53 protein-coding genes (2 of these 53 cut by a window edge) are annotated in these 56,673 nt (G+C 60.9%); 24 read left to right on the top strand and 29 right to left on the bottom strand.

Annotated elements, in window-relative coordinates; genetic code table 11:
- The 7 genes from cls to IEY47_RS10885 form a co-directional block, all read right to left on the bottom strand.
- Nucleotides 1-96 carry the 5' end (the start) of a cardiolipin synthase gene (cls, locus tag IEY47_RS10915; protein ID WP_188983253.1) on the bottom strand. The gene continues 1,350 nt to the left of window position 1, outside the view, so only the first 96 of its 1,446 coding nucleotides appear in the window; its start codon is at nt 94-96; its stop codon lies beyond the left edge, outside the window.
- A 159-nt stretch (nt 97-255) separates the two neighbouring features.
- On the bottom strand, nt 256-1,164 hold the full coding sequence (locus tag IEY47_RS10910) for a CHAD domain-containing protein (protein ID WP_188983252.1): 909 nt from the start codon (nt 1,162-1,164) through the stop codon (nt 256-258).
- 352 nt (nt 1,165-1,516) lie between these two features.
- On the bottom strand, nt 1,517-2,119 hold the full coding sequence (locus IEY47_RS10905) for a nitroreductase family protein (RefSeq protein ID WP_188983251.1): 603 nt from the start codon (nt 2,117-2,119) through the stop codon (nt 1,517-1,519).
- Between the two features lie 97 nt (nt 2,120-2,216).
- On the bottom strand, nt 2,217-3,524 hold the full coding sequence (locus IEY47_RS10900) for an NTP/NDP exchange transporter (RefSeq protein ID WP_188983250.1): 1,308 nt from the start codon (nt 3,522-3,524) through the stop codon (nt 2,217-2,219).
- 13 nt (nt 3,525-3,537) lie between these two features.
- Nucleotides 3,538-4,452: an aldo/keto reductase gene (locus IEY47_RS10895; RefSeq protein WP_188983249.1), complete on the bottom strand. Its 915-nt coding sequence runs from the start codon at nt 4,450-4,452 to the stop codon at nt 3,538-3,540.
- 93 nt (nt 4,453-4,545) lie between these two features.
- The gene (locus IEY47_RS10890; protein WP_188983248.1) at nt 4,546-5,340 is read right to left on the bottom strand and encodes an SDR family NAD(P)-dependent oxidoreductase; all 795 of its coding nucleotides are present in this window, start codon (nt 5,338-5,340) and stop codon (nt 4,546-4,548) included.
- A 65-nt stretch (nt 5,341-5,405) separates the two neighbouring features.
- A complete protein-coding gene (locus IEY47_RS10885; RefSeq protein ID WP_188983415.1) occupies nt 5,406-5,828 on the bottom strand; it encodes an HPF/RaiA family ribosome-associated protein in 423 nt (140 codons plus the stop codon).
- Nucleotides 5,829-5,980: 152 nt separating this feature from the next.
- Here IEY47_RS10885 and IEY47_RS10880 point away from each other — a divergent pair, with 152 nt between their 5' ends.
- Both IEY47_RS10880 and IEY47_RS10875 read left to right on the top strand, forming a co-directional pair.
- Nucleotides 5,981-6,577, top strand: coding sequence for a LemA family protein (locus tag IEY47_RS10880; RefSeq protein WP_188983247.1), 597 nt, complete (start codon nt 5,981-5,983; stop codon nt 6,575-6,577).
- A gap of 21 nt (nt 6,578-6,598) precedes the next feature.
- Complete coding sequence (locus IEY47_RS10875) at nt 6,599-8,455, top strand: M48 family metallopeptidase (RefSeq protein WP_188983246.1); 1,857 nt, start codon at nt 6,599-6,601, stop codon at nt 8,453-8,455.
- Between the two features lie 568 nt (nt 8,456-9,023).
- Here the strand turns inward: IEY47_RS10875 and IEY47_RS10870 are convergent.
- The gene (locus IEY47_RS10870) at nt 9,024-10,559 is read right to left on the bottom strand and encodes a phosphoenolpyruvate carboxykinase (RefSeq protein ID WP_188983245.1); all 1,536 of its coding nucleotides are present in this window, start codon (nt 10,557-10,559) and stop codon (nt 9,024-9,026) included.
- A gap of 222 nt (nt 10,560-10,781) precedes the next feature.
- Entirely contained in the window at nt 10,782-11,669 is an 888-nt protein-coding gene (hslO, locus tag IEY47_RS10865; RefSeq protein ID WP_188983244.1) for an Hsp33 family molecular chaperone HslO, read from the bottom strand.
- A 198-nt stretch (nt 11,670-11,867) separates the two neighbouring features.
- Here hslO and IEY47_RS10860 point away from each other — a divergent pair, with 198 nt between their 5' ends.
- Nucleotides 11,868-12,659, top strand: a complete 792-nt coding sequence (locus IEY47_RS10860; protein ID WP_188983243.1) for a phosphatase PAP2 family protein — start codon at nt 11,868-11,870, stop codon at nt 12,657-12,659.
- 39 nt (nt 12,660-12,698) lie between these two features.
- Here the strand turns inward: IEY47_RS10860 and hslR are convergent, their stop codons facing one another.
- The gene (gene hslR / locus IEY47_RS10855; RefSeq protein ID WP_188983242.1) at nt 12,699-13,115 is read right to left on the bottom strand and encodes a ribosome-associated heat shock protein Hsp15; all 417 of its coding nucleotides are present in this window, start codon (nt 13,113-13,115) and stop codon (nt 12,699-12,701) included.
- A gap of 237 nt (nt 13,116-13,352) precedes the next feature.
- Between hslR and rimB the strand changes: the two genes are divergently transcribed.
- The 3 genes from rimB to IEY47_RS10840 are packed head-to-tail and all read left to right on the top strand — an operon-like array spanning nt 13,353 to nt 15,624.
- Nucleotides 13,353-13,820, top strand: coding sequence for a retropepsin-like aspartic endopeptidase RimB (gene rimB, locus IEY47_RS10850; RefSeq protein WP_188983241.1), 468 nt, complete (start codon nt 13,353-13,355; stop codon nt 13,818-13,820).
- Nucleotides 13,817-14,722: a 30S ribosomal protein S6--L-glutamate ligase gene (rimK, locus tag IEY47_RS10845; RefSeq protein WP_188983240.1), complete on the top strand. Its 906-nt coding sequence runs from the start codon at nt 13,817-13,819 to the stop codon at nt 14,720-14,722. Before rimB ends, rimK begins: the two co-directional genes overlap by 4 nt.
- Entirely contained in the window at nt 14,722-15,624 is a 903-nt protein-coding gene (locus IEY47_RS10840) for a S66 peptidase family protein (protein WP_188983239.1), read from the top strand. Before rimK ends, IEY47_RS10840 begins: the two co-directional genes overlap by 1 nt.
- Before the next feature lie 209 nt (nt 15,625-15,833).
- Here IEY47_RS10840 and IEY47_RS10835 read toward each other — a convergent pair whose 3' ends face one another.
- From IEY47_RS10835 to ompR, 3 genes are all read right to left on the bottom strand, one after another.
- Nucleotides 15,834-16,562 (bottom strand): SapC family protein, encoded by a 729-nt coding sequence (locus IEY47_RS10835; RefSeq protein ID WP_188983238.1) that lies wholly within the window; start codon nt 16,560-16,562, stop codon nt 15,834-15,836.
- A gap of 149 nt (nt 16,563-16,711) precedes the next feature.
- The gene (locus IEY47_RS10830; RefSeq protein WP_188983237.1) at nt 16,712-18,028 is read right to left on the bottom strand and encodes an ATP-binding protein; all 1,317 of its coding nucleotides are present in this window, start codon (nt 18,026-18,028) and stop codon (nt 16,712-16,714) included.
- Between the two features lie 97 nt (nt 18,029-18,125).
- A complete protein-coding gene (ompR, locus tag IEY47_RS10825) occupies nt 18,126-18,860 on the bottom strand; it encodes an osmolarity response regulator transcription factor OmpR (RefSeq protein WP_188983236.1) in 735 nt (244 codons plus the stop codon).
- A 209-nt stretch (nt 18,861-19,069) separates the two neighbouring features.
- On the opposite strand from ompR, the gene IEY47_RS10820 reads away from it, so the two are divergent.
- From IEY47_RS10820 to gshA, 3 genes are all read left to right on the top strand, one after another.
- On the top strand, nt 19,070-21,388 hold the full coding sequence (locus IEY47_RS10820) for a Tex family protein (protein WP_188983235.1): 2,319 nt from the start codon (nt 19,070-19,072) through the stop codon (nt 21,386-21,388).
- 1 nt (nt 21,389) lies between these two features.
- Nucleotides 21,390-21,782 (top strand): PaaI family thioesterase, encoded by a 393-nt coding sequence (locus tag IEY47_RS10815; protein ID WP_188983234.1) that lies wholly within the window; start codon nt 21,390-21,392, stop codon nt 21,780-21,782.
- Between the two features lie 198 nt (nt 21,783-21,980).
- Nucleotides 21,981-23,564, top strand: a complete 1,584-nt coding sequence (gene gshA / locus IEY47_RS10810; protein ID WP_188983233.1) for a glutamate--cysteine ligase — start codon at nt 21,981-21,983, stop codon at nt 23,562-23,564.
- 199 nt (nt 23,565-23,763) lie between these two features.
- On the opposite strand, the gene IEY47_RS10805 is transcribed toward gshA, so the two are convergent.
- From IEY47_RS10805 to argE, 3 genes are all read right to left on the bottom strand, one after another.
- Nucleotides 23,764-23,922 (bottom strand): DUF3309 family protein, encoded by a 159-nt coding sequence (locus IEY47_RS10805; RefSeq protein ID WP_188983232.1) that lies wholly within the window; start codon nt 23,920-23,922, stop codon nt 23,764-23,766.
- Nucleotides 23,923-24,225: 303 nt separating this feature from the next.
- Nucleotides 24,226-25,527, bottom strand: a complete 1,302-nt coding sequence (argA, locus tag IEY47_RS10800) for an amino-acid N-acetyltransferase (protein ID WP_188983231.1) — start codon at nt 25,525-25,527, stop codon at nt 24,226-24,228.
- 118 nt (nt 25,528-25,645) lie between these two features.
- A complete protein-coding gene (gene argE, locus IEY47_RS10795; RefSeq protein WP_188983230.1) occupies nt 25,646-26,785 on the bottom strand; it encodes an acetylornithine deacetylase in 1,140 nt (379 codons plus the stop codon).
- 530 nt (nt 26,786-27,315) lie between these two features.
- Here argE and IEY47_RS10790 point away from each other — a divergent pair.
- A complete protein-coding gene (locus IEY47_RS10790; protein WP_188983229.1) occupies nt 27,316-28,683 on the top strand; it encodes a CYTH domain-containing protein in 1,368 nt (455 codons plus the stop codon).
- A gap of 16 nt (nt 28,684-28,699) precedes the next feature.
- The gene (locus IEY47_RS10785) at nt 28,700-29,413 is read left to right on the top strand and encodes a DUF502 domain-containing protein (protein WP_188983228.1); all 714 of its coding nucleotides are present in this window, start codon (nt 28,700-28,702) and stop codon (nt 29,411-29,413) included.
- A 358-nt stretch (nt 29,414-29,771) separates the two neighbouring features.
- Here IEY47_RS10785 and IEY47_RS10780 read toward each other — a convergent pair whose 3' ends face one another.
- Nucleotides 29,772-30,248, bottom strand: a complete 477-nt coding sequence (locus IEY47_RS10780; RefSeq protein ID WP_188983227.1) for an Lrp/AsnC family transcriptional regulator — start codon at nt 30,246-30,248, stop codon at nt 29,772-29,774.
- A gap of 130 nt (nt 30,249-30,378) precedes the next feature.
- On the opposite strand from IEY47_RS10780, the gene IEY47_RS10775 reads away from it, so the two are divergent.
- On the top strand, nt 30,379-30,732 hold the full coding sequence (locus tag IEY47_RS10775) for an ACT-like domain-containing protein (protein WP_188983226.1): 354 nt from the start codon (nt 30,379-30,381) through the stop codon (nt 30,730-30,732).
- A gap of 198 nt (nt 30,733-30,930) precedes the next feature.
- Here the strand turns inward: IEY47_RS10775 and IEY47_RS10770 are convergent, their stop codons facing one another.
- Nucleotides 30,931-32,277, bottom strand: a complete 1,347-nt coding sequence (locus tag IEY47_RS10770) for an OprD family porin (protein WP_188983225.1) — start codon at nt 32,275-32,277, stop codon at nt 30,931-30,933.
- A gap of 430 nt (nt 32,278-32,707) precedes the next feature.
- Here IEY47_RS10770 and IEY47_RS10765 point away from each other — a divergent pair, with 430 nt between their 5' ends.
- The gene (locus IEY47_RS10765; protein ID WP_188983224.1) at nt 32,708-33,598 is read left to right on the top strand and encodes an NAD(P)/FAD-dependent oxidoreductase; all 891 of its coding nucleotides are present in this window, start codon (nt 32,708-32,710) and stop codon (nt 33,596-33,598) included.
- A gap of 35 nt (nt 33,599-33,633) precedes the next feature.
- Here the strand turns inward: IEY47_RS10765 and znuB are convergent, their stop codons facing one another.
- The 3 genes from znuB to IEY47_RS10750 are packed head-to-tail and all read right to left on the bottom strand — an operon-like array spanning nt 33,634 to nt 35,686.
- Entirely contained in the window at nt 33,634-34,419 is a 786-nt protein-coding gene (gene znuB / locus IEY47_RS10760) for a zinc ABC transporter permease subunit ZnuB (RefSeq protein WP_188983223.1), read from the bottom strand.
- Entirely contained in the window at nt 34,416-35,189 is a 774-nt protein-coding gene (znuC, locus tag IEY47_RS10755; RefSeq protein ID WP_188983222.1) for a zinc ABC transporter ATP-binding protein ZnuC, read from the bottom strand. The genes znuB and znuC overlap by 4 nt, the downstream gene beginning before the upstream one ends.
- On the bottom strand, nt 35,186-35,686 hold the full coding sequence (locus IEY47_RS10750) for a Fur family transcriptional regulator (protein WP_188983221.1): 501 nt from the start codon (nt 35,684-35,686) through the stop codon (nt 35,186-35,188). Before IEY47_RS10750 ends, znuC begins: the two co-directional genes overlap by 4 nt.
- 61 nt (nt 35,687-35,747) lie before the next feature.
- Between IEY47_RS10750 and znuA the strand changes: the two genes are divergently transcribed.
- From znuA to IEY47_RS10735, 3 genes are all read left to right on the top strand, one after another.
- Nucleotides 35,748-36,674, top strand: coding sequence for a zinc ABC transporter substrate-binding protein ZnuA (znuA, locus tag IEY47_RS10745; RefSeq protein WP_188983220.1), 927 nt, complete (start codon nt 35,748-35,750; stop codon nt 36,672-36,674).
- A gap of 358 nt (nt 36,675-37,032) precedes the next feature.
- Nucleotides 37,033-39,183, top strand: a complete 2,151-nt coding sequence (locus tag IEY47_RS10740) for an adenosylcobalamin-dependent ribonucleoside-diphosphate reductase (protein ID WP_229779393.1) — start codon at nt 37,033-37,035, stop codon at nt 39,181-39,183.
- Nucleotides 39,184-39,196: 13 nt separating this feature from the next.
- The gene (locus IEY47_RS10735) at nt 39,197-39,895 is read left to right on the top strand and encodes a TSCPD domain-containing protein (RefSeq protein ID WP_188983218.1); all 699 of its coding nucleotides are present in this window, start codon (nt 39,197-39,199) and stop codon (nt 39,893-39,895) included.
- Nucleotides 39,896-40,025: 130 nt separating this feature from the next.
- Here the strand turns inward: IEY47_RS10735 and IEY47_RS10730 are convergent, their stop codons facing one another.
- Complete coding sequence (locus IEY47_RS10730) at nt 40,026-40,976, bottom strand: homoserine kinase (protein ID WP_188983217.1); 951 nt, start codon at nt 40,974-40,976, stop codon at nt 40,026-40,028.
- A gap of 12 nt (nt 40,977-40,988) precedes the next feature.
- Nucleotides 40,989-41,273 carry a DUF2782 domain-containing protein gene (locus IEY47_RS10725; RefSeq protein WP_188983216.1) on the bottom strand — a complete coding sequence of 95 codons (285 nt, stop codon included), beginning with the start codon at nt 41,271-41,273 and terminating at the stop codon, nt 40,989-40,991.
- 73 nt (nt 41,274-41,346) lie between these two features.
- Between IEY47_RS10725 and polA the strand changes: the two genes are divergently transcribed.
- Entirely contained in the window at nt 41,347-44,088 is a 2,742-nt protein-coding gene (gene polA, locus IEY47_RS10720; protein WP_188983215.1) for a DNA polymerase I, read from the top strand.
- 337 nt (nt 44,089-44,425) lie between these two features.
- Complete coding sequence (locus IEY47_RS10715) at nt 44,426-44,830, top strand: GFA family protein (RefSeq protein WP_188983214.1); 405 nt, start codon at nt 44,426-44,428, stop codon at nt 44,828-44,830.
- Between the two features lie 154 nt (nt 44,831-44,984).
- On the opposite strand, the gene pbpG is transcribed toward IEY47_RS10715, so the two are convergent.
- Nucleotides 44,985-45,908, bottom strand: a complete 924-nt coding sequence (gene pbpG / locus IEY47_RS10710; protein WP_188983213.1) for a D-alanyl-D-alanine endopeptidase — start codon at nt 45,906-45,908, stop codon at nt 44,985-44,987.
- A 217-nt stretch (nt 45,909-46,125) separates the two neighbouring features.
- On the bottom strand, nt 46,126-46,977 hold the full coding sequence (locus IEY47_RS10705) for a DMT family transporter (RefSeq protein ID WP_188983212.1): 852 nt from the start codon (nt 46,975-46,977) through the stop codon (nt 46,126-46,128).
- 133 nt (nt 46,978-47,110) lie between these two features.
- Here IEY47_RS10705 and IEY47_RS10700 point away from each other — a divergent pair, with 133 nt between their 5' ends.
- Entirely contained in the window at nt 47,111-47,428 is a 318-nt protein-coding gene (locus IEY47_RS10700) for an ElaB/YgaM/YqjD family protein (protein WP_188983211.1), read from the top strand.
- Between the two features lie 7 nt (nt 47,429-47,435).
- Nucleotides 47,436-48,533, top strand: coding sequence for a lactonase family protein (locus tag IEY47_RS10695; RefSeq protein ID WP_188983210.1), 1,098 nt, complete (start codon nt 47,436-47,438; stop codon nt 48,531-48,533).
- Here IEY47_RS10695 and IEY47_RS10690 read toward each other — a convergent pair.
- Nucleotides 48,530-49,447: a choline sulfate utilization transcriptional regulator gene (locus tag IEY47_RS10690; RefSeq protein ID WP_188983209.1), complete on the bottom strand. Its 918-nt coding sequence runs from the start codon at nt 49,445-49,447 to the stop codon at nt 48,530-48,532. The genes IEY47_RS10695 and IEY47_RS10690 overlap by 4 nt on opposite strands.
- Before the next feature lie 158 nt (nt 49,448-49,605).
- On the opposite strand from IEY47_RS10690, the gene betC reads away from it, so the two are divergent.
- The 3 genes from betC (at nt 49,606) to choX (IEY47_RS10675) (ending at nt 53,236) form a co-directional block, all read left to right on the top strand.
- Nucleotides 49,606-51,114, top strand: coding sequence for a choline-sulfatase (betC, locus tag IEY47_RS10685; protein ID WP_373293562.1), 1,509 nt, complete (start codon nt 49,606-49,608; stop codon nt 51,112-51,114).
- 52 nt (nt 51,115-51,166) lie between these two features.
- Nucleotides 51,167-52,093 carry a choline ABC transporter substrate-binding protein gene (choX, locus tag IEY47_RS10680; RefSeq protein WP_188983207.1) on the top strand — a complete coding sequence of 309 codons (927 nt, stop codon included), beginning with the start codon at nt 51,167-51,169 and terminating at the stop codon, nt 52,091-52,093.
- 216 nt (nt 52,094-52,309) lie between these two features.
- A complete protein-coding gene (choX, locus tag IEY47_RS10675; RefSeq protein WP_188983206.1) occupies nt 52,310-53,236 on the top strand; it encodes a choline ABC transporter substrate-binding protein in 927 nt (308 codons plus the stop codon).
- 131 nt (nt 53,237-53,367) lie between these two features.
- Here the strand turns inward: choX (IEY47_RS10675) and aroE are convergent, their stop codons facing one another.
- The gene (gene aroE / locus IEY47_RS10670) at nt 53,368-54,192 is read right to left on the bottom strand and encodes a shikimate dehydrogenase (RefSeq protein ID WP_188983205.1); all 825 of its coding nucleotides are present in this window, start codon (nt 54,190-54,192) and stop codon (nt 53,368-53,370) included.
- 44 nt (nt 54,193-54,236) lie between these two features.
- Nucleotides 54,237-55,145, bottom strand: a complete 909-nt coding sequence (hemF, locus tag IEY47_RS10665; protein ID WP_188983204.1) for an oxygen-dependent coproporphyrinogen oxidase — start codon at nt 55,143-55,145, stop codon at nt 54,237-54,239.
- 181 nt (nt 55,146-55,326) lie between these two features.
- On the opposite strand from hemF, the gene IEY47_RS10660 reads away from it, so the two are divergent.
- The gene (locus IEY47_RS10660; protein WP_188983203.1) at nt 55,327-56,304 is read left to right on the top strand and encodes an NADPH:quinone reductase; all 978 of its coding nucleotides are present in this window, start codon (nt 55,327-55,329) and stop codon (nt 56,302-56,304) included.
- A 116-nt stretch (nt 56,305-56,420) separates the two neighbouring features.
- On the opposite strand, the gene tsaC is transcribed toward IEY47_RS10660, so the two are convergent.
- Nucleotides 56,421-56,673 carry the end of an L-threonylcarbamoyladenylate synthase type 1 TsaC gene (gene tsaC / locus IEY47_RS10655; protein WP_373293561.1) on the bottom strand. The gene runs 299 nt beyond the window's last position, so only the last 253 of its 552 coding nucleotides appear in the window; its start codon lies beyond the right edge, outside the window — the gene reads right to left on this strand; its stop codon occupies nt 56,421-56,423.

Here is a 56,673-nt window from a genome sequence, read left to right as displayed (position 1 = left end):
ACGCACGGAAAACACGGCATGAGCCGCAGCGATCAACCCGAGCAGTTGGATCGTTAAGGCGAGGTAACCCAGTAGATAGAGGCTGTCTTGCACCATGGGGAAAGGTCGGCCGGAAAAACACCAGCATAGTTGATGCGCAACGGCGGGGTTCGTTCAGAAGCCTACGGTAAACGTCGGAAAGGTTTCTATCGTTTACCTGATTCGGCCGGCGCCGCGGCGATGCTGAATCGTAAGGTGGACTACACCACTACGTGACTAATCCAACCTACCTCTTTGGGCATCTTCTTGCGCGACACGCCAGTAGCGTGCCCAGCGTTTGACCAAGATGTCGGGCTTGTCCGCGTAGACCCGGCGCCCGACGATCATGGCCGCCGTGAACAGTTCGCCCTGGCGAACCGCAATCGCCGCCTGGATAGCCTGTTGGGTATTGGCCGCACCGAACAGCGCCGGCTCGCTTTGGAGCAGATTGGATAGCACGAACAGGTCGTGGTCTTCACCCAGATGATCGGCGAGTGTTTTCAGCGCCGCTTCGCGAGCACCGAAGATCTTGGGCCAGGCATCACGCAGCAACCGCACCTGATACCAATGGTCCTTCACACGCTTGCGCCATTCATGGCGCAGCTCGTCGTGCCGAGGTGCGCGCTGAACGCTTTTCAACGCCTTGCGACCATCGCCATAGGTCTTGCCGACACCGGCGGCGAAAAGCTTGAAGCCCGCGGCATCCAGCGGCAAATGCCCAAGCTGCATTCGCACCTGATCCAGGGCATCCGCGGTATCACTCTGACCTTGTAGCGTTTCCGGCGCCTGTTCGACGCGCGCCAACAGTCGCGCTCGGACACGTTTCATTGCCGCGCTGGAAAAGCGCCGACGATCCCTTTCGACGAGGCGATCCCAGGCTTCGACCATTGCAGCAGCATCACGCTGCGCGGAGAGATCTTGCGCCAGATCACGCAAACGACCATTCCACTCAGCAAACCGCGTCTTGCCCAAGGGCTGCCGCACTAACCGCAGCAGGGCGCGTGTTTCCTTGAGCCGCTTACGCGCGTCGTGAACGCCCTTTGGCGTACCGGTGCGCAACGCCTCGACCGCCTTCGCAAGACGCTCGTCCGCCACTCGACTGATCTCGCGGGCCGTCTTTTTACCCGCACGAATACGAAACGACATGGCCTTCATCCACCAGGATTCAACCGGCGAGCGTAACGGCGGCCCGTTTTACCGGCTAGGGGATCGAACCAATGTTCACAAAAGATTCATGGTCATGTCATTGCGGTGACATTTCAGTGGTCGTCGGTATTGAACTTCCAAAGGAACAGGGTAGCGCGGCCTTCGGCTGACGATCGATTCGACAGCGATGAGCATGAACGGTGAATTACGCCGTTGCACGGCTGATCCACTCTACGCGCCTGTACGTAAATCGCGGGCATGGTCCGCTCCCACATCGGCAACGTCGCGCGGATGTAGAGTGGAATCCCGAAGGGCTTCCACCGTTTACCTCGGATGATGTCCGTGAAAGCCGCTAGAACGTATCGCGCAGCACGACTTCGTCGAACGGCAACTTGCCGACCCGCGGCTTGGCGTCCACGGTGCCTTTGCCGATGGCCACCATCAGACCGATCCGGTGGCTCTCTGGCAACTTGATGAGTTTTGCGACCGCCTCGAAATCGAAGCCGTCCATAGGGCACGACTCCAGGCCCGCACCGCGCGCCGCCAGCATCAGGGTCTGCGCCATCAATCCGCAGCTGCGCATCGCTTCATCACGCTGGACGTCGGGCTTGCCGCGGTAGTAATTGTCGATGGCGTTCGCCATGAAGTCCTGCACCTCTGCGGGCGCGCCTTCCCATACGCGGCGAGCATTCTTTTCCCAGCTGTCGACTTGCGCACAGACCACCACGAGCATCGAGGCGTCCGTCATCTGTGCCTGGCCCCAGCCGACCTCGCGGATCTGTGCACGCAATGTGGGGTCACTTACCTCGACCAGGCGTACATGCTGAAGATTGAACGCGGACGGCGCATACAGCGCCGCCTTCAATAAAGCGTCTTTTTGCTCGCGGGTCAGGGTGTAGCCTGCGTCGTACTGTTTGATCGCGCGGCGGCTGGCGATGGCTTCGTCGATGTTCATGGGTGTCCTTGGAAGATAAGTGAGTGGCGGAATGCTAAGCGAGCCGGCGCGGGACAAGCCACTGCGCATTCACGATCATCACTATCGGCCCATTCGATTACTCAGCCGCATGGCGGTCACGATGGGCATCCCGGTCCGCACGAGCACCCAAGTACCAGCCGAGGACACCCCAGGCGACCGCACATAGCGCCCCGACAACCGCGACCAGCCATATGCCCTGCGCAACCATGTCGAGCAGGCTCTTGGCCCACCCGCTGATGGCATCCCCCGCGCGATAAACGACCGTATCGATGAAGTTCTTCGCCTTGTATTTGCTCTCGGCGTCCAACGTCGCGAACAGCATTTCCCGCCCGGGCCGAACGAAGGCGTACTCACCGACACGGCGTACGATCATCAGCGCAGCGAGCATCGCGAACGTTGGCGCGAGCGCAAGACCGATGAAGCCCACGCTCACCAGCAGCGGCACGATCACCAGCAGCACACGAACACCCAACCGCGCAGCGATCCGGCCGGTAATGAAGAGTTGGGAAAGCAGCGCACCCGCCTGTACCACGAAGTCGATCACACCAAAGACCCGGACTTGCGCCGCACGATCTGGAAATTGCTCGGCCACCACCCGCGCCTGTTCGAAATAGAGAAAGGTGCTGACGGTGGCAAGCAGGATGACGAAACCCGCGATACCAAGTAGGTAAGGCGACCTCATCGTCCGGGTGAACCCGCTGAACGGATTTCCGGCAACGGGTAGCCGGGGATTTTCGGCACTCACAGCCCCTGGCCGGCCCGCCCCACCCGTGGCCCGCCAGGTCATGAGGAAGCGCTTCAGGAAAACAGCCGTACCGAGCAATATGGCAGCCAGTACGATCAGGCCCGCGTGGCCAAGCACGCCGATCAGCAACGTACTGGCTGCTGGTCCAATCAGCCCGCCGACACTGGCACCCGCCGCGATGAAGGCGAACAGCCGCTTGGCTTGCCCTCCATCGAAGACATCGGCCATCAAGCTCCAGGCGACGGAAACGACGAACAAGTTGTATACCGACAGCCAGACGTAAAAAACACGCGCCAGCCATACGCTGTCGGTGTGCAGCGCGAAGAACGCAGCGAACAGCAGCAGATTGAGGCAAAAAAAGCCGTAGACCCAATCGATGAAGCTCGCCCGCGACACGCGGGAATTGAGCCAGGCAAACAGGGGTACCGCCGCCAGCATCACGAAGAAGGTTGCGGTGAACAACCATTGCAGGTTGTCCACGCCCCCCATGATGCCCATCGCTTCGCGAATAGGTCTGAGCATGAAATAGCCGGCGAACAGGCAGAAGAACAACGCGAATCCCGCTATCGCCGCGCCCAGCTCACCCGCCTTGGCGTTGATCGCCACGGCAAGTCGAAGCGCTATCGATCCTGAATGCACGCGGCTAAGTCCGTCAGGCAAACAGCTTTGCGATCATCTCGCGCGTTTTCTCATCGGGCATGCGCCCTTGCCCCGCCATCAGGTTATCCGCCATATAGCGCGGGTTCGAGGTTGCAGGTATAGCCACTGTCACGCCCGGCGCGGAGACCACGAATTTGAGCATCATCTGCGCCCATGTCCGGACGTCGATGTCTGCTGCCCAATCCGGTAGCGGCTTTTCGCGTACCTTGGCGAACAGGTCACCCCGCAGAAACGGACGATTTATGAGCGTCGCGATGCCGTTGTCGACGCAATAGGGCAACAGGCGCTGCTCGGCGTGCCGTGCGCCCACGGAATAGTTGAACTGGACGAAGTCGACCTTTTCGCGTTTCATCGTCTCGATAAGGTCGTCATGGGCTGAATCGACGTAATGCGTAATGCCGATGTAGCGAACGCGTCCTTCCTGTTTAAGTTCGCGCAACAGGCCCAGTTGGGTCGACGTGTCTTGCAGGTTATGCACTTGGATCAGATCGATGGTGTCCGTACGCAGGGCGTCGAAACTGCTGTGGATTTGCTCCATCCCGTCCTGTTTGCCGCGTGATGAGACCTTGGTTGCCAGAAACGCTTTCTTGCGCAGGTCACCATCCGCCGTCAGTGCGCCCGTCGCGGCTTCGGCATACCCATAGCTGGGCGCGGTATCGATGACGCGTGCGCCGCCATTGAGTAATGTCCGAACGACTTCACGCAAGGGTTCCAGGCTTTCCTGATCAGAAAGCGGGACATTGAAGCTGCTAGCCGTACCCAGGCCAATGACCGGCAAGGCTTCACCCGTGGCAGGGATCTTTCGCATTGCCATCGGCTCCGACAATGCAGCCCACCCCATAGGCGGTAGCGCAGCAAATGCCGCAACGGTAGCGACGGATTGGACGAACTGGCGGCGCGTCTGCATCGTACGGCTCTCTTGTGCTGAGAAGTGAATAAAACTGGACCTGATCCGCCGAGGTGTCCAATCGCCGCCAACCGTCACCGTACCTGGTGTGTATCAGACGATGTCGTCGACAACGCCACCGTCGACACGCAGTGCGGCGCCGGACGTCGCCGACGCTTGCTGGGAACACACGTAGACCACCATATTCGCCACCTCTTCGGGTGTGGCGGCGCGCTGGATGACCGAGCTCGGCCGGTTCTGCATGACGAAGTCGGTCGCCACGGACTCGATATCCCGCCCCTCCTGCTGCGCCTGATCTTTGAGCATGCTCTGCAGCCCTTCAGACAACGTCGGCCCTGGCAGTACCGAATTTACGGTCACCCCCGTGCCGGCCATACGTTTCGCCAGACCACGGGCGACGCTCAGCTGACCGGTCTTGGTGACGCCGTAATGAATCATGTCCGCAGGGATATTGAGGGCCGACTCAGACGAGATGAACACCACCCGGCCCCAGCCACGGGCCTCCATCGCGGGCAGGTAGGTTCGTGACAAACGGACCCCCGACATCACGTTGACCTGGAAATAACGTTCCCAGATCTCGTCCCCGGTTTCGAAGAAATCCTGCGGCCCGTAGATCCCGGCGTTATTAACCAATATGTCGATTTCATCGAGCACCTCGCGAATCTTCGCCACGCCATCGGCATCCGCGAGATCGGCAGCAATGGCGATGACGTCCGCATTAGGCACTTGGGCCAGCAGACGCTTTTTCGCATCGTCCACTGACGAGGACGTTCGCCCGTTCAACGCGACGCGCGCGCCTGCACGTGCCAACCCTTCGGCGATAGCGAAACCGATCCCGGCGGTCGACGCCGTCACCAGCGCGGTCTTGCCCGACAAATCAATATTCATGCGTTCCTCCTCTGAAAATGAGCGAAGAAACGCCAGGCGCAGGCGCCTGGCGTCAGACTCACCGTCTAACTGCGATCGCGGGCTTCTTGGTTCTCGAGAAACTCCTGCTGCAGTAGGGCGTCGGCTTCCGAACGGCTTTCTTCGGTAATAGGGTCGTCAAGCACCCCGGATGACGCTGGCTTCGCACTCAGACGACCGACAAGATGCTCGAGCGCATGACGCATTTTCTCCGCGGCGCCCGCCACTGCGAGGTCGACGGATTCGGCCTTGTGTGTCACCGAGATGGGTTGATGGTTACGTGGGCGCGCTTCGATTTGGCAGCGCTTGTCTTCGGCCCCGGACTTCTGTCCATTTTCGTCGCTAACGTGAACCTCAACGCGCGACAGGAATTCATCGTAGCGATCCAGCCGATCGGCAACCGCCGAACCTACCCAAGCTTGAAGACTCTCGCCGCCTGCCATTTGTGGGCTGTTCACGTGAACCTGCATGGTCTCTACCTCATGTGATGACATCTATGCATTCGAGAACGGTCCGGTGGCCAAGGTTCAGAATCGCGGACTCGGCAGGTTTTTCCAGCAGTTGCAGACGAACATTTCCGCTAAACTCGGCCACCGCTTCGTCTTGATAAGGATGTCTTTCGATGAGCCTTTCCGCGCTGCTGTGGCTGGCCGTTCTGGTCGCCGTCGCCCTCTGCGTCGTATCGCTGTACAACCGTCTGATTATTCTTCGTGCGCGCTACCGCAACGCGTTCGCGCAGATCGAAGTGCAGCTCAAACGTCGCTACGACTTGATTCCGAATCTGGTCGAGATCGCCAAGGGCTACCTGAGCCATGAGCGCGAGACGCTCGAAGCGGTAATCCAGGCTCGCAATGGCGCCGTCAGCGGGCTTGATGCGGCTGTTGCACGGCCGGGTGACGCCGCTGCGATCGCGCACCTTTCGGGTGCGGAAAGCCATCTGCGTGAGGCCCTTGGCCGGCTCAACGTGACCTTAGAGGCCTATCCGGATTTGCAAGCCGCGCAGAACATGCAGCAACTCAGCGACGAGCTCGGTACGACTGAAAACCGCATCGCGTTCGCAAGGCAGGCCTACAACGACGCGGTCATGGAATACAACACGTATCGCCAAAGCTTTCCGCCAATCGTGTTCGCAAGTGCCTTTGGCCATGCGCAGGACGCCGCATCGTTGACCTTCGACGAAGGCAAGACGCTAAAGGTCGCGCCAAGCATCCGTTTCTGACGCTTGGCCGGCGACACGCGCATGAATTTCTTCGAGGAGCAGGATCGGGCTCGACGCAATACCTGGCGCTTGCTCGGCTTGCTGACGTTGACCGTCGTGGTTCTCGTCAGCGTGACCAGCGCGGCGCTCATCTACATTCTGGGCGGTGACCTGGGCGCGGATCACGCCATCGTCGGCAAGGTCGGCGCCGTGGTGGTAGGCGTGGTCGTACTCGGGTGGGCCTATAAGACGATTCAACTACGAACCGGCGGGCATGCGGTCGCGCAGCGGCTCGGTGGTCGCCTGATCGACCTGGACCCGAGCGCCGAGCGTGAGCGAACGCTATTGGCGGTGGTCGAGGAAATGGCGATTGCCTCTGGCATGCCGGTGCCCTCCGTGTATGTGCTCGACGACGATGCGATCAACGCTTTCGCGGCCGGGTACTCACCAAACGATGCGGTGCTCGGTGTGACACGTGGCGCGCTGGACTACCTGTCACGCGAGGAGCTTCAAGGGGTCATCGCCCACGAGTTCAGCCACATCTTCCACGGTGATATGCGCCTGAACATGCGCCTGGTCTCGGCGCTCCACGGAATACTGTTGCCAGGCCTGATTGGACGTTTCTTAGCCAGCAGTGGCGAACACGCCAGTCACGCGATCGCCCGCCGACGAAACCTCAACGACAGCCCCGTCGTGTTCGTGATCTTGCTTGGGGTCTGCCTCATGGTTCTAGGGTATGCCGGAACGGTGTGTGGCCGTTTGATCAAGGCGGCCATCAATCGTCAGCGCGAATACCTCGCGGACGCATCGGCTGTCCGCTACACCCGCAACCTGGATGGCCTTCTTGGTGCACTCAAGCGAATCAGCGGCTTTTCCGGATCCGTCCTCAGGGCCCGCCGCGCCGCAGAATACAGCCATTTGTACTTCAGCCAGGGTGTGCCTATGGCCTTCGGCGGATGGCTCGACACTCATCCGGCGATCGAGCAGCGCATCCGGCGCCTGCAACCTGCCTGGAACGGCAGTCTCGACGGCTACCGTCAGGGCCACGGCATGCTCATGGGTGGCGCACTGGTCGAAGGTTTTACCGGTATCGCGCGCAGCCTGTCCCACATAGGCGAGCCTGAAGCGCCGGAACTGGCCGATGCTCAGGCTACGCTGGCGGCGTTACCGGCGGATTTAGCGCGTGCCGCTCACCAAACGTCAGGCGCCCTGGCATTGCTTTACGGGTTGATGCTAGGCGCCGATAACGCAACCCGCGAACGGCGCAGCGCATGGCTCGGCGATCGGCTGGAGCCGGAGGTCCGGCAATGGCTAAGTATCCTGGAGCGTTCGTTTGGAAATCTTGATCCACGTGCCCGATTGCCGCTGCTGGAACTGAGCTTTCCGGCGCTTCGACGCCTGAGTGCCGCGCGTCATCGGCAACTCGCGGCAGACATGCGCGGATTGATGGCGAATGAAGGCCGGGTGCAACTCCTGGAGTGGACGTTGTTGCGCATCGTGGAGCGCAACCTCGTCCGGCGGCGAAAGCTGCCGCAGACGCTACGCGCCCTGACTGATTTCGAAACGGAGATCGCGACGTTGCTTGCCGCCGTCGCACGCGCAGGCTCCATGGGGCCTGTCGATCAGGCGGCCGCCTTCGTTGAGGGATGGGCCATGCTGCCTTTCGGCGAGTGTCGCCTGGACGACGTTCCGCCGGACATTCTCAAACGAATGGACCACGCCATGCGTCGCCTCGAGCGTCTAAAACCCCTGCAGAAACCCAGGCTGCTGAAGGCACTCGCCCGCTGCATCGAACATGACGGACAGGTCAACGTGGCGGAAGGCGAGCTGTTCCGTGCTGTTGCCAACATACTGGACTGCCCGATGCCGCCGTTGTTGGATACGGCGTCAGGTAGATGACGTATGCCGCGAGGATGCCCCTGCTCTTGTAGACGCCCGCCGGGCTACGCTTAGCTTGTGGACGATCGAGGCCGGCAGTTTGCTCGGTGTCGTCTGGCATGGCGCTATCGCCCACAAGTGGGCTCCTACAAACGCGCCGCGTTATGCAGATGGGTAATGGGTTATTTAAGACTGTAGGAGCCAGCTTGCTGGCGATTAGGGCCGGCCGCTTGCTCGGTGTGGCCTGACATAACGCGATCGCCCACAAGCTGAGCGCAGCCCGGTGGGCTCCTACAAAGGCGCGGCGTCACGAAGAGGGGGAACAGATGGTTCGATACTGTAGGAGCCCACTTGTGGGCGATCGCTCTTGCATTGTCGCTTCAACACGATGGTGCAGGCTGCTTTCGTCGCGAGCGGTGCTCGCCTTCGCGGGCAAGCTGAACGAAACTCGACAGATCGCAGTCCGGCCGCTCCTACAAGAGCCTGCGTCGGCTGCAAAGCCGCAGCGCATGCATCGCTTGGAGTTCGATATGACCATCCCAGAAACAACAAAGCCGCCCGAAGGCGGCCTTGTCGATCGAGCGATAACTTACAGCTGAGGACCAGCAGCCTTGATCGCATCGGATACTTCGAACTTCTCGAAGTTATTGATGAACAGCTTGGCCAGACCTTTAGCCGCTTCGTCGTAGGCGTTTTTGTCCGCCCAAGTGTTGCGCGGGTTCAGCAGCTCGGTATCGACGCCGGGTACCGACTTCGGCACGTCCAGGTTGATGATCGGCAGGTGCTCGGTCTCGGCACCAACCAACGCGCCGCTCTGGATTGCCGCAATCACGCCACGTGTCGTGGGAATGCTGAAGCGCTTGCCGACGCCGTAACCGCCGCCGGTCCAGCCGGTGTTGACCAGATAAACCTTCGAGCCGAACGCCTGGATACGCTTGATCAGCAGCTCAGCGTACACGCCGGCAGGACGCGCGAAGAATGGCGCACCAAAGCAGGTGGAGAACGTGGACTTGATGCCTGGGCCCGAACCCATTTCGGTCGAGCCCACCAAGGCGGTGTAGCCAGACAGGAAGTGGTAGGCAGCCTGCTCATTGTTAAGGATCGACACGGGCGGTAGAACGCCGGTCAGGTCGCAAGTCAGGAAGATGACGGCATTCGGTTCGCCACCCAGGTTCTTCTCGGAGCGCTTCTCGACGAACTCCAGCGGGTAGGCCGCACGGCTGTTCTGGGTCAGGCTGTCGTCGGCGTAGTTCGGAACACGGTTCTCGTCGAGTACAACGTTTTCCAGAACAGCGCCGAAGCGGATGGCGTTCCAGATGATTGGTTCGTTCTTCTCGGACAGGTCGATGCACTTGGCGTAGCAGCCGCCTTCCATGTTGAACACGACGCCGGTGCCCCAGGCATGCTCGTCGTCGCCGATCAGGTAGCGGCTCGGATCGGCCGAAAGCGTGGTCTTGCCAGTGCCGGACAGGCCGAAGAACAGGGTGACATCGCCATTGTCGCCAAGGTTGGCGGCGCAATGCATCGGCAGTACGTCAGCTTCAGGCAGCAGGTAGTTCTGTACCGAGAACATTGCCTTCTTCATTTCACCGGCATAACGCATGCCTGCGATCAGAACCTTCTTGGCGGCGAAATTGATGATGACGCAGCCGTCGGAGTTGGTACCGTCGCGTTCGGGAACGCATTCGAAGTTAGCGACGTTGAGAACCTGCCACTCTTCCTTCGCACGCGGGTTGTAGGTTTCCGGATTGATGAACAGGCAACGGCCAAACAGGTTCTGCCAGGCAGTGGCGGTAGTCATCTTGACGGCAAGGTAGTGGTCCTCGGAAGACCCTACATGCACGTGCGAAACGAAGTGTTCCTGGCCTTCGTTGAACGCTTTCACGCGCTCCCAAAGGGCATCGAACTTATCGGCTGGAAAGGGGCGGTTGATGGCGCCCCAGGCGATCTGCGATTGGCTGCCCGGCTCTTCAACGATGAAGCGGTCAGCAGGCGAACGGCCCGTACGGTGGCCCGTTTCGACAACCAACGAGCCAGTCGCGGCAAGTCGGCCTTCGCCGCGGCGGACCGCTTCTTCGGCGAGCTGGGCGGCGCTGATGTCGGTGTACACGGTGGCTTGCGTCATGTGAGTTCCCCATCGGCTAACGGCCGATTTTCAAACGAGCTGTAGCCAAGTGAAAACATGGCTACAAGCACAAAAGTGCGCTGGATTATGCCAGAAACGGGCGTGATGGGTAGGAGCCTATGATTTACCAAAGGTTCCGGCCACCGCTTCGCTTTTTGATGCACACCACGGCAAATTGATAGCAACTCGTAGCAATGCGCTATCAAGCGCGCTTCAGAGATGTTAGTGACGTGTCTGGGACGGGGCCTCGCTGCCCCCACCGGCGAACAATTGAGCAACATCCGTGGCGTCGAATTCGTAGCGTTCGTTGCAGAACTGGCAGTCTATCGTGACCTTCCCGCCGTGCTCTTCGACTAGGGCGTTCGCATCCGCCTGCCCGAGGCTGACCAGCGCATTGGCTGAGCGCTCTCGCGAGCAGCTGCACTGGAAGCGCAGGTGTTGAGGCTCGAACACTCGTACCGGCTCTTCGTGGTAGAGGCGGTGCAGGATCGTTTCGTTATCAAGCCCGAGCAATTCTTCGCTCGTCAGCGTATCGGCAAGGGTACTCAGATGCTCCCACTGAGCGGCGCGCTCCTTCGGATCCTTGATCCGGTCCGGCGGCAGCGCCTGCAACAGCAAGCCACGCGCTCGTCGACCATCTGCCCGCAACCAGAACCGGGTCGGCAATTGCTCGGAATTAGCGAAGTAACCCGTGAGGCATTCAGCCAGATCCACCCCCTCGAGTGGCACGATCCCCTGATAGCGTTGGCCAGCACGCGGATCGACGGTCAGCGTCAATACGCCTTCAGGCATCAGGTCGCGCAGATTGGCGCCCGGCGCAATCTGCTCGGCGTGGTAGCGGGCAATACCGCGCACTTCGCGCTCGCTGGAGCACTCGACCATGATCAAAGGCACCGCCCCCGACGAGCGTGCCTGCAACACGAGTAGACCCTCGAACTTCAACGTTCCAAGCAGTAAAGATGCCGCTGCCAGCAGTTCGCCAAGCAGCTGTGCCACCGGCTCCGGATAGGGGTGTTTGGCGAGGACATGCTGATAACTATCATCGAGGCCGGCGAGCTCACCGCGGACATCGGTGTCGTCGAACAGAAATCGTTGGGTTAAATCGGACATACCGGGCTCGCAGGCTTACTGGAAAACGGCCGATTTTAGGCATAAAGGACCGGCCAACCAAGCGCCGAGCGTCTTACGCACGCTGCCGACACTTCGGTCGGCTCAATCTGAACTGGGCCTGAATGAGCGGACGCTTCCGCCTCGGGTGCGGGCGCCAATACCTATGATGGCGAGCCTCATCACATCGACCGGTTGGCTATGCTGCTCCAGACTCCCGAGGCGCGCTGGCGCCCTGCTTCATGGTTTCTTCTTCACCTCTTGGCATTGGCCCTACTCGGCAGTTGGCTCTGGTCGCCATCGAATGGGCTATGGAACCTACTCGACGTCGAGGCGTTTCATCTGCTCAATGGTTCTCTGGGTCAGGTTCGCGCCTGGGATCTGTTCTGGGCATTGGCCAGTACCCGCGTTTTTGACGTGCTCGTCGGCGGCATGATGCTATGCCTATTGATCCGCGAGGATTGGATCTTCCCAAGGGCTGGCGTGCGCCACGCCTTGTTCACGTTTCTGGGCGTGCTACTGACGGTCCTCGTGATCCGGATCATCGTGACGAAGGTTGGCGAACACTTGGGTTGGCAACATGCAAGCCCATCGATGCAGATCGCCAGCACTGTCCACCTTAGCGATCAATTTCCCATGCTCGAGCGTATCGGCGAAGTGAAGGATCGATCGAGCAAGAGCTTTCCCGGCGACCACGCCACGGTGCTGCTGGCCTGGGGATTGTTCATGATGATGTTCTGCGAGGGACGCCGGCGCGTCGCCATACTGGCGCTAGCCCTCTTCCTATGCTTACCACGTCTCGTGGCCGGCGCTCACTGGTTCAGTGATGACTTTGCCAGCGGCATGGCAATCGCCCTTTTGGGCTTGGCGTGGGGCTATTGCACGCCCCTTGCGGCAGGCGTCGCGATGCTGCTGGAATGGCTGGCACGGCCGTTCATCGCCGTAGCTCTACACATACCGGGCGTACGCCGTATCGCGGTGTTTCAGCGGTAAACAAGGCAGCCTGATACCGAGCTGACGACGGGTGGTGCCCTACCCCTCGTCGTCGTGCCATTCACCGGTTCCGCCCCGTAGGTAGTAGAGCTGCCGACGCTGCTTCTTAGTAGGGCGACCTTCGGTCTGCACGCCCAACGCACCGGCTTTGCGCATCGCGGCGGCTTTCTCACGCTGCTGCACGCTTTCCGGCGTTTCCTCATACAACGTCTGCGCCTCGGGCGCTCCCCGGCGTACCGCCGACAGCGCGCGAACCACCACCGTTCGCTCGTCGAACCCGGTCCGCAGCGTCAGCTTTTCACCCACCTTGGGTTCCTTGCTAGGCTTGCAGCGCTCGCCGGCGCAATGCACCTTGCCGCCTTCGATCGCCTCCTTGGCAATAGCACGCGTCTTGTAAAAACGCGCCGCCCACAGCCACTTATCGAGGCGAACCCTGTTGTCGCTCTTTTCGCTCATGCAGCATCTCATTGGTGGACAGGTGCTCATCGCACCATGAAACAGCGATGGCCGCAAACGTACGCTCATCGCAGCGGTCTTAGCTCGTATGCCCGCGCAAATTCCCGGCTGGCGAACGCTGTAGGGAAAACCGATTCACTGCGCGACACAGGTTCACCGCCCTTTTCGGCACGACCGTACTCGCAACCCAACCAGACAGGCCACTAGAATGCCGTCAAGCCCTGCTGGAATCCCGATTTGAAGACTTTCGACCATCTCTCCGTCGTCGGCCTGCGCGAATGGATCAACCTGCCTGAGCTCGGCCTGGTCGGCCTACGCGCGAAAATTGATACAGGCGCCAGCACTTCTGCGCTGCATGCCAGCGATGTTCAGGAATTCGAACGCGATGGCACCCCGTGGGTACGCTTCACGGCCTACATTGGCACGCAGGTGCAGCGCCGTCATCGCTGCGAAGCGGAGCTTGTCGCGGTGAAGATCATCAAGAGCTCCAACGGCCACGCACAGACGCGTCACGTCATCCGAACCCTTCTCACCTTAGGTGATCGAAGCTGGCCGGTGGAGTTCACTTTAGCGAGCCGCAAGACCATGCAATACCGTGTATTGCTGGGCGCCAAGGCTTTGGTCGCGGCCGCGCTCGTCGTCAATCCCGCGTTGAAGTACGTCCAAGACAAACCTCAGCTTTCCTCACCCTCCGGTGCCCAATGAAGATCGCCATCCTGTCGCGCAATCCGCGTTTGTATTCCACTCGCCGGCTGATCGAAGCGGCGCAACAACGCGGCCATGAAGTGCGCGTGATCGACACCTTGCGTGCGTACATGAATATCGCCAGCCATAAGCCGCAGATTCACTACCGCGGCCAGCCGTTGGAAGGCTTCGATGCGGTGATCCCGCGCATCGGCGCCTCGGTCACCTTCTATGGCTGCGCAGTGCTGCGGCAATTCGAGATGATGGGTACGTTTCCGCTGAATGAATCCGTGGCAATCAGTCGCTCGCGTGACAAGTTGCGTTCACTGCAGCTGCTCTCCCGCAAGGGCCTCGGGCTGCCAGTGACTGGTTTCGCGCACTCTCCGGATGACGTGCCTGACTTGATCCAGATGGTCGGTGGCGCCCCGTTGGTGATCAAGCTGCTGGAAGGCACCCAGGGGATCGGTGTCGTCATGTGCGAGACCGAGAAGGCGGCGGAATCCGTGCTCGAAGCCTTTATGGGACTCAAGCAGAACATCATGGTGCAGGAATACATTCGCGAGGCCGGCGGCGCCGACATTCGCTGTTTCGTCGTCGGCGACAAGGTCATTGCGGCCATGAAACGCCAAGCGCCGCCCGGTGAATTCCGCTCGAATCTGCATCGAGGCGGTACCGCAAGCCTGATCAAGATCACCCCCGAGGAACGCTCGACCGCTATCCGGGCCGCCAAAGTCATGGGGTTGAACGTGGCCGGGGTGGATATCCTGCGTTCCAACCACGGACCCTTGGTGATGGAGGTCAATTCGTCGCCTGGCCTGGAAGGCATCGAGACCACGACCGGTAAGGATGTTGCCGGCATGATCATCGAATACCTGGAAAAGAACGCCGAACACGGGCTGACGCGCACCCGAGGCAAAGGCTGATGCACGACGGCTTCCACTTACCAGGCAAAGTTGCATTGATCGCGCCAGCGTCCGCGATCGCGGAGGCGCAGCTCGAAGCCACGTTGCGCAAGCTCGATGCGCTCGGTATCGACTACCAACTCGGCACCTACGCTACGGCTCGCCATCGTTACTTGGCTGGCACGGTCGAACAACGCCTGGCAGACCTGCATGCAGCATTCGAGGCGCCTGATGTATCGATGGTCTGGTGCTTACGCGGCGGGTATGGATGTGCACAGCTGCTCCCCGGTATCGACTGGGCATTGCTGAAACGTGCGTCGCCACGACCGCTCGTTGGCTTTTCCGACATTTCCGTCCTGCTGAGCGCGTTTCACCGTCACGGATTGCCCGCGATCCATGGACCGCAAGCGGGCGCATTGGGCCATGCCATACCGGACGATGACCGCGAATGCGCCGAGCGCGAGGCTTCGCTGGACTCATTGGCGCAGCTGCTCGATTCAGGCCACGGGCATTTCGACCTGACACACATTGCTGGCCCAAGCGCGGGCGTCAGCGGTGAACTCATCGGCGGCAACCTTACCGCCTTGGCCAGCGCGGCGGGATCCGAAGACGGGTTATACGTGCCCGACGAGGCGATCTTGCTGCTGGAAGATGTCGGCGAATCCTACTACCGTCTGGAACGTAGCCTTTACCAGCTGCTGCGCGGGTTGAACACTGCACGCGTGAAGGCCGTGTGTTTGGGTCATTTCACCGAATGCCCGCGGAAGAACGTGACCCACAGTCTGGAGGAGATCTTCGCCGAGCACCTGGCGCCATTCGGCATTCCACTGTACGGCGGGCTCCCAGTTGGCCACGGCAGTGAGAACCACGCCTGGCCGTATGGCAAGCGCGCCGAATTGAGCGGCGGGCGGCTGGCTTGGTAAGAGACTTTGGTAACGCCGCATTCGATCTCGGCGGTTCATGTTTTTGTCACCCGCTTACAACATTGCCCTGTCGCGCAACAACCACACTCTCTGTAGGGGCGGCTTTAGCCGCGATGACGGTGCTGGCCTTCACAGCGCATTCGCGGCTAAAGCCGCCCCTACAAGCCGCGCGTGTTTGCCCAGCCAGCAAGCATTAGCTGGTGATCAACCTATCCCTGCCGCTCTTTCGACGCCAAGTAATGCTCGAACAGGTGATTCGCATTGCCCAGCGACATCAGGTGCGCATAGATCCAGCCCAGGAAGCCGAGCCGATTCAGTTCGAGCACCTGCTCATCCGGCAACGCCAAGAAGCGCTCCTCGTTCACCGCCTGGAAGTCGTTCAGCGTGAATTGCGCGCCGCCTCGGTGAGTCAGTTTGAGCGAGCGACTTTCTAGCAGATTCAGCTCTACGAGCTTGCTCGCGAAGTGCTGAGTTCGCTCCATTTCCTTGGTGAAGTTCTGTAGGAAGCCGATCATCTCATCGAGAAAAGGCGTATTTCGGCCATCCTCTTCAAAGAGCGCGCGCCCTTCGTTGCCCCAACCCTCATAGGCTGCATCGAAACACACCGTGAAGTTGCTCTCACCATCCGCCGCCAGCACGAACGGGTAGCGCCGCACGAAAGCCGGAATATACGTGTTGGTCTGCCACTGCTTGGCACGATCGAGGTAACCGTTGTGCCCCTTCTCCAATCCAAGCAGCGCGATGGGGGTTGGCTTCTCTTTTTCGCCGATGAACACGATCGGGTAGTGCCGGACCGCCTGGAAGAATTCGAGCCCCGCCAGCGGCACTAGGTGCATGCCAGCGGCGAAGGCACTGTTCTCGACGGGCTGAAGCCTCAGCGCTTTGTGTTCCTCACGGTTCAGCGCCTTGATATCCCGATAAAACAACAAGGTGGTCATATGGGCGATTTCTCCTGCTTCAGGTGCATTTGATGCGATGAGCCGAACCTTTCAGAACGCTGTTGCGAGGCGCTCACGATAGATAGGACCGCAATAGAGGTTAGCCAATTGCCGAGTAAATGCTATGACGTCTTAACCGAAGCGGCCCATCATGCCGCGCCGCGCGGCAGCATCAATCCCACAGGCAACAAAACCCGTGCTTCGAGCCCGCCGCCGGAGCGGTTGCGCAACTCGACGCTGCCGCCATGTAGCGCGGCGATGCGCTTGACGATAGCGAGGCCCAAGCCAGTGCCCTTGGTGCTGCGCGCGCGATCACCACGGGTGAAGGGATTGAAGATGCTTTCCAGTTCACCAGGCTCGATGCCTGCGCCCCGGTCGAGCACGCTGAGCACGATATAGGGCGCGCTGGAATCGCCAGACACGAAGGCCGCAACCTCGACCCCATTGGCGCCGCCATGGTTGAGTGCGTTCTCGATGAGGTTGACCAGCAGGCGCTTCATCGATACCCGCCGCAGGGGGAAATCCGGTAGCGGTTCGAGGAACAGCCTGACACGGGGTTCGGTGTTGTTGTAAGGCGCTGCGACTTCGTTGATCAGGGAGCCAAGATCACCAATCTCCACCGGCTCGTCGCGCCCGTCACGAACGAACGCAAGGAATTGGCCGAGGATTTGATCCATGTCCTCGATGTCGCGGACCATGTCTTCGGTCAGCTCGGCGTCCTGGCTCATCAACTCCAGCGACAGGCGTAGCCGCGTTAGCGGCGTGCGCAGATCATGCGAGACGCCGGCCAGCATGAGTTCACGCTCCTGGGCAGCCTGCTCGATGTCTTCCGCCATTTGGTTGAACGCGCGGTACAGATCGCCCATCTCGCTCGGTGTATCGCCGACTTCCAACCGCACCTTTCGGCCACGACCGAATTGGCGAGCGGCCTCCACCAGTCGCTTGTGAGGGGCATTGAGTTGGCGGACGAAAATCCAGGCGGCAGCGGTGGACAGAAAGCCAATACCAAAGAACCAACCCAATACGCTCCAGATGCGTTGCCCGCGTAGTGGATGGGGGTACATGGGTACTTTGATCCAGTCCGGCCCTAAGCTCGGCGCATGGATCCACAGACTTGGCGGGCTTTGGATGCGGTAACGCACCTCGGTGTCCGCACCCAATTCATCCTGCATCTGGCTTTCGAAGATAGGGCTGTACGGCCAGTGGTACTCACCCGGCGGAACGGCTTCACGCGGCTCGACTTTTAGGCCAGCCGCCTTCGCGATTCGTGGACGGTCTTCCGGATCGGCGGCCCAATAGGCGCGCAGGGTCAACGCTGCACCATGGCTGTACTGGCGGTCGACGATCATGTCTTCGTTGGCCATGAGGTAGACCAGCGTCAATGCCTTGGAGAACAGCACGACGACCAAGACTAGCCAAAGAGTCCTGGCGAAGAAGCTTTGCGGGAACCAGAGCGGGGTTTTCATCAGGCGCGGGGCCGTAGGTCGATTGCTTCGGACCGTATTGCTACGGTCCGAATTGATGCGAATCCATCAAGTGCGCGGGCCTTCGCCTGCGCAGGTGTCACTTGTTGCCATCCGGCACGAAGACGTAACCGACGCCCCAGACCGTTTGAATGTAACGTGGCTTGGACGGGTCCGGCTCAATCAGGCGACGCAGACGGGAGATCTGTACGTCGATGGAGCGTTCCAGCGCATCCCATTCGCGGCCACGGGCCAGGTTCATCAGCTTGTCGCGGGTCAATGGCTCGCGGGCATGCTGCACCAGCGCCTTGAGCACGGCGAACTCACCGGTCGTCAGCATGTGCACTTCATCGCCCTTGCGCAGCTCGCGGGTCGCCAGGGACAGCGAGTAATCACCGAAGGTGACGGTCGCATCTTCGCTGGACGGCGCGCCCGGAACTACAGGCGCCTGACGCCGCAGCACGGCCTTGATGCGCGCAAGCAATTCACGTGGGTTGAATGGCTTGGCCAGGTAGTCGTCGGCACCGCCTTCCAGGCCCTGGATGCGACTGCCTTCGTCACCCTTGGCGGTAAGCATGATGATCGGCACTTGATTGTTCGATTCGCGCAGGCGCTTGCAGGCGGACAATCCGTCCTCGCCCGGCATCATGAGATCAAGCACGATGATGTGGAACAGCTCGCGAGACAGCAGACGGTCCATCTGCTCGGTGTTCTCGACGGCTCTGACACGATAGCCCTGCTCGTCCAGGAAACGCTCAAGCAAACGACGCAGGCGTGCATCGTCATCGACTACCAGGATCTTCTCGCCCTCGGCTACCGGGGTGCTGTTGCTCATAGGAACTCCAATTCAGACTGCCGGGCATTATGACGTAGCGGAAATGGCCGCGTTCCCGGCCATTGTTAACAGATTTTACGCCCATCGCGTGGGTTTCCCTTGCAGCCCCGCTGTCCAACGGCGCCTGACCTGCGCGAAGCGCATCGGTATACTCCCGCGGTTTTCGCGGCGCTCGACGCCTGCTTCGTTTCTCCAGACCAGGTTTTCTCATGGACAGCATCAACACGCGTATCGCCGAAGAACTGGGCGTTCGCCCGCAACAGGTCGCCGCCGCCGTGGCTCTGCTCGACGAAGGCTCCACTGTGCCCTTCATCGCCCGTTACCGGAAAGAAGTGACCGGCAGCCTCGACGACACCCAACTGCGCACCTTGGAAGAACGCTTGCGTTACCTGCGCGAGTTGGACGAACGCCGCGCCAGTATCCTCGCCAGCATCGAGGAGCAAGGTAAGCTCACCCCCGAGCTCGCCCGTGAGATCAACCTTGCTGACACCAAGACTCGCTTAGAAGACCTCTATCTGCCCTACAAGCAGAAGCGCCGCACCAAGGGCCAGATCGCCCTGGAAGCCGGCTTGGGCGAGTTGGCCGACGGCCTGTTCGGTGATCCGAGCCTGAACCCTGAAGCGGAAGCCGCGCGCTTCGTCGATGCAGAGAAAGGCTACGCCGACGTCAAGGCGGTCCTTGAAGGGGCTAAGTACATCCTCATGGAGCGTTTCGCCGAAGATGCCGATCTGCTCGCCAAGCTCCGGGGCTTCCTCAAGGACAACGCGACGCTCAGCGCTCGTGTCGTGACGGGCAAAGAAAACGAAGGTGCCAAGTTCAGCGACTATTTCGAACACGACGAGCCCTTGAACAAGGTGCCCTCGCACCGCGCATTGGCGATTTTCCGTGGTCGCAACGAAGGGATCCTCAGCGCGAGCCTGAAGGTCGGCGAAGAACTTCCCGGCACGATGCATCCATGCGAAGGCATGATCGGCGAGCGTTTTGGTATCGCGAACCAGGGTCGCGCGGCGGACAAGTGGCTCGGCGAAGTGGTCCGTTGGACCTGGAAGGTCAAGCTCTATACCTCGCTGGAAACCGACCTGCTGGGCGAAGTGCGCGACAGCGCCGAAGACGAGGCCATCAGCGTTTTCGCGCGAAATCTGCACGATCTGCTGCTAGCGGCGCCTGCCGGCCCGCGCGCCACGCTCGGCCTTGACCCCGGCCTGCGCACCGGCTGCAAGGTGGCCGTGGTGGACCGCACCGGCAAGGTGCTGGACACGGCCACTGTTTATCCCCACGCACCACGAAATGACTGGAATGGCACCCTTGCTGTGCTCGCCAAGCTCTGCGCCAAGCACGGTGTCGATCTGATCGCCATCGGTAACGGCACTGCCAGCCGCGAAACCGACAAGCTTGCCGCCGACCTCATCAAGCAAGTGCCGGGCCTTGGCCTGACGAAAATCATGGTCAGCGAAGCGGGTGCCTCGGTGTACTCCGCCTCGGAACTGGCGGCGAAGGAATTCCCGGACCTGGACGTGTCGCTGCGGGGCGCCGTGTCCATTGCCCGTCGCCTGCAGGACCCGCTGGCGGAACTGGTGAAGATCGACCCGAAGTCCATCGGCGTCGGCCAATACCAGCACGATGTGTCGCAGCTCAAGCTCGCCCGCTCGCTGGATGCGGTCGTCGAAGACTGCGTGAACGCCGTCGGCGTCGACGTGAATACCGCGTCCGCTGCCCTGCTGGCACGCATCTCCGGCCTTAACGCGACGCTGGCACAGAACATCGTGCAGTTCCGCGATGCCAATGGCGCTTTCAACAGCCGTGATGCCTTGAAAAAAGTGCCACGCCTGGGCGACAAGACGTTCGAGCAGGCCGCCGGCTTCCTCCGCGTCATGAACGGGGACAACCCGCTGGACGCCTCCGCCGTGCACCCGGAGACCTATCCATTGGTCCAGCGCATCGCCACGGACACCGGCCGCGACATTCGTTCGCTGATCGGTGACTCAGGCTTCCTCAAGCGTCTGGACCCGAAGCAATTCACCGACGAGACCTTCGGGTTGCCGACGGTGACCGACATTCTCGGCGAGCTGGACAAACCCGGCCGCGACCCGCGCCCCGAGTTCAAGACCGCTGAATTCCAGGAAGGCGTTGAGACGCTCAAAGACCTCAAGCCAGGCATGGTGCTCGAAGGCGTCGTGACCAACGTGACCAATTTCGGTGCGTTCGTGGACATTGGTGTCCACCAGGATGGTCTGGTGCACATCAGCGCGCTGTCCGAGAAATTCGTCAAAGACCCGCGCGAAGTGGTGAAGGCCGGTGATATCGTCAAAGTCAAAGTGATGGAAGTGGACATCCCGCGTAACCGTGTCGGGCTGTCCATGCGCATGGGTGATACGCCCGGGGAAAAGGTCGAAGGCCAACGCGGCGGACAGCGCCAGGGCCAAGGTCAATCACCTCGCAGCGAACGTCACTCCCGCCAGGACAAGCCGGCACCCGCGACCGGAGGCATGGCGGCGCTGTTCGCCAACGCCAAACAACTGAGGAAGTGAGATGAGCCTGCAGAAAGAAGAGATCGGCGCCAGCAGTGCCTTCGGGCGACTGCTCGGCCTGCGCATCGTTCGTGTGGAAAACGGCGAGGCCGAGGTCCACATGAGCATGAAGGACGAGTTGCGCAACCTGCACGGCAAGCTGCACGGCGGCGCTCTCTTCTCGCTGATCGACACCACCCTTGGTCAGGCTAGCCATAGCTTGACCGAGGGCATTCCCAAGAGCGTCACGCTCGAATGCAAGATCAACTACATCCGCCCCGTAACGGAGGGCGAGTTGAGCTGCATTGCCAAGGTGCTGCACGCCGGCCGCAAAACTCAGGTGCTCGAAGCACGCGTCGAACAAAACGGTAAGCTCGTCGCCCTGGCTCAGTCCACGTTTGCGGTCATTGCCTGACGGGCTCGCTGAATCGATGGCATCCGCCCCGGCTGCGGCGGCGGCAGTGCCCATTCCGTCGTATATGCGATTGCGCCCCGCCCTGCGGCAAGCGCATGCTGTGCAGCCCGTGCGATGTCATTGGCGATCGCATGCCCGACTTGTAGTGCGCAGGATCGCCCCCATCTTGGGGAGTCCGCTGCGGAAGGAATACACATCTTGAGCGAGCTTCTTTCTCGTCGCCTGGCATTGCTCGGCGCGCCCGCCCACCTGTCACTGCTCGTCCAAGGTCGACACGGCATCGAACGCGAGACACTGCGCGTCAATCGCGACGGCACCTTGGCGCTGACCGAACACCCCGTGGCGCTGGGCTCGGCACTGACCCACGAACGCATCACCACCGATTACGCAGAAGCCCTGCTGGAGTTCGTGACGCCCACCAGCCATCTGCCGGCGCAAACGCTCGAGCATCTGGATAACGTGCATCGTTACGTGTACGGCAAGCTCGATGGTGAGCTCCTGTGGAGCCCATCGATGCCCTGCCCGTTGCCGGACGAGGCCGACATCCCGATCGGCTACTACGGCACGTCGCTGATCGGCCGGCTGAAACACGTCTATCGCAAAGGCCTCGCCTTGCGCTACGGCAAGACCATGCAGTGCATCGCCGGCATCCATTACAACTTCTCGGTCTCCGAAGACTTGTGGGCACTGCTACGCACTGAGGAAAACGGGGAGCAGGATGCGCAGGCGTTCCAGTCGGAGCGTTACATCAGTCTCATCCGCAACTTCCGTCGGTACAGCTGGTTGCTGATGTACCTGTTCGGCGCATCGCCTGCACTGGACAAGAACTTCCTGCGTGGCAACTCTCACGCGCTTGAAACGTTCGATGCCGATACGCTCTACCTGCCCTACGCAACCAGTCTGCGCATGAGCGATCTGGGCTACCAGAGCCACGCGCAAAAGGGGCTGACGCCCTGTTACAACGACCTCGACAGCTACCTGGGCAGCCTGCACAAGGCAGTCTCCACGCCCTACCCGCCTTACGTCGAAGCCGGCACCAAGCGCGATGGTGAGTGGATCCAGCTCAATACCAACATCATCCAGATCGAAAACGAGTACTACTCGAGCATCCGACCCAAACGCGTCGCACGTAGCGGCGAACGGCCCATTCAGGCGCTGCGTTCCCGCGGCATCCAGTACATCGAGGTTCGCTGCATCGACATCGACCCGTTCCTGCCCAGTGGCATCGATCTGGATGAGGCACGGTTCCTCGATACCTTCCTCCTCTACTGCGCGCTGAACGAGAGCCCGTTATTGCAGGACGGTGACTGCGCAGCCTGCTCGGACAACTTCCTGTCCGTGGTGGAGCAGGGTCGTAAACCCGATTTGCAACTCCGCCGTCGCGGCGAATCGATCGCGATGACGGACTGGGCAAATGAATTGATGGATAAACTCAAACCTGTCGCCGAGCTGCTGGATCGCGCCGAGGGAACCGATGGGCATCGTCAGAGCCTGTCGAAACAGCGCGCGAAGGTCGCCGACCCCGAGCTGACCCCATCGGCGCGTGTGCTGGCGGAAATGCGGCAGCAGGGTGAATCCTTCACAGCGTTTTCCCTGCGCCAGAGCGAGGCGCACGCCGACTATTTCCGCGGACGTCCGCTAGCGGCCGGCCCACAAGCCGAGTTCGAGGCGATGGCGCGGGAGTCGATCGAGCAGCAGGTGGAAACCGAGCGTCAGGATGAAGGCGACTTCGACACGTTCGTTGCGGCGTATCAGGCGAGCATTCTCTCGATCGCGACCTAATGGGGCGCCAGCACAGTCAACGCGACTGAAGCGGACGGCCGCCCCGTCGCCCCTACAGGTTTGGTGACTGTGTGGGGCTAAGGATGCTGTGGGAGCGAGCCAGGCTGCGACCAGCCATGCTCGCGATACGTCTTGAGAACGCCACGAAAACATCGCCGCCCGGCCCGCTTCCACGAGGAGCCGGGCCGGCCGGTGGGCGTCAGATATGCCCCAGCAGAACCAATATCAGCACGACGATCAGAATTGTTCCCACGATCCCCGAAGGGCCGTAACCCCAGCTACGCGAGTGAGGGAACACCGGTAGACCACCGACCAGAATGATCAGCAACACGATCAGTAGAATTGTGCCTAGCCCCATGGCAATCACCTTGATGGAATGAGGAATCGAACCCGAGACGCACCTGCGTTACGGGATGTTACTCATCTGAAAGCAAGCGAGGCGCTGGGGTTCAGCGCCGCATGTCACTTGATGCCAATCATCGCTCTAAAAACACTCGGCCTGCCACGCAGCAGGAAACCGTAGGGCGGGTGCAACCCGCGGCTTGTAGGGCTAGCCCGCGCGGGTTGCACCCGCCCTACAGAAACGCAGCAATCAGATACTTCTTGGCGTAGAAATAGGCAGCCGTCATATCCGCAGTCGTCTAAACGCGATGACCTGCGACTACAGCGCTTTCTCGAAAATCTTTGAATTACGCTGGAAGTTGTACAGGGAAGCCCTTGCCGACGGCAAACGCTCTACCCCACTAGGCTCGAAGCCCCGCTCCCGGAACCAATGCGCGGTCCGGGTGGTGAGGACGAACAGGGTGTTCAGCCCCTTGGCCCGCGCACGGGCCTCGATACGTTCGAGCAGCTCGTCACCGCGACCGCCGTGGCGATATTCGGGGTTTACCGCCAGGCACGCCAGCTCACCCGCCCGAGAATCATCGATCGGATAGAGCGCGGCACAGGCAATGATCATCCCGTCCCGTTCGACGATGGTGAATTGTTCGATTTCGCGCTCCAACACCTCACGGGAACGCCGCACGAGAATGCCCTGCTCCTCCAACGGCGTGATGAGGTCGATCAGACCCCCGACGTCTTGAATGGTCGCTTCGCGAATCTGTTCGAACTGTTCCTGATCCACCATCGTGCCACCGCCGTCGCGGGTGAACAGTTCGGTGAGCAATGAACCGTTGATGGCATAACTAACCACGTGCGCGCGCTTTACCCCGGCCCGGCACGCCTGCCCGGCAGCATCGAGCAATTCGCCTTGGTAGTTGGTAGGCCCAAGACGCTCGACGTGAGCCGGCACCTGTTGCGGACTGAGCTCACGGATGAGGTTGCCCTCCTCATCCATCAGGCCAGGCTCGGCGCCGAACAGGATCAGCTTGTCCGCGCCCAGATCCACCGCTGCGCGCATGGCGACGTCCTCACAGGCGAGATTGAACACCTCACCCGTCGGCGAATAACCCAGCGGTGACAAGAGCACGATGTTGCGTTCGTCGAGCTGCCGCCCGATGCCTTTGCGATCCAGCCGACGCACTTCGCCGGTGTGATGCAGGTCCACGCCATCGAGTACGCCAATGGGTCGCGCCGTCACGTAGTTCCCGCTGGAGACCCGCAGGCGCGCGCCCTGCATAGGCGATGCGGCCATGTCCATCGACAGCCGCGCCTCGATAGCGATACGTAAGCTACCTACAGCATCAACCACGCAGTCCATCGTGGAGGTATCGGTAATGCGCAGCCCACGGTGGTATCGCGGTTCGAGGTTGCGCGCGGCCAGGCGCTCATCGATCTGCGGGCGCGACCCATGCACCAGCACCAGGCGCACGCCAAAGCTGTGCAAGAGCACGAGGTCGTGGACGATGTTGCCGAAATTGGCGTGAATAAGACCGTCGCCGGGCAGCATGACCACGAAGGTGCTGTCCCGATGAGCGTTGATGTAAGGCGTGGAATGGCGGAGCCAATTGACGTAATCGAGCATGGACGAATTCTGTTCAGGTCAGGGACTTTCCTGCAAAACGGCAGGCGTACGAACGTTCCGCAACGGAACGGGACAGCAGATCTTCATCGTCGCAGCACGGAAAACAGGCTCCTCAAAGTTACAGGCAGTAGTGCCGGATCAGATCGCGCAACACGCGGACCATCGGATCGATGCGGTTAAGGTCCAGAAACTCACCGGGCTGATGCGCACAGTCGATGTCCCCCGGGCCCAACACCAGCGTTTCACACCCCAGCGCCTGAAAATACGGCGCTTCCGTCGCGAATGCCACCGCTTCGGCGTCATGCCCGGTAAGACGCTCGGCAATACGCACCAGTTCGCCCTCGGCGGATTGCTCGAACGAAGGCACTTCCGGAAACAACGGAGCGAAGTCGATGGCCACGCTATGTCGCTCGGCGATGGGCTGCAGCCGCTGGCGGATCGTGTCGCGCAACATGTCCGCCTGCATGCCTGGAATCGGGCGCAAATCAAATTCCAGCGAGCACTGCCCGCAGATCCGATTCGGATTGTCGCCCCCATGGATGCAGCCCAGGTTGAGCGTCGGGTGCGGCACATGGAACAACGGATTGCGGTAGGTGGCCTGCCATTCGCGACGCAGGCCCATGAGCGTCCCCATCACTTCATGCATCGCCTCCATGGCGGAATGGCCCAGCGTCGGGTCCGAAGAGTGACCGCTCTGGCCGAGGATATCGATGCGTTCCATCATGATGCCCTTGTGCAGGCGGATGGGCCGCAGACCCGTCGGCTCGCCGATTACAGCCGCCCGTGCCAGTGGGCGCCCTGCCTCGGCCAACGCACGCGCGCCGGACATCGAGCTTTCCTCGTCGCAGGTCGCAAGGATGATCAAGGGCTGTTTGAACGGCTGGTCGAGCATCGTCCGCACGGCCTCGATGGCCAATCCAAAAAACCCCTTCATGTCGCAGACGCCAAGCCCGACCCAACGGTCACCGTCTTCGGATAAACGAAGCGGATCGGTCTGCCACAGCTGGGCGTCGTACGGCACCGTGTCGGTGTGCCCTGCCAGGATCAGCCCGCCAGGACCGGTGCCTCGGGTCGCGATGAGGTTGTATTTCCCAGGCGTAACGGTCTGTACCTCACAGGTGAAGCCCAAATCCTCGAGCCAAACGGACAGCAGCTCGACGACCGGCGCATTGCTCTGGTCCAGCTCCGGCTGTGTACAGCTAACGGAAGGGGCCGCTATCAACTCGGCGAACTGGGTTTTCAACGTGGGGATCGGCATAACTTGGCGCTCCGTTCAAGCGGTCATCATGGGAGCCATGCTGCCAGGGTGCAACCTTCGACCGATATCCGTGGCGCGGTCGATAATCTTGTCCTGTACACTCGCCCGCATCAGCCCATCCAAGCAGGACTCGTGAGCACAGGCGTCCGGGTAAATGCCGGCATACCTCGCTCGTTACCTTTGGCGGCGTCGTGATCGGGCACGGGCGGACGCGTGGCATCGACTCATGTGACGTTGCAGGATGCGGCCGCATCAGACCTCTGCGGACGGATCGGACAGGAAAGTCGAAGGCTGGGCCGGCACAGGGTTCCCGAATCGTCCGGAGGCGAAAACCAACGCCCGAGCAGAAGGATTCGCTGGTGCCTGACAGGCGATAGGTCTTCCGCAGGATCGGCACCGCGCCATGGTCGGTATCGTCCACGTGCGCCGACTGGCGCAACGGTCGCTATAACATTTACGAACCACTTTTTCCTTGGCCCAGGCGCTCTAACCCTCCTAGGCTCGCAACCATTCCAGGCTTCGCCACGCTCATGAACAAAGAAACCGAAATCAAACTCCGCGCCAGTCGCGAAACCCTCACGGCGCTGCGCGACCATCCACTGCTGAAGAAGCGCAGCAAGGATGGCTGGACGACGCACGAGTTGCTCAATCAGTACTTCGATACCGCAGACCGTGACCTTGCCCGCGCACGTGTGGCGCTACGCATCCGACGCGATGGCGAGCAGTTCATCCAGACCCTCAAGAGCCGTGGGCAGAGTGTGGCAGGCCTGTCCGAGCGCAACGAATGGGACTGGTATCTCGACAAGCCAAAACTCGATCCGAAGAAGCTGACGAATGAATGCTGGCCCGCCAGTCTCGCCGATCTCGACAAGAAGCAGCTGAAACCGCTGTTCACGACCGACTTCGTTCGCCAGAAAACGGAAATCGCATGGGGCCGCGGCAAATCCAAGGTCGTCATCGAGGCCGCGCTGGATCTGGGCAATGTCATCGCCGGCAAGCAGAAAGAAGAAATCTGCGAGCTGGAACTCGAACTACGCCAGGGCGAGCCCGCAGCCTTGTTGGAACTCGCGGCAACGCTCGCGGCGGATCTGCCGCTGATGCCCTGCGACATCAGCAAGGCCGAGCGCGGCTATCGCTTGTTCGACGCCGGCAGCTATTCGTTGAACCTGCCGCAACCTGCTCTGACGCCTGAGACCACCGTCGACGACGCCTTCACCGCGATCGCCTGGCATCTGCTCGGCAGCAGCCAGCGGCTTGCCGAGCAATACCGTTTCAACGGTCACTGGAAATTATTGGAGGACTGGTTCAGCCACCTGCAGGACCTGCGCGCGCTGCTCAGCAGCGTTGGGCAAGCGATCCCAAGATCCAGCAGCCACGCGTTACGCGAACGCTTGGATGCATTGCTGAATCACTGGGAGCCGATCGTTACGGACGGCGCCGCCGACGAAGCGATTCGCCACGCCGCACCGGCGCGTTTCGCTGAGGAGCTGGATAACCCGCGTTGGGGCGTGCTGTCGCTGGCCTTGTCCCAATGGCTGTTCGGGCAAGGCTGGACGGTGGAACGTAACTCGCGTGGATCAAAGCAAGGTAAGGCGCCTCTGGAAAGCTGGCTGCCGCGTCAGCTCGGGGAAGAGATGCAGGCCCTGCGGCTGGATCTGTACGCGCAGCGGCAACCGGAAGATCTCGGCGAACAACAGCCCCGGCTGCAGCGTCTATTGGTATGGCTCAGGCTGGCGCGCACCGTGCTCGAGGTTGAAGAGGCCGACCGCCTCTACGGCGAACTCGATAAGCTCTACGCGCTGGCGCGGACGCCTATCGATGAAACGGTACTTGAGGCGCGCCAGCAGCAGGCGCTGAAGGTTCAATCGCTCAAGGCCTGGAAGGCTTTGAGACCCTGACAGGAGCGGGACCACGATGTTTTTCCGACGCAGTATCCAATCGATCGTTGGCACCTGGCTGACCGGGCTCATCGCCCTGCTCCCGCTGGTGCTGACGTTCGCGCTGTTGGCCTGGATCGTCAGCCTGCTGAACAACCTCGTGGGCCCGGCAACATTGTTCGGTCGGTTACTGGCCGCCGTCGGCCAGCCGATCGCCAGCAACCCTTACCTCGCCTATTTCATTGGCACGCTTCTCTTGCTCGCCAGCCTGTACCCGCTCGGTCTTGGCGTGCAGCTCGGGCTGCGTAGACCATTGTCCTGGCTCATCCGCGTGACATTGCGCCGCGTGCCGCTGATCGGCAACTTCTACAACCTCGCCGATCGCTTCGTCGGCTTGCTGGATCGCAACAAAGATGCCGACATCACCAGCATGAGCCCGGTCTGGTGCTTCTTTGGAGGCGACGGCGCTGCGGTATTGGCCCTGATGCCCAGCGGCCTGCCCGTGGATCTGGAAGGACGGCCGCACGTCGCGATTCTCGTCCCGACCGCACCTATTCCTGTAGGCGGCGGCCTCATCTACGTCCCGACCGACTGGATACGCCCGGCGAATATGGGAGTCGACACACTGACCAGCATCTATGTGTCGATGGGGCTTACGCCACCTCCCGCGCTACTCAAGCCGGAGGCATTGCCGTCGCCGGAGGCGGACAGCGAAGCGCCCTCGGCGGAGCAGGAGCCGGGCAGGCCTTAAGCTAGGCTGATGCTTTGTAGGAGCTAGCCGGGCCGCGAGCGGTTTACATAGGGTGGATAACGGCGAAGCCTTATCCACACGTTTCGCAGCGTACGACCGAACGCGTGGATAGCTTCGGCTATCCACCCTACGACTGAGCATGGGAATGTTTACATGGCCTCCCGGCAGCAAATGTTCCAGTTGCGCGGGCCGATACATTTGTAGGAGCGGGCTTGCCCGCGAATACGGCGGCAGGATCAGCACGATCTTCGCGGCCAAAATTGCTTTCGTGGGCAACCGGGACGCCAGCCGGCCCGCTCCTACAGGGCTAAGCGCAGTGAACGCCTTCTAGGGAAACCATCACATCTTCCACCGAACCTTATACGTCCCCCGGCAGCGGCAACACCGTCGTCGACTTGATCTCGGACAGGGCCACGATCGAGTTCACCTCCTGAATACCCGGCACCATCGACAAGCGCTCGAAGAAAAACCGTTCATACGCTTCGATATCGTGGGTCACGATGCGCAGCAAGAAATCCACCGAGCCCATCAGCACATAGCACTCCAGTACCTCGGGAAACTCGCGGATTTTCTCTGCGAACTCGGTCAGGTTGGAACGTCCGTGGGCATCCAGTTTTACCTGGGCAAAGATCTGCGCATTGAGGCCGATCTTCTTGCGATCGAGCAGCGTGACCTGGCCCCGAATGACGCCCTCTTCCTTGAGCCGCTGGATTCGTCGCCAGCAGGGTGACTGCGACAATCCGATCCGCTCCGCGATTTCAGCCGTCGAGATATCAGCCCGCTCCTGCAGCAATGCGAGAATGCGTCGGTCATAGGCATCCATCGTTACTGGCATGTTTTTTCTCGTTTGATCAACGTTATGAAAATTTTATTCGTCAATCGCGTTTATCACAAAAATAAAGGCAAGTTTTTTCGCAATTGCTTTGAAAAAATGGCATGACTGAACCCTTTGAGGTATCGCGCCCATGTCGCCATCACAACTTGCCACCGCCGTTCCCACGTCTCAGCCCGATACCGAAGCCGCCCGCGCGACCCGCGTTCCGCTACGGCGTGACGTATGGACGGAGCCTGCGACCGACCGCGTGCAGTTTCACATCGAGGCAGATGCCGAACCAGAAAGCCTTGCACGCCTGATGAACTTCTTCGCCCAGCAACTGCTGTTGCCGCAAACGGTGAGCATGACTCAAGAAAACGGGGCGCTGTTTCTAGATATCGAACAACACGCCATCAGCGCCCACCGAGCGGCGATCATCGCGCAAAAGATGCGTTCCTTGGTGTGCGTAATGGACGTCTCGTTGCAGGTGTTACGCGCGTCTTGATCGCGGAGCGATCACTGTTTTGGCATGCCGGATCCTCAACGCGTATCTGAAGCGCCGCCCTAAACCCCGCAGGTTGCGCCCGCCGTACCTCGATCTAGCGAAACCCAAACCTGTAGGGGCGACTTCAGTCGCGAAGGCGAGCATCGCTCGCCCCGCCGCACAGAGGTAACAGCGCCCCACTCCGCGAACCGCAACAACCTACAACACACCCTTCAATGGATACTCGACCGCAAAGCGAATCTGATCCGCATCCAGCTCGGCCTGGTCCGTATTGCCGCGGTGGGTCGCGTAGCGAGCGCTGAAGGCCATTCCTTTCGCCGCGCCGTCCTGCACGACGTATTTCGCTTCCAGGTCCCGTTCCCAGTGGCGACCGCCGCTGCCATAGCCAAGGTAGGCGTAGCCGCCATTCGGATCGACATCACTGCCATCGATGCCGGTACCCCGGATGTAGGCTGCGCTGAACGTCAGGCCGGGTACGCCGTAGCCTGCCATCGCCAGGTCGTAGCGCAATTGCCAGGACGCTTCGTTGGGTGCATTGAAATCGGACAGCGCCACTGCGTTGGTGAGGTAGATCGCACCGCGTGTGACGTAATCGAACGGTGTATCGCCATGGACTTTTTGGTAGCCGAGCGAAAAGCGATGCGCACCTCGCGAATAGGTGCTCATCAGGCTCCAGGTGGTGTTATCGATGTCGCCCGAACGGGCCTCGCCGGTGTCCGTCGTGCGGTACACGTTGAGATTGAACGATAGCGCCTGTTCCTCATCGATCGGCAACGCGTAGACACCACCAAGGTAATGCTGACGCCAAGTTTCATCGTAGAGCACGCTGTACAGGTTGAGGTCGAGTCCCGAGATTCCCGCATAGCGGCCCCCGACGAAATCGAACGAATTGCCCTGCCGGCCGTTGGAATAATTCACGACGAAGCCGCGATCATGGCTGTTGGCGTTACGATCAGTGCTTTCGTTGAAATGACCGCCCGTGAGCGTCAGCGCCTCCCACTCCTGGCTCGTGACCAGCCAACCTGTTGCGGTTTCCGGCAGGAGGCGGCTGTCCGAAGAACCGAAAACCGGCGTTTTCACCCGTTGTTCGCCGTACTTCAGCACTGTCGATGAAAACCGGAGCTTGGCCGCAGCGCCCGCGCGGCCGTAGTCATCCTCCGGATGCCCGTCGTTGTCGACCGACAACAAACGTGCCTTGCCTGCGCGTCCGCCTCCGCTGTCGAGTTTGACGCCAAGGTAGGCGTGCGCGTCCAGACCAAACCCAACGGTGCCCTGGGTGAACCCCGAGGTGAAGTCCCCCATCAGGCCGTATGCCCACTCCTCCGCTAGATCACTTCGGTCCGCGCGCGGTTTGTAGGCATTTCGTGCCGCGCTGTTCAGGCCACCATGGCGATAGTCACGCCGATCGTAGACTGTGCGGTTGAGGAGTTGCCATGTGCTGTCGTCGACGAACCCGTTCGCACTGTCTTGCGCACCGGCAAGCGCCATTGTCGGCACGCAGGCCAACGTAAGTCCCTGCGCCCATCCGTACAGACGTGTATTCATTCCCATTGGATCCCTAAAAAAGTCTTCAACCGAGTCATATCGCAGCGCCGCGCGATGCCAGACGCTCTAGGCCGTAGCCGATCTCTCCTCGAACCCTAAACCCTCGTGGACGCGGTCAACGCATTGCGTATACCGACGCCGACGCAGGCGGCGCGAAAGTTACAGTATAACGATACAGAATAAAACGATGTGTCCGAGGCTCATCACGTTCGGAGAGACGTGCAGGGACAGGCGGACTGGGAGATCGCGTTGCCATGCGCAATAAACGTTCTTCGGAACCTGCGAATTCGCGACCACCACACAGCGTGTTAAGCGCACCGCGAGAGCCAGCCGTCTCCGCCCTCTTGCACGCCGGCCTTGTCGGCAGAATCGCCTGAAGGTTTACCTCGAACCGGATAGCGCCCGGCCCCCAACAATCGGGAGACAGACCATGCTCGACGTCATCATCGTAGGCGGCAGCTATGCCGGGATGGCGGGCGCGTTGCAGCTTGCGCGCGCCCGCCGTCACGTCTTGATCATTGATTCCGGAAAACCACGCAATCGCTTCGCCGCCCGAGCCCACGGCGTTCTCGCTGAAGATGGCCGCTCACCGGCCGAAATCACCGCTATCGCCCAGGCCCAACTGCTCGCCTATCCCACCGTAACGTGGCAAAAGGCATCCGCAGTATCGGCAACACGGGAAGAAGGGGTATTTACCGTATACACCGACATAGGCACACGCTTTCAAAGCAGGCGCTTATTGCTCGCGACAGGCATCCGCGATGAATTGCCAGCCATTTCGGGTCTGCAAGAGCGCTGGGGACGCAGTGTGTTCCATTGCCCGTATTGCCACGGCTACGAGCTCGGCCAAGCTCGTCTCGGGGTTATCGCGAGCAACGAGCACTCGTTTCACCAAGCGTTGCTGGTGCCAGAATGGGGCGAAACGACCTTCTTCCTGAACGCCCAATTCGAGCCGGATGCGGAGCAGCACTCGCTATTGGACGCCCGCAACGTTCGCGTGGAAAAGGCTGCGATCGAATGCGTGAAAGACAAGGCAACCGTGCGTCTAGTGGATGGACGCGAGTTCGAATTCGCCGGCCTGTTCGTCGCCCCGAACACCACCGCAGTGCATCCGTTGGCCGATGAACTGGGCTGTGAATACACTGAAACGCCGTTCGGCGGGCCGGTCATCGAAACCGATGTCTTCAAGCAAACCTCGGTCAGCGGTCTGTTTGCCTGTGGGGATGCTGCGCATGCCCCGGGCGCCCTCAGCTTCGCCGTTGCCGATGGCATGATGGCTGGCCTGGGAATACACCACTCGCTGATTCCAGAACTTAACTAAAACGCTTTGCGCGAAGACGGGCTCACCCGCGGCGATTACGCGCGCCGCGGCAGCGCAAAGCTCAGCAGAAAGATCGCCCCCGCACTGACCACGATAGAAGGCCCGGCTGGCGTGTCTTGATACCAGGACAGCGCTAGCCCCGCGCAAACGGCGATCATGCCGATCACACTGGCACCCAGCGCCATCTGCTCAGGCGTGCGTGCGTGACGCTGCGCCGCCGCAGCGGGGATGATCAGCAGGGAAGTGATGAGCAGAACACCGACGATCTTCATCGCAACCGCGATCACCACCGCGATCAGCAGCATCAGCGTTAACCGGATCGCCGCGACCGGCAGGCCTTCGACGCGCGCCAGCTCTTCATGCACCGTCATCGCCAGCAATGGCCGCCAGAGCAGCGCGAGCATCACCAGCACCAGCACACTGCCGCCGACGATCCACGCGAGGTCCGTGCTGCTCACGGCGAGCAGATCGCCGAACAGGTAGCTCATCAGGTCCACACGCACATCGCGCATGAAGCTCAGTACCACGAGGCCGAGCGATAACGTCGAATGGGCGAGGATGCCCAGCAGCGTGTCCGAGGCCAGCGGCTGGCGTCGCTGGAGGGTGACGAGAATGACGGCGATCAGCACGCAGCCCACCGTCACCGCCAGCATTGGCGCGATATTCAGGGCCAGGCCCAGCGCGACGCCAAGCAATGCGGCATGTGACAGCGTATCGCCGAAATAGGCCATGCGCCGCCACACCACGAAGGAACCGAGGGGGCCAGCCACCAGCGCCAAGGCGAGGCCGGCGACCAGTGCGTTGAAGAGAAAGTCGATCATGAATGCTTGCAGTTCGGCCCGTGGACGTGGGGTTTGCCGGTCACGACGCTGCCATGTAGGTCATGGGCGTGATCGTGATGGTGGTGGTAGACGGCCAGGGACTTGGCATCCTGGCCAAAGAGTTCGATGAACGCCGGGTCGCCACTGACCTGCTCGGGATGACCGGAGCAGCAGACGTGATGATTGAGGCACACCACCTGATCGGTGGTGCTCATCACCAGATGCAGGTCGTGGGAGACCATCAGCACGCCGCAGCCGTAGCGCTCGCGCAGCTTCGTGATGAGCCGATAGAGCTCGGCCTGGCCCGCGACATCGACACCTTGTACCGGCTCATCGAGCACCAGCAGCTGCGGCTTACGCAGGAGGGCGCGGGCCAGCAGCACGCGCTGTAACTCGCCCCCGGAAATGCTTTGCAGCGGACTGTCGATCACGCGTGCCGCCCCGACTTCCTCCAGCGCGGCCAGGGCGCGCGCCCGGTCCACGCCCGGCACCAGTCGCAAAAAGCGCAGGACGGAGAGCGGTAGCGTGGCGTCGATCGAAAGTTTCTGCGGCATGTAGCCGATCGACAGTTTTGGTTTACGCCAGACCTGGCCGCGATCAGGCTTGATCAAGCCGAGCACACTGCGCACCAACGTCGTTTTGCCGGCGCCGTTGGGGCCGATCAGGGTGACGATTTCGCCAGCGTTGAGTTGCAGGTTCACGTCCTGCAGGACGTCCTGGCCGCCGAAGCGGACGGCGACATCCTGCAAACGGATCAGGGCGTCGCTCATGCGGCCTTCTTGCATTGCGAGCAGAGGCCGACGATCTCGACCGTCTGACCTTCCACTTGGAAGCCGATGTTCTCCGCGCTCTGCTCGATGGCATCGCTGATGGGCGTCTGAGCGAGTTCGATTGCCGCGTGGCAATTCCGGCAAATGAGGAATTGCCCCTGGTGCGCGCTGCCCGGATGGTTACAGCCGACAAAGGCGTTGAGCGAGGCGATACGGTGGATAAGGCCGTTCTCCAGCAGGAAGTCGAGCGCGCGATAGACGGTCGGCGGCGCGGCGCGGCGACCGTCTTCATCCGCCAGCACGCCGAGAATGTCGTAGGCACCGAGCGGCTTGTGGCTCTGCCACACGAGTTCCAGAACACGCTTGCGCAGCGCGGTCAGGCGCACACCTTCACGGGCGCAAATGGCATCCGCTTCGCTAAGGGCATGGTTCACGCACTGGCTATGGTCGTGCGGCACGAAGGCCAGCGGCGTCTTGACGGGTTTGAGTTTGGGCATGGCGAAGACGTCCGGAAAAATAGACGTTATTCTATAACCCTTTCGTTTCAGGTGTCTTCTCGTGTTCCGACCGTTCGTATTACTCATTCTTCTCGTGTTCACCATCACCACTCACGCCGACGTCCGCCTTCTGACCAGTATCAAGCCGCTGCAATTGATGGCGGCTGCGGTACAGGACGGGGTAGGGGAGCCGGACGTACTGCTGCCTCCGGGTGCGTCCCCCCACCATTTCGCCTTGCGGCCCTCGGATATCCGTCGGTTGCAGGAGGCGGACCTGTTCTATTGGGTCGGGCCCGACATGGAAGGCTTCTTAGTGAAGTCCATGCAAGACCACCGCGGCGAATCACTCGCCGTGCAGGATCTTCCTGGCATGACCCTTCGTCGATTCGGCGAGGATGGCCACGGTCATGCGCACACTCATGATCACGACGAGCACGCCCATGACCATGACCATGACCACCGCCCTGGCAGCCTAGACACGCACCTGTGGCTGCATCCGGCTAACGCCCGTGTCATTGCCGCGCGCATGGCGGAAGACTTGGCCAGGCTCGACCCGGCAAACGCGGCGAAATACCGCGAAAATGCTAAGGCATTCTCCGGTCGTCTCGATGCCTTGGATACGCGCCTGAAAGCGCGGCTGGACGTAGTGTCCCGCAAGCCATTCTTCGTCTTCCATGAAGCGTTCGACTACTTTGAAGCGCATTACGGTCTGGAACACGCTGGGGTCTTCAGCGTCCTCGGCGAAGTCCAGCCAGGCGCCCGTCATGTCGCGGAAATGCGCGCACGCCTGCAACAGGCCGGCCCGAGCTGCGTCTTCAGCGAACCGCCCATCCGTCCCCGCCTGGCTGAAACCCTGACCGAAGGCCTGCCCGTGAAAATGGCGGAACTCGATGCGCTGGGTATGACCGTCGATACCGATGCACATGGCTACGAGCAGATGTTGGAAAACCTCGGCAACGAGCTCGCCGGTTGCCTCGAAGCGCTTTGAGGTAGGGCGGGTGTAGCCCGCGATGACGTTCACGGGCTGTCCCAGAGCGAGGGGGATACTCAAAGATCTTCCTCGTCTGGTCTACCCATTCGCGAGCAAGCTCGCTCCTACACCTATCCCGGCTTTTTGTAGGAGCGGGCCGGCGCTCTGGTTGCCCGCAAAAGGGCCACGTCTGGCGACATAGGACCTTACACCGCCTCCTTCCGACCACCACCCGCCCAGTTCCCTGGCCTCCCAGGCCACATCGTCCTAGCCTTAGTACTTAACCCCGACCAAAGGCTTGACGCAGATCAGGCACGCACCGTTTCAAATGCGTATGATTCCCATCTTCAAAGACCAGCAGGAGATTCGGCCGACCATGGGCAAGCCAGAAGAGATCCTCGTCGAGGATGCACCGCGTACCGCCACGATTCCGTTGCAACCGGCCTCGGAGGACATCTGGGCCCAGAAGTACCGACTCAGCGCGAAGGACGGTACGCCCGTGGATGCGGATGTGGATGCCACCTGGCGTCGCGTCGCCCGTGCCCTTGCCGATGTCGAGCCAGAAGAGAAGCGCGAACACTGGCACACGCAGTTTCTCTGGGCCCTGCGCAATGGGGCTATCCCGGCCGGCCGTATCATCTCCAACGCCGGCGCGCAGGCCTACAAACCCGCCACCTCGACGATCAACTGCACGGTCTCCGGCAACATCCATGACTCCATGGACGACATCCTCGGCAAGGTCCATGAAGCCGGGCTGACCCTCAAGGCCGGCTGCGGCATCGGCTATGAATTCTCGACCCTGCGCCCACGTGGCTCCTTCGTCTCTGGCGCTGGCGCACACACCAGCGGGCCGCTGTCGTTCATGGATGTGTTCGACAAGATGTGCTTCACCGTCAGCTCCGCCGGCGGCCGCCGCGGTGCGCAGATGGGCACCTTCGATGTCGTCCACCCGGACGTGCGCGAATTCATACGTGCCAAGCGTGAAGACGGCCGCCTGCGTCAGTTCAACCTCAGCCTGCTGATCACCGATGAATTCATGCGCGCCGTCGAGGCCGATGAAGACTGGACATTGCTGTTCCCGGTGCACACCAAGGAAGCCCACGAACTGGACCTGGCCGACGAGGCGCAGGTGCGCTGGCGCGAATGGCCGGTGCACGAAAACTACATCGTCCGTGAGGACGGCCTGGTCGCCTGCAAGGTCTACGGCAGCCTCCGCGCGCGGCACCTGTGGGACATGATCATGGTGTCCACGTACGACTTCGCCGAGCCGGGCTTCATCCTCATCGACCGGGTCAACGAACAAAACAACAACTGGTGGTGCGAGCACATCCGCGCGACCAATCCCTGCGGTGAGCAACCCTTGCCGCCCTACGGCTCCTGCCTGCTAGGCTCGGTCAACCTCACCGGCTTCGTAGTCGACCCGTTCGGCAACGACGCCCGCTTCGACTGGGAGCGCTTCCGTCGGGTCGTCCGCATCTTCACCCGCATGCTCGACAATGTGGTTGAAATCAACGGTCTGCCGCTGCCGCAGCAACGCCAGGAGATCGAGAGCAAACGCCGGCATGGAATGGGCTTCCTTGGCCTGGGCTCGACGCTGACCCTGTTGAAGATGCGCTACGGCAGTGCCGAGGCGTGTGTGTTCACCGAGGAAGTCGCACGGGAAATGGCGCTGGTCGGTTGGGAAGAGGCGCTGGAACTGTCGAAGGAAAAAGGCGCCGCGCCAGTTCTCTCGGAAGAATATGAAGTCACTGCCGAGATGCTGCGCAAGCGCCCGGAAATGGGACGCGACGGTTACAAACCCGGTGATCACATACCCGGCCGAATACTCCATGCTAAGTATTCCCGCTACATGCAGAAGATCGCCGAGCACGCACCAGAGCTGGTCGAGGCGCTGGCCGAGCAGGGCGCGCGCTTCACCCACCACAGCTCGATCGCGCCTACCGGCACCATCAGCCTGAGCCTGGCGAACAACGCCTCGAACGGCATCGAACCGAGCTTCGCCCACCACTATTCACGCAACGTCATCCGTGCCGGCCGCAAGGCCAAGGAAAAGGTCGAGGTCTTCAGCTTCGAGTTGCTGGCCTACCGCACCTTGGTCAACGGTGAGGCGATGCCCTATGCCGAAGAAGCAAACCGCCAGCTGCCGGCGTATTTCGTCGCCGCTGACGACATAACGCCGACCGAGCACGTCGACGTACAGGCCGCCGCGCAAAAGTGGGTCGACTCATCCATCTCCAAGACGGCCAACGTGCCGACCGAATACGCCTTCGAGTCCTTCAAGGACATCTACCTCTACGCCTGGAAGCAGGGATTGAAGGGCTGCACCACGTTCCGCTTCAACCCGGCCGCCTTCCAGGGCGTGCTGGTCAAGGAGAAGGACCTGGAAAACACCCTCTATCGCTTCGAGCTGGAAGACGGCAGCGTCGTCGAACTCAAGGGCAACGAACAGGTGGAATACGACGGCGAAGTGAACACTGCCGCGAACCTGTTCGATGCGCTCAAAGAAGGCTACTACGGCAAGTATTGAGGAGCCGCCACCCATGACTACCGTCAAGATCGACCAACGCATCAAAGGCTTCAAGGTCGTCGACCCGACGCTGGAGCGCAGCACAGCCAGTGCCGCCGCGGAGGAACTCGCCGCCGCGCCCGTACAGATGAACGAGGCGCTGGAGCGTCCGGAAACGCTCATCGGCGCGACCTACAAGATCAAGTCACCGCTGTTCGAGCACGCGCTCTACGTCACCGTCAACGACGTGGTGCTCAACGCCGGCACACCGCACGAACAACGGCGGCCGTTCGAGATCTTCATCAACTCGAAGAACATGGATCACTTCCAGTGGATCGTCGCGCTCACCCGGATCATGTCCGCCGTCTTCCGCAAGGGCGGCGATTGCACCTTCCTGGTGGAAGAGCTCAAGGCGGTCTTCGATCCCCGTGGCGGCTACCTGAAAAAGGGCGGCATCTACATGCCATCCATCGTCGCCGAGATCGGTGCGGTACTGGAGCGACACCTCATCACCATTGGCTTGCTAGAAGGCCATGCGTTGGACGAGGACCAGAAGCGCTATCTCGCCGAGAAACGCGCCGCCTATGAAGCCGCCCAAGGTGGCTCCACCCTGGAACCGGGCGACGGCTTTCCACCTGGCGCCCAGGTCTGCGGCAAATGCAGCACCCAGGCCGTCGTGCAGATGGATGGCTGCGCAACCTGTCTGAATTGTGGGTATTCGAAGTGCGGGTGAGGTCCTAACAACGCCGCCTTTGTAGGAGCCAGCTTGCTGGCGATCAGCGATCAACTAGACGCTCTTCGGTGATTGATAGGACGCAATCGCCAGCAAGGGCTCGCCGCCCGCCTGGCTCCTACAAAAAGCCCTAGAGTGCGATCGGTAATTCCAGGAAGACCGTCTGCCGATGCGCCAACCGCCGCTGAAATTCACTCGGATCATGAATCAGCACATCCTGCCCGGCGAACGCCTGGGCGGCGATGGCGCGGGACAGCCAAAACCGCACGCACGCCACGCGTAGCAGCGTCGGCCAGAGCTTCGCTTCGATTGGCGTCAGACGGCGCTGGGCCGCGTAACCCGCCAACAGCGCACGGCCGCGGGCTTCATCGATCGCGCCGCTTTCGTCCGAGCACCAGTCATTGAAGGTGATCGCCAGGTCATACAGCATCGGCCCGGAGCAGGCGTTGTAGAAATCGATCACACCGGACAGATGCGGGCCATCGAACATGACGTTATCGCGGAACAAATCCGCATGCAGGTTGGCGCGGGGCAGGGCGCGGATCGCGTCCTTGTGCGCAGCGATCTCTTCGAGCGCCGCATTCAGCGTCGTCTGCTCGGCCTCAGACAAACGCGACACCTGCGCAGGCCCTTCGGCAAGCATCCAATCCAGCCCACGATCACTCTTGCGCTCGATGATCCGCTCACGCGTTGCCAGATGAATGCGCCCAAGCAGCGCCCCAACTTCCGCGCAATGGTGCGGATTCGGCTCGCGGATGTGCTTTCCATCGAGGCGCGGCTGCAACAGCGCCGGCTTGCCCTTGAGCTCGCGCAAGGCACGATCCTGCCCATCACGGATGGCGTAGGGCACCGGCAAATCGGCTTCGTGCAGCACGTCCAGCAGCTCAATGAAGAAGGGCAGGTCCTGCGCCGGGCCACGCTCCACGAGCGTCAGCACATGTTCGCCGCCTTCCAGGCTGACGAAGAAATTGGTGTTCTCGCTGCCTTCGGCGATGCCCTTGTAGTCGCGAAGGCGACCGAGCGCATAGTCGGCGAGAAAGGTATCGAGGTCATGACGCTCGAGCGGCGTGAATACGGACATGAAAGAAAGGCCTTACCAGCTGAGGAGTTCCCACGAGGGGATGCGCATATTCGGGGCGTCGGCGCGAACGAAATTGCTGTCGCCGTCGGACCGGACGAGTGAGTACGGCTTGCCATGCGCGGGGATCACCCGAACGGCGCGGAGGTAACCCTTGGTGCGGTATTCCTCGATGGTGTTGTCACCGTCGCGATAGGTCATCACGTCCGGCTCATCGGAGGGCGCCGTATCAGCGGCCATCGCAGGCAGCGAACCCGCCAGCACGAGCCCGGTCAGCAAGAGGTATGGCAGGGTTCGCATGATAACCTTGGCCCTTCGAATTCAAAGATGCGCGCATTCTACCTCCGGCCCGCGAAATAAGGTTGATCCAAGCATGAGTCAGACGCCCCTCGTCCTGGTGGACGGTTCCTCCTACCTGTACCGCGCCTTCCATGCGCTGCCACCCCTGACGACCTCTACCGGCAAGCCGACCGGGGCCGTGAAGGGCGTGATCAACATGCTGCTGAGCCTGCGTCGCCAGTATCCGGACAGCCCCTTCGCCGTGGTGTTCGACGCCAAGGGCAAGACCTTTCGCGACGAACTGTTCGAGAACTACAAGGCGCACCGCCCGCCGATGCCCGATGACCTGCGTTCGCAGGTCGAGCCACTGCACGCCACCATTCGTGCGCTGGGCCTGCCACTGCTGAACATCGAAGGCGTCGAGGCCGATGACGTCATCGGTACTCTGGCACGTGCATGCGCCAATGGCGGCCGCGATGTGGTGATTTCAACGGGCGACAAGGACATGGCGCAGCTCGTCTGCCCGCATGTGACCTTGGTCAACACCATGACCGGCAGCGTCTATGACGTAGAAGGCGTTAAGAACAAGTTTGGCGTCGGTCCGGAGCTGATCATCGACTTCCTCGCGCTCATGGGCGACAAGGTGGACAACATTCCCGGCGTTCCCGGCGTGGGCGAGAAGACCGCCTGCGGCCTGCTCAATGGCATCCCGGGCGGCATCGAAGGGCTTTATGCCAATCTCGACAAGGTCGCGGAGCTGCCGATCCGCGGCGCCAAGAGTCTTGCAGCTAAACTCGACGAGCATCGCGAAGCGGCCTACATGTCGTACCAGCTTGCGACCATCAAGCTGGACGTGCCGATGGACGTCGATGCCGACACCTTGATGCCTGGTGAACCGCACCGCGAAGCGCTGATTGCACTGTACAAAGAGGCGGAATTCAAGAACTGGCTCGACGATCTGCTGCGCGAAGCCAAGGAATCCGGCGAACCCCTGCCAGCGACCGAAGCCGACGAATGCCACGGCGAAGCGCATTACGAAACGGTCCTCGAACAGTCGCAGTTCGATTCTTGGCTGGAAAAACTGAAGGCTGCGGACCTGTTCGCCTTCGACACGGAAACCACCAGCATCGATGCCCAGCAAGCGCAGCTGGTCGGCGTGTCCTTTGCCGTCACCCCGATGGAAGCGGCCTACGTCCCGCTTGCCCACAGCTACATGGGCGTGCCAGGGCAATTGGACATGGACGCTGTGCTCGCGGCGCTCAAGCCGCTGCTGGAAGACCCGAAGAAAGTGAAGGTCATGCAGCACGGCAAGTACGACCTCAACGTGCTGACCCGTTACGGCATCGACCTGCAGGGCATCGCGTTCGACACGATGCTCGAATCCTACGTGCTGGATTCCACCGCGACCCGTCACGACATGGATAGCCTGGCGCTGAAGTACCTCGGTCACAGCACCATCCGCTTCGAAGACATCGCCGGCAAGGGCGCCAAGCAGCTCACGTTCGATCAGATCGCCATCGAGCAGGCCGGCCCCTATGCCGCTGAAGATGCCGACGTCACCCTGCGCCTGCACAAGGTGTTGAAGGAAAAACTCGACACCACGCCAAGCGTATTGAGCGTCCTCACCGACATCGAAATACCGTTGGTGCCGGTGCTTGCGCGCATCGAGCGCAACGGCGCCTTCGTCGACAAGAATCTGCTCGGCATCCAGAGCAAGGAGCTGGGCGAGAAGATGGTTGCGCTGGAGCGCGAAGCCTTCGAACTGGCCGGCCAGGAATTCAACCTCGGGTCACCGAAGCAGCTTGGCGAGATCCTCTTCGTGAAGCTCGGCCTGCCGGTGATTTCCAAGACCGCGTCCGGCCAGCCGTCTACGGCTGAGGCCGTGTTGCAGGAGTTGGCGGATCAGGACTATCCGCTGCCGAAGGTCATCATGCAGCACCGCTCGATGAGCAAGCTCAAGAGCACCTACACCGACAAGCTGCCAGGGCAGATCAACCCACTCACGGGCCGTATTCATACTTCCTACCATCAGGCCGTGACGGCGACCGGGCGACTGTCCTCAAGCGACCCTAACCTGCAAAACATTCCGATCCGCACCGCCGAAGGCCGTCGTATTCGCCAGGCATTCGTTGCGCCCAAAGGCTACAAACTGCTGGCGGCGGACTACTCGCAGATCGAGCTGCGCATCATGGCGCACCTCGCGCAGGACGAAAGCCTGCTACACGCCTTCCAGAACGACCTCGACATCCACCGCGCAACGGCGGCGGAAGTCATGGGCGTATCACTGGAAGAGGTGAGCAACGAGCAGCGCCGCCGCGCGAAGGCCATCAACTTCGGTCTCATCTATGGCATGAGCGCGTTCGGCTTGGCTAAACAGATCGGCGTGGGCCGTGCGGAAGCTCAGGCATACATTGATCGCTACTTCGCGCGTTATCCCGGCGTACTCGCTTATATGGAGCGCACCCGCGCGCAAGCGGCGGAGCAGGGCTTCGTCGAAACGATCTTTGGCCGCCGCCTGTACCTGCCGGAGATCAATTCCAAGAACGGCGCCATGCGCAAAGCCGCCGAACGAACGGCGATCAACGCGCCGATGCAGGGCACCGCGGCGGACATCATCAAACACGCGATGGTGAAGGTAGATGACTGGCTGACCGGTTCGAAACTGGACGCAAAGATCATCCTGCAGGTGCACGACGAACTCGTGCTCGAGGTGAAGGAAGACCAGGTGGACGAGGTCAAGGCGAAGCTTTGCCCGCTGATGGGCAGCGCCGCTGATCTGGACGTGCCGCTTTTGGTCGAGGCGGGGGTGGGTTTGAATTGGGACGAGGCGCACTAAGGCCCGTCGGGTCCAGACGGAGACGTTGTGGCGCAGCCCTGGCGACTGAAGTCGCCCCTACAGACATCGAGCGAACGGCTTGCTCCCCTGTAGGGGCGACTTTAGTCGCCAAAGCACGGCCGGCGACACATCGCGACTTACGACCTGCGACACACACAAAACCCGTAGGGTGGATGGCTTGATCTGTCCGGTTACAGCCTAGGCGACTAAAGTCGCCCCTACAGGGTTATGCGTAAGGGCTTCCACCTCGCTCTACTGTAGGGGCGGCTTTAGCGCGCGGCTCCACTCGGTCTGCGCCTAACACGTACGAGCCCTACCACTCGCTTGGAGACACCGCATGACAGACACGACCCACGCCGGCGGCTGCCACTGCGGGCGCACGCGCTACTCCTTCACTGGCCCGCTAACCGATATCGCCCACTGCCACTGCTCGATCTGCCGGCGCACCAGCGGCGGTATCGTTGTAACCTGGATCACGGTCGATAAGTTGGCCTTCGCATGGACCGCGAATCCACCCGCTGAATACCTCTCGTCATCGACCTGCACCCGCTACTTCTGCCCCGGATGCGGCGCCCAACTTGCCTTGTTCACCGCCCTCGCGCCCGGCACCATCGACGTCACCATCGGCAGCCTTGACCACCCCGAAACGGCGCCCGCCGAGCGCCATATCTGGACGGATAGCCGCCTGCCTTGGCTGCGTCTGGATACGCACCTACCCGAGGAGCAACGGGAATCGTTGTAGGGACGCGGTTTAGCCATGTGACGCTTCGCGGCCAAGGCCACTCCTACATGGACCTCGGCGAACTTAGGCCTCCCAAACGCTCCCCATAAAAAAACGCCACCTGCCCGAAGGCACTGTGGCGCAAAAATGGAAATTCAGTCGTACTACGAGCGGCTCAGCGCGTCGCCTGGGCCTGCATGGTGCCGCCTTGGCGCGCCGCGAGGCGTTGTTGCTTATAGCTCAATGCTGCTGCCGGGACCTGGCTGACCTTGCCCGTCTCCAGCCACTTGCGCAGGCGAGTCGCATCGGCGATGTGGGTCAGCTTGCCGTAGGAATCCAACACCACGAACGCCACCGGCTTACCGGCCATGCGCGTGCGCATTACCAGGCAATGGCCCGCCGCATTGGTAAAGCCGGTCTTGGTGAGTTCGATGTCCCAACCGGAATTACGGGTCAGGCGGTTCGTATTGTTGAATTGCAGCGAATACGCCGGCTTGCCGAATGCGATGGCCTTGGACGGCGTCGCGCTCAGCTCTTCGATCATGGGGTATTGCTTGGTCGCTTTGAGCAGTTTGACGAGGTCATTCGCCGTCGAAACGTTCTTCTCGGACAGCCCCGTGGGCTCCACATAGCGCGTGCGGGTCATGCCCAGCGCCTTGGCCTTGGCGTTCATGGCCGCGACGAACGCCTTCATGCCACCCGGATAATTCTCCGCAAGACTTGTGGCGGCGCGGTTTTCCGACGACATCAGCGTCATCAGCAGCATGTCGTGACGACTGACCTCACTGCCCAGGCGCACACGGGAATACACACCCTGCATGTCAGGGTTGTGCTTGATCACTACGGGAATCTTCTCCGACATGGATTGTTTGGCATCCAGCAGCACCACAGCCGTCATCAGCTTGGTGACGGAGGCGATAGGCACCTGGACGTCGGGATTACTGGAATAGAGCACCTTGTTGGTGTTCATGTCGACGAGCAGAGCGCTGCCGGATGCCAGCTCCTGCTGCGGATTGACCGTGATTTCCTTGGCCTGGACGGGCGAGACGAATGCCAGGCAAGCCAGCGCAAGGCCAGCTAATGGGCGACGAAGATTCATGTTTATGTTGGTCCGCTGAACGAGATGAAGAGTTGATGTCAGGCGGTCCCTGCCGGCCGGCGCAGTATAGGCGCGAGACCAAACGCTGCACAGCGGGGTCGCACGCTCTTTTTTCCTTCTGCACCGTATTTAAAAACAGCGAGTTGCGGGTGGAAGTGAAGGTTTTATCTAAGCATCAGTCAAGCGGTCGTAGGCGAACCCGATGAATGGCTCAGACCTAACGCGCACGGCCAAGGCGGCTCAGCCATAGCGACGCGAGGATCACGGCGCCTCCCGCAGCGAGCCGGGGCAGGTCCGCGTCACGATTCCAGATCAGCAGGTTGACGACCAAACCGGCCGGTACGTGTAACTCGTTCAGGACGGCTAACGTACCCGCGTTCACCTGCACGCTGCCCTTGACCCACCAGTACATACCCAGCGCCGTGGCGAACAAACCCATCCAGGCCAATACACCCCACTGCACGGCAGTCGACGGCAACTTGCTCGTATCGCCGAAAAGCAGAAAGGAGGGCAGTGCCAGAAGCAGGGCACCGAGGAAGAAATGCCCGAAGAATCGATGCAGGGGCACATCCACTGGGTATTTCAATAACAGCCGACGGCACAGTACCTGTCCCGCGGCGAACGTTGCGTTGGCGAGTTGCAAGAGCAAAAAGCCGATCAGGTATTCACCTTCGAGGCGATCGAAGCGAATGATGACCCCGCCGCCCACGGCGACCAATGCCGCAACCAGCGCCCATGGGTTGAAGCGCCGTGCCAGCAGGTCATCCAGGAGCGTGACGTAGAGGGGCGTAAGCACGGTGAAGAGCAGCACTTCCGGGACGGTCAGTACGGTAAAACTGCGGTAGAGGCAAAGATACGTCACACCGAATTGCAGCGCGCCGGCGATCCAGAACCCAAACAGCAGCGGGCGCGGCAGGCCTCGCCATAGGGTGAACGGCGCAAAAACAACGGCAGCGATGGCAACCCGCATCAGTACCGCGAAGTCACTGTCCACACGGCCCGCAAGGTATTCGCCGATCAGGCTGAAAGAAAATGCCCAGAGCACTGTAACGACGAGTAGATAACGCATTGGACGGGAAGCTCGTGCCGGTTTTCGAGGGCGCGAATCATAGCGCGACTGAACGCAATGGATGTCATGCGGCGCACGTCTGCGTTGCCCTGTGGTCACACCCATATGTGCCACTCAACCGGGAGAAACTTCCATGAGCAGATCCGTCTCGAGCTACGCCAGTGCCACCCGCGATGAAATCCAGCGCGAAATCGATAGCCTTACGCGCGCCCTCGACAAGCTGAAAGACACCGCCGCGAGCGAGTCCCACGACCGCTACGACAGCCTACGTGACCGTGTCGAACGCCTCTGGCACAACGCGGACTTCGAAGACCGCTATGCCGACATCTCGCGCAAGACGCGCAAAGCCGGACGTGTCGCTTGCGAAAATGTGCGCGAACATCCGCTATCCACAGCGGTGATCGGCCTGGGCGTCGCTGCCGTCGTCGGTTGGTTGATCAGCCGCCGCTGATGCAGGGATGGCCAGCCCGGAATATGAAGTGCTCGTCGGGAGTTTCGGCCCCGACATCCTGCACTTCCATTTCGATACCGCCAGTGGCCACCTGACGGGCCCACTGGCGGCAACCGCTGCTCCACAATCCTCCTGGCTCGTACCTAATCGTGACGCTTCGCGGCTGTACGCCGTGCACGAATGCGGTTCGCAGGGCCAATCCAGCGGTGGTTACGTTAGCCATTTCGATATCCCGCACGAGACCGGCGCGCTGCCGCTCGTCTCACGCGCGCCAACGCTCGGCGACCACCCCACTTACTGTTTTCTGTCACCCGACGGCCAGGTTCTAGGCGTTGCGAATTATGCTGCCGATGGCGAGGGTTCGCTCAGCCTGATCACGCTGGCCCCCGATGGCCGACTCGGCGCGACACAGCGCGCCACAACGCCGCCTTATCCGCCTCGACCCGGCACCCACACCAAGCGCCAACGTGCCAGCCACGTGCACTGCGTGTGCCTGAGCCCAGATGGGCATTGGTTGTTCGAGGTCGATCTGGGTCACGATCAGGTGCGTGCCTATCCATTTCCCCCGCCAGCGGACATAACCCTGTGGCGCGCCGAACACGTACTTGAACTCGCACCCGGGAGCGGTCCGCGGCACCTGTTGTTTAGCGGCGATGGGCGAATCGCGTGGTTGACGCTCGAGCTCAGCGGGCAGGTCATGGCGTTGGCCCATCACCACGGCGAGTTCCATCCGTTGCAGACCAGAGACTTGGCGCCACGGGCTTTTGTTGGCGAGCGAGGCGCGGGCGCATTACATGCGTGTCCAGACGGCCACTTCCTGTATGTCGTGAACCGAGGCGATGACAACCACCTCTACGTGTTCGAATGCGAGCTCTCTACCGGACTATTGGACCAGCGCCAGCGCGTGCCCACGCGTGGCCGAGAAACACGTGAGTTTGCCATCGCACCGGGTGGCCATCACTTGCTGCTGGCCAACCAGGCGGATAACCAGATTCTGGTGATGGCGCGAAACCCACGCAACGGACTTATCGGGGACTGCATACAGGCAATCGAAGCACCGGCGCCGGCATGTTTCGTATTCGTCGCGCGCAACGGCAGCCGCTAACGCGCGATCGGCAGCGCTTTGGACTGCCTGAGTTCCGCTTTTAGCCAATCCACGAAACGTTCCATCAAATGCGACCTGCGCTTTCGTTCGGGCACGATCAAGTAATAGCCACGCGCGGACCACCCGCCTGCCTCTCCAAGGCGCGTCAATACGCCTTGTGCGATGAGATCGTCCATCAGATACCGCCAACCGATCGCCACGCCCTGAGCCGCGATGGCTGCCTGGATGACCAGCGTGTAGTTATCGAAATGAAGCCCACCGGGTGGAACCTTCCCCGGAATGTCCAATGCCTGGAAGAGCTCGCTCCATTCGAACCAGCGCGCCCGCCGCTCGGACCGGAGGTGCAACAGCGGCAAATGGCGGAGATCCCGTGTGTCGTATCGCTGCAACAGCACAGGGCTGCATACGGGGAACACCTCTTCATGGAAAAGAAAGTGTGCTTCGCCGTGTTTGGATCGACCATCGCCGAAACCGATCAGCATGTCGACGGAATGGCTGATCGTGCCAAGCCCACGTTCACGCGTCAGCAGGGAAACGTCGATATCCGGATTCTCTGCATGAAAGCGCGGGAGGCGGGGCATTAGCCAGTACGCCGCGAATGCATGATCCGTCGCGACCTGCAGGACCTCCTGTTGTGTACGGGACCGTACGGCGGCGATGCCACCATCGAGCTTGAGCAAACCGTCCTGCGTCGCCACCAGGAGGATTTCTCCCGCTTCGGTCAGACGCAGTCCACGGTGTACGCGATCAAAAAGGCGTACTTCGAGCTGCCGCTCCAGCCGCTTTATCTGCTGGCTGACGGCTGGCTGGCTGGTCCCGAGTTCGTCCGCCGCCGCGGTAAAACCCTCCAGGCGCGCCGCGGCTTCGAAGATCCGCAGTGCGTCCAACGAGATGTCACCGAGAAATCTTTGCATAAGCCTGTGTTATCCCAGCCATGTGTTTGCAGACGGTTTACGGGCGGCGCTATGACCTGGATCATGCGTATCCGATGTTAGACCGGATCGTCACCTGCGTGTCGAGCATAGGTTTAGCACTGATTTGCATAAGAATCCGATATGGAACAGGAGGCGTCGTGACCCAGCCCAACATTCTCTTCATCATGGCCGACCAGATGGCGGCGCCTCTGCTTCCCATGCATGACGCCACTTCGCCCATCAAGGTGCCGAACCTAATGAGGCTCGCCAGTGAAGGCGTCCTTTTCGATTCCGCCTACTGTAATAGTCCGTTGTGTGCGCCTTCGCGCTTTACCCTGGTAACGGGGCAGTTGCCGTCGAAGATAGGCGCGTACGACAACGCAGCCGACTTTCCCGCGGACGTCCCGACCTACGCGCACTACCTGCGCAACTTGGGCTACCGCACCGCGCTGTCCGGCAAGATGCACTTCTGCGGCCCGGATCAGCTGCATGGCTACGAAGAGCGCCTGACCAGCGATATCTACCCGGCAGACTATGGCTGGGCCGTGAATTGGGACGAACCGGACGTGCGTGCCACCTGGTACCACAACATGTCGTCGGTATTGCAAGCCGGCCCCTGCGTACGGACCAACCAGCTCGACTTCGATGACGACACGATCTACCGCGCGCGCCAGTACCTCTACGACCACGTCCGCAGCGGCAGCGAGCGGCCGTTCTGCCTGACCGTCTCCATGACGCACCCGCACGACCCCTACGCGATTCCGAAGGAATACTGGGACCTGTACGCGGACGTCGATATTCCGCTACCGCGACACCACATCGCTCAAGGGGATCAGGACCCGCACTCGCAACGTGTGATGAAAGTCATCGACCTGTGGGACAACCCGATGCCCGAGGACAAAATCCGCGACGCGCGACGTGCCTATTTCGGCGCGTGCAGCTACGTTGATGCGCAGATTGGCCATCTGCTGAAAACGCTGAAAGAGTGCGATCTCGCGGACGACACCATCATCATCTTCTCGGGTGACCATGGCGACCAGCTTGGCGAACGGGGGCTCTGGTACAAGATGCACTGGTTCGAAATGGCCGCACGCGTGCCCATGATCATCCATGCGCCAAAACGCCTGAACCCACACCGTGTCGCCGCGTCCGTCTCGACGATGGACCTGCTGCCAACGATGGTCGAACTCGTGGGTGGCACGCTCGATCCGCACCTGCCGCTGGATGGTCGCTCACTGATGGGCCACCTCGACGGCGGGGAAGGGCATGACGAAGTCATCGGCGAGTACATGGCTGAAGGGACTGACAGCCCACTGATGATGATCCGCCGTGGGCCTTGGAAATTCATGTATTCCGAAAAGGATCCGTGCCTGCTGTACAACCTGGCGAGCGATCCGTTGGAACAGGAAAACCTTGCGGGCACGTCCGCGCACGCCGAAATCCTCCAGGCCTTCACGGATGAGGCACGATCGCGCTGGAACATCGGTCAGATTCACGAGCAGGTACTGGCAAGCCAGCGTCGCCGTCGCTTCGTCGATGCGGCCTTGAGCAAGGGTATTCGCAAGAGCTGGGACCATCAGCCCATGGTCGACGCGAGCCAGCAGTACATGCGTAACCATATCGATCTTGACGATCTGGAGCGTCGCGCCCGTTATCCGAAACCGTGATAGGTTGGCCGGCACACATGAGAAGCAACGAAGCCAAGAAAGAGGAGATGTCATGAAGAAACTGGGATTGTTGTTCGTTGGCAGCGTGCTGTCGGCTGGCTTGAGCGTCCACGCCTATGCAGAGGATGCGAAGTGCAGCACCGTCCGCCTGGCCGATCCAGGTTGGAGTGACATCGCGGTCACCAACGGTATCGCGAGTCTGTTGCTCGACGGGCTGGGCTACAAACCCCAGGTCATGACCCTGGGCGTACCGATCATTTTCGCGGGCCTGCAGAAGAACCAGGTGGATGTTTTCCTGGGTAACTGGATGCCCGCGCAGCAGGATAACTACGACAAGTTCGTCGCTAATGGTGAGATCGAGAAGGTCGCTGAGAACCTGGCAGGCACTGAGTTCACCCTCGCGGTGCCTACCTACATGTGGGAAAAGGGCGTGAAAACGTTCGACGACCTCGGCAAGCATGGCGACGAGTTCGACAAGAAAATCTACGGCATCGCCGCTGGCGCACCGGGTAACGTCATCATTCAAAAGATGATCGATGCCAATGAATCCGGGCTTGGCGGATGGAAATTGATCGAGTCGAGCGAGCAAGCAATGCTCGTTCAGGTAGGCCGCGCGGTGAAACGTGACCAGCCGGTCGTTTTCCTCGGCTGGACGCCGCATCCAATGAACGTTCAGTACGAGATGAAGTACCTGAAAGGCGGTGAGGACTACTTCGGCGAAAGCGGCGCGGTCAACACCTTGGCCCGCAAGGACTACACCAGCCAGTGCCCGAACGTGGCGAAGCTGTTGACCAACCTGACATTCACGCAGGAGATGGAAAACAGCATCATGAACGAGGTGCTTAGCAATAACGTGAGGAACCAGGACGCGGTCCGAGAGTGGGTCAAGGCGAATCCGCAGGCCGTCGAGGCTTGGTTGGACGGCGTCAAGACGCAGGATGGTGAGGACGGTCTCGCTGCGGTGAAGGCGAAGCTGTAAGCCCCTTTGATGCATCACCGGAAGCGGCCTCTAGGGGCCGCTTTTTCGTTTCATCTCAATGAGTATGCGTTTCTTAGGCCGGGTGAAACCTGGGAAGCTCGTGCACGGATTACACCCACTCTATGACGCAACCAGGAAACTAAACCTCAATCCTTCCCTCGAAACCCTCAGGCCAACTCCGGCTCACTTTCGAAACCACAAGAAGGATGCCTTCGCATGATGCGATTTACCCCCATTCTCGCTGGTGCTTTGCTTGGACTTACCGCCACCGCGCACGCCAATGAAGAGCCCGCCAGCTGCGCGCGTGTCAGCCTCGCTGATCCGGGTTGGAGCGACATTGCGGTTACCAATGGCATCGCCAGCCTGCTCTTGGATGGGCTCGGCTACAAAGCCGAACTTCGCACGCTGAGCATCCCGATCATCTTTGCCGGACTGCAAAAAGGGCAGGTGGATGTGTTCCTCGGCAACTGGATGCCGGCCGGGAAGAATGACTACGAGAAGTACGTTGAAACTGGCGAAATCGACAAGGTCGTGGAAAACCTCGGCGGTACCGAATACACGCTGGCGGTGCCGACCTACGCCTGGAACGAAGGAGTGAAAACGTTTGCCGACTTGGATAAGTATGCCGACCGCTTCGGCAACCGCATCTATGGCATCGGTGCGGGCTCGCCTGCCAATGGCTACATCCAGGAGATGATCAACAAGGACGAATTCGGCCTGGGTGACTGGAAGCTCGTCGAATCCAGCGAGCAAGCCATGATGGTTCAGGTAGGACGCGCTGTGCGCAAAAAGGACTTCGTCGTGTTCCTCGGCTGGACGCCGCACCCGATGAACGTCCAGTACGACATGAAGTATCTCAAGGGAGGTGAAAAATACTTCGGCGAGAGTGGTTCAGTGAATACGTTGGCGCGCAAAGGCTATACAACGCAGTGCCCTAACGTCGGCAAGCTGTTAACCAATCTCACGTTCACCCAAGACATGGAAAACACCATCATGGATCAGGTGCTGAACAAGGGTGCGCGCAACGACGCGGCCATCCGTGATTGGTTGAAGGCGAATCCGGAAGTCTTGGACAAGTGGCTCGATGGCGTGAACGCACGAGACGGCAGCGAAGCTGTGGCTGCGGTAAAAGCCAAGCTTTGATCCGCGCAGCAGGGTAGGCAAACCCGAACGGTTTGCCTTACGCGGGTTTTACTCGCCCTACACCTGAAGTCACCTGCGGCTTCGTAGGCCGCGTACAACCCGCGTAATACGCAGGGATTCCTCTAGCACCGTCAGCTCTGTGCCAGCTCACGTCGCAGCTGCGCCAGCACCGGACCGGCATCGGGTCGCACGCCTCGCCAAAGGGTAAAGGCCTCCGCAGCCTGTTCCACCAGCATGCCTAATCCGTCCAACACCTGCGCGGCACCCTGTTGCGTTGCCCAGCGATTGAACGGCGTCAGGTCTTTGCCATACATCATGTCGTAGCAAACCGTATGTCCTGGCGCAATGAGAGTGCCGGGAATGGCGGGGACTTCACCGCCAAGGCTGGCCGAGGTGGCATTGATGATCACATCGAAGGGTGCATCCAGATCAGCGAATTGCGCTGCGGTGACCGGGCCCAGCGATTCGAACAGCGTTGCAAGTGCCTGGGCTTTCGCGAAGGTACGGTTGGCCACGACCAACTGTCGCGGCGACTCCCCCAGCAGCGGCTCAATCACCCCGCGTGCCGCCCCGCCCGCACCGAGTACCAGCACCCGCTTGCTAACAAGATCGACTGCGGCATTGACCGTAAGGTCGCGCACCAAGCCCGCACCGTCGGTGTTGTCGCCGAGCAGGGTACCGTCTTCTCGCTTCATCAGCGTATTGACCGCCCCGGCCCGCTGCGCGCGCGGGGTTAGCTGATCGACCAGTCGATAAGCGTCTTCCTTGAACGGCACGGTGACATTTGCCCCCTTGCCTTCGACGAAAAACTGCCGCGCGGCGCCCTCAAAATTGTCCAGCGGGGCGAGCAACGCTTCATATGACAGTGACAGATTGGTCTGCTGGGCGAACACTGCGTGAATACGCGGTGACTTGCTGTGAGCGATAGGGTTACCAAAGACGACGTAGCGATCCATACATCTTTCCTGCAGAGACGGTTAGCCGAGATCGAACAGCGCTATCAGGCGAGCCAATCGCGATCGGTCAAAAAATGTTCAGTGAGGCGGGCTTCGGGTGTCCCAGCCTCCGGCTTCCAGTCGTAGCCCCAGCGCACATGGGGGGGCAACGACATGAGGATCGATTCGGTACGGCCACCGGATTGCAGACCGAACAACGTGCCGCGGTCATAGACGAGATTGAATTCGACGTAGCGACCCCGCCGGTATGCTTGGAAATCGCGCTCCGGCTCGGCGAAAGGCATGCTTCGGCGACGCTCGACGATGGGCAGATACGCCTCGAGATACGCCTCGCCGATTGCTTGCATGAAGGCGAAACTGGTCTCGAAATCCCATTCGTTCAAATCGTCGAAAAACAGGCCGCCGATACCGCGTGGTTCGTTGCGATGTTTCACGTGGAAATAGCGGTCGCACCACGCTTTGAACCGTGGATACACATCTGCGCCGAAAGGTGCACAGGCATCGTGAGCGATCTGATGCCAATGTTGGCAATCCTCATCGAAACCGTAATAGGGCGTTAGATCGAAACCGCCGCCGAACCACCACACCGGCGCTTCGCCTTCCTTTTCAGCTATGAAAAAACGGACATTTGCGTGGGAAGTGGGCACGAATGGATTTTCAGGATGGATGACGAGCGATACCCCCATCGCCTGAAACCCACGACCGGCGAGCTCAGGCCGATGCGCGCTGGCGGACGGCGGCAGATTGGTGCCATAAACATGGGAGAAATTGACCCCGCCTTTTTCGATCAAGGCGCCATCCGTGATCACTCGTGTACGCCCGCCGCCGCCTGTGTCCCGCTGCCAGGCATCCTCGATGAAGCGAGCTCTGCCATCGGTTACTTCCAGCGCCTCGCAGATGCGGTCCTGCAGATCCAGCAGGTAGGTTTTGACGGCATCGGCTTGCTCGGACATCTTGGGGTTCCTGATCGGGTGACGCGGATGAACCCTAGGATATCATCCGACTCACGCAAACCTTGCAAACCGCGTTTGTTGCGATTTCAGGCAGGCAGCATCCAAGTCTTCCCAGGTTGGCCGCGACGAACCGGCGGCCTTGCCCTACGCTCAAAACAAATCCAAACGACAGGAGAACAGCATGGCAAAGCGCATTCAATTCGCATCGCATGGCGGCCCAGAAGTCCTCGAGTACGCCGATTACACCCCGACCGAACCAGGCCCGGGCGAGGTTCGCATTCGCAATCGGGCAATCGGCTTGAACTTCATCGAAATCTACGTCCGCACCGGCCTGTACCCAGCGCCATCGTTGCCTTCCAGCCTGGGAACCGAAGGCGCCGGAGAAGTAGAGACGGTAGGCAGCGGTGTGACGCATCTCAAGCCGGGCGACCGCGTTGCGTACGCAACGGGGCCGCTAGGATCCTATTCGGAATTGCATGTTTTGCCTGCCGAAAAGGTCGTGAAGCTTCCGGACAGCATCACCTTCGAACAGGCCGCTTCGGTCATGCTGAAGGGCCTGACCACGCAATACTTACTACGACAGACGCATGCGCTAAAGGCCGGCGAGACCGTTTTGTTCCACGCTGCTGCCGGCGGTGTTGGCTCTTTGGCCTGCCAATGGGCCAACGCAATCGGGGCCAAGCTGATCGGTACCGTCGGCTCTGCGGAGAAGGCTGAACGTGCAAAGGCCCTAGGCGCTTGGGAAGTCATCGACTACACCCGCGAGAACGTTGCCGAGCGGGTGCATGCACTGACCGATGGCAAAAAGTGTCCGGTGGTCTACGACTCAGTTGGCAAAGATACGTGGGAAACGTCACTGGACTGCGTCGCACAGCGCGGCTTGATGGTGAGCTTCGGTAATTCGTCTGGTGCGGTATCAGGTGTGAACATTGGCATTCTGGCGCAGAAGGGTTCGCTCTATGTCACCCGTCCAACGCTCAATAGTTACGCCGATACGGCCGACCGCCTGCAGGCAATGGCGGACGATCTGTTCGGAATGATCGCGAGTGGCAAATTGAAGGTCGAAGAGGCGAAGCAATACCCCCTGAAAGACGCCGCAAAGGCGCAGCAGGCCTTGGCGGGTCGCCACACGACCGGGTCAACCATTTTGATTCCGTGATTGCCGGGGAAGGTGACTAGGGTGGAGCGGGCCATGTCTACGAATCGCGGGCACGGCCGCTCCCGCATTCACCCAAAGAGAGCGCTAGCTACCATGTGGTGGTGCCAACGGAGCGCCTAAAGCCGATGAACCGCATCCGTTCGCAGGTCACGGATAACGCTCGGCGTCTTACGGCCACCCAGACGTCCATCCAAGACACCGTCCAGCTGACCACGGAAATACTGCTCGATACGAAGGCGTGAACGGGCAGGCGGTCGGCCCGAACGATTGGCCGATGTCGAAACGATAGGCCCAGTGAGTAAGCAAAGGTCTTTGATCAATGGATGGTCACTCACACGCAACGCTACGGTGTCGTGCTGCCCGGTGATC

The sequence above is a fragment of the Pseudomonas matsuisoli genome (assembly GCF_014647635.1).
Lineage (GTDB): Bacteria > Pseudomonadota > Gammaproteobacteria > Pseudomonadales > Pseudomonadaceae > Pseudomonas_P > Pseudomonas_P matsuisoli.
Note: the sequence above shows the minus strand (reverse complement) of the source record. Positions and strands in the feature narration are given on the sequence as shown.

What these genes read in the sequence shown, in the direction of transcription:
- IEY47_RS10700 (WP_188983211.1), top strand. Translation starts at nt 47,111, where the DNA reads ATGAGCAGATCCGTCTCGAGCTACGCCAGTGCCACCCGCGATGAAATC.
- IEY47_RS10860 (WP_188983243.1), top strand. Translation starts at nt 11,868, where the DNA reads ATGCTGCTCCAGACTCCCGAGGCGCGCTGGCGCCCTGCTTCATGGTTT.
- hslO (WP_188983244.1), bottom strand. Translation starts at nt 11,669, where the DNA reads ATGTCCGATTTAACCCAACGATTTCTGTTCGACGACACCGATGTCCGC.
- IEY47_RS10740 (WP_229779393.1), top strand. Translation starts at nt 37,033, where the DNA reads ATGGGCAAGCCAGAAGAGATCCTCGTCGAGGATGCACCGCGTACCGCC.
- IEY47_RS10660 (WP_188983203.1), top strand. Translation starts at nt 55,327, where the DNA reads ATGGCAAAGCGCATTCAATTCGCATCGCATGGCGGCCCAGAAGTCCTC.
- choX (WP_188983206.1), top strand. Translation starts at nt 52,310, where the DNA reads ATGATGCGATTTACCCCCATTCTCGCTGGTGCTTTGCTTGGACTTACC.
- IEY47_RS10715 (WP_188983214.1), top strand. Translation starts at nt 44,426, where the DNA reads ATGACAGACACGACCCACGCCGGCGGCTGCCACTGCGGGCGCACGCGC.
- IEY47_RS10790 (WP_188983229.1), top strand. Translation starts at nt 27,316, where the DNA reads ATGAACAAAGAAACCGAAATCAAACTCCGCGCCAGTCGCGAAACCCTC.
- IEY47_RS10870 (WP_188983245.1), bottom strand. Translation starts at nt 10,559, where the DNA reads ATGACGCAAGCCACCGTGTACACCGACATCAGCGCCGCCCAGCTCGCC.
- IEY47_RS10890 (WP_188983248.1), bottom strand. Translation starts at nt 5,340, where the DNA reads ATGAATATTGATTTGTCGGGCAAGACCGCGCTGGTGACGGCGTCGACC.
- hslR (WP_188983242.1), bottom strand. Translation starts at nt 13,115, where the DNA reads ATGAGCGAAAAGAGCGACAACAGGGTTCGCCTCGATAAGTGGCTGTGG.
- aroE (WP_188983205.1), bottom strand. Translation starts at nt 54,192, where the DNA reads ATGGATCGCTACGTCGTCTTTGGTAACCCTATCGCTCACAGCAAGTCA.
- IEY47_RS10750 (WP_188983221.1), bottom strand. Translation starts at nt 35,686, where the DNA reads ATGCCCAAACTCAAACCCGTCAAGACGCCGCTGGCCTTCGTGCCGCAC.
- znuB (WP_188983223.1), bottom strand. Translation starts at nt 34,419, where the DNA reads ATGATCGACTTTCTCTTCAACGCACTGGTCGCCGGCCTCGCCTTGGCG.
- IEY47_RS10815 (WP_188983234.1), top strand. Translation starts at nt 21,390, where the DNA reads ATGAGCCTGCAGAAAGAAGAGATCGGCGCCAGCAGTGCCTTCGGGCGA.
- argA (WP_188983231.1), bottom strand. Translation starts at nt 25,527, where the DNA reads ATGCTCGATTACGTCAATTGGCTCCGCCATTCCACGCCTTACATCAAC.
- IEY47_RS10770 (WP_188983225.1), bottom strand. Translation starts at nt 32,277, where the DNA reads ATGAATACACGTCTGTACGGATGGGCGCAGGGACTTACGTTGGCCTGC.
- IEY47_RS10910 (WP_188983252.1), bottom strand. Translation starts at nt 1,164, where the DNA reads ATGTCGTTTCGTATTCGTGCGGGTAAAAAGACGGCCCGCGAGATCAGT.
- IEY47_RS10895 (WP_188983249.1), bottom strand. Translation starts at nt 4,452, where the DNA reads ATGCAGACGCGCCGCCAGTTCGTCCAATCCGTCGCTACCGTTGCGGCA.
- IEY47_RS10780 (WP_188983227.1), bottom strand. Translation starts at nt 30,248, where the DNA reads ATGCCAGTAACGATGGATGCCTATGACCGACGCATTCTCGCATTGCTG.
- argE (WP_188983230.1), bottom strand. Translation starts at nt 26,785, where the DNA reads ATGCCGATCCCCACGTTGAAAACCCAGTTCGCCGAGTTGATAGCGGCC.
- polA (WP_188983215.1), top strand. Translation starts at nt 41,347, where the DNA reads ATGAGTCAGACGCCCCTCGTCCTGGTGGACGGTTCCTCCTACCTGTAC.
- ompR (WP_188983236.1), bottom strand. Translation starts at nt 18,860, where the DNA reads ATGAGCAACAGCACCCCGGTAGCCGAGGGCGAGAAGATCCTGGTAGTC.
- IEY47_RS10820 (WP_188983235.1), top strand. Translation starts at nt 19,070, where the DNA reads ATGGACAGCATCAACACGCGTATCGCCGAAGAACTGGGCGTTCGCCCG.
- IEY47_RS10690 (WP_188983209.1), bottom strand. Translation starts at nt 49,447, where the DNA reads ATGCAAAGATTTCTCGGTGACATCTCGTTGGACGCACTGCGGATCTTC.
- IEY47_RS10875 (WP_188983246.1), top strand. Translation starts at nt 6,599, where the DNA reads ATGAATTTCTTCGAGGAGCAGGATCGGGCTCGACGCAATACCTGGCGC.
- IEY47_RS10735 (WP_188983218.1), top strand. Translation starts at nt 39,197, where the DNA reads ATGACTACCGTCAAGATCGACCAACGCATCAAAGGCTTCAAGGTCGTC.
- IEY47_RS10885 (WP_188983415.1), bottom strand. Translation starts at nt 5,828, where the DNA reads ATGCAGGTTCACGTGAACAGCCCACAAATGGCAGGCGGCGAGAGTCTT.
- IEY47_RS10830 (WP_188983237.1), bottom strand. Translation starts at nt 18,028, where the DNA reads ATGAAAACCCCGCTCTGGTTCCCGCAAAGCTTCTTCGCCAGGACTCTT.
- IEY47_RS10725 (WP_188983216.1), bottom strand. Translation starts at nt 41,273, where the DNA reads ATGCGAACCCTGCCATACCTCTTGCTGACCGGGCTCGTGCTGGCGGGT.
- IEY47_RS10880 (WP_188983247.1), top strand. Translation starts at nt 5,981, where the DNA reads ATGAGCCTTTCCGCGCTGCTGTGGCTGGCCGTTCTGGTCGCCGTCGCC.
- znuC (WP_188983222.1), bottom strand. Translation starts at nt 35,189, where the DNA reads ATGAGCGACGCCCTGATCCGTTTGCAGGATGTCGCCGTCCGCTTCGGC.
- IEY47_RS10840 (WP_188983239.1), top strand. Translation starts at nt 14,722, where the DNA reads ATGCACGACGGCTTCCACTTACCAGGCAAAGTTGCATTGATCGCGCCA.
- IEY47_RS10805 (WP_188983232.1), bottom strand. Translation starts at nt 23,922, where the DNA reads ATGGGGCTAGGCACAATTCTACTGATCGTGTTGCTGATCATTCTGGTC.
- IEY47_RS10775 (WP_188983226.1), top strand. Translation starts at nt 30,379, where the DNA reads ATGTCGCCATCACAACTTGCCACCGCCGTTCCCACGTCTCAGCCCGAT.
- IEY47_RS10730 (WP_188983217.1), bottom strand. Translation starts at nt 40,976, where the DNA reads ATGTCCGTATTCACGCCGCTCGAGCGTCATGACCTCGATACCTTTCTC.
- IEY47_RS10785 (WP_188983228.1), top strand. Translation starts at nt 28,700, where the DNA reads ATGTTTTTCCGACGCAGTATCCAATCGATCGTTGGCACCTGGCTGACC.
- IEY47_RS10705 (WP_188983212.1), bottom strand. Translation starts at nt 46,977, where the DNA reads ATGCGTTATCTACTCGTCGTTACAGTGCTCTGGGCATTTTCTTTCAGC.
- IEY47_RS10835 (WP_188983238.1), bottom strand. Translation starts at nt 16,562, where the DNA reads ATGACCACCTTGTTGTTTTATCGGGATATCAAGGCGCTGAACCGTGAG.
- IEY47_RS10765 (WP_188983224.1), top strand. Translation starts at nt 32,708, where the DNA reads ATGCTCGACGTCATCATCGTAGGCGGCAGCTATGCCGGGATGGCGGGC.
- IEY47_RS10905 (WP_188983251.1), bottom strand. Translation starts at nt 2,119, where the DNA reads ATGAACATCGACGAAGCCATCGCCAGCCGCCGCGCGATCAAACAGTAC.
- choX (WP_188983207.1), top strand. Translation starts at nt 51,167, where the DNA reads ATGAAGAAACTGGGATTGTTGTTCGTTGGCAGCGTGCTGTCGGCTGGC.
- hemF (WP_188983204.1), bottom strand. Translation starts at nt 55,145, where the DNA reads ATGTCCGAGCAAGCCGATGCCGTCAAAACCTACCTGCTGGATCTGCAG.
- rimK (WP_188983240.1), top strand. Translation starts at nt 13,817, where the DNA reads ATGAAGATCGCCATCCTGTCGCGCAATCCGCGTTTGTATTCCACTCGC.
- IEY47_RS10695 (WP_188983210.1), top strand. Translation starts at nt 47,436, where the DNA reads ATGGCCAGCCCGGAATATGAAGTGCTCGTCGGGAGTTTCGGCCCCGAC.
- pbpG (WP_188983213.1), bottom strand. Translation starts at nt 45,908, where the DNA reads ATGAATCTTCGTCGCCCATTAGCTGGCCTTGCGCTGGCTTGCCTGGCA.